The sequence below is a fragment of the Acinetobacter sp. KH_038 genome (assembly GCF_057839405.1).
Genome location: NZ_JBYQPF010000002.1, coordinates 57,672 through 115,342 on the forward strand (window position 1 = coordinate 57,672; position 57,671 = coordinate 115,342).

Consider the following 57,671-nt stretch of genomic DNA (forward strand, 5'->3'; position numbering starts at 1 on the left):
GTTGGTATCACGTAAGGAGTATACACAGCCACAATATTCTTGTTGGTAGAATTCTTCCTTCTTGCTGATTTCAAGCATACGAACAGCACCACCATTTTTACGCCAGTTGTAGTCCCAATAGGTGATACCTTCATAATGTGAAGCAGAACGATGCCCACAATCATTGATCTGCTTCATATCTTTCCAACGAGAAATACCCAATGAGCTACTAATTAGGCTGAAGCCATTTTCAGCTGCATAAAGGGCAGTCCGTTCAAAGCGCATATCAAAACACATGGTACAGCGAATACCTTTCTCTGGCTCATTTTCCATGCCTTTGGCACGTGCAAACCAATTGTCTGTATCGTAATCACAGTCAATAAAAGGAATATTATGTTTTTCTGCAAAGCGAATATTTTCTTCCTTACGGATTTCATATTCCTTGACAGGGTGAATATTGGGATTATAAAAAAAGATCGAAAAGTCAATGCCTGATTCAATTAGGGTTTCCATCACTTCACCCGAGCATGGTGCACAGCAGGAGTGAAGCAGAAGCTTATCGTGACCTGCTGGGAGAGTCAATTTCTGACGTTCAAGTTTGTTTGACATAGTTATATGGGTTTAAATCTAAACCCTATATTTTAACGATTTAATTAGATAGTAAGGATTTGATATACTGATATTTTCTAAGGTTAAGATGAAAGAAATTCACTAATTGAAATTTAATAAGAACGGCTTTGTTGCACAAACCTATCTGTAAAGGTGAACCGTACCGGGTTTGTCGGAGACTTCTTTATTTAAGTTAGGCCACCTGACCTAACGGGTTAATCTTATCATAGTACATTGCTTCAAACTCAAAAGGCGATACATAACCCAGTGCACTGTGTACACGCTCTTTATTGAACCAATCTACCCAATTTAGTGTCGCAAGTTGTACATCTGCTAAACCTTGCCAATCTGCTTTTAAATATTCAATCACCTCTGTTTTGTATAAGCCATTCACCGTTTCAGCCAGAGCATTATCGTATGAATCACCAGTTGTACCGACTGATGCTCGTAAATTTGCTGCTTCTAAACGATTGGTATAGCGAATGGAAAGATATTGCACACCTCTGTCGGAATGATGAATCACATTCTTTGGCATGCCTCGATCATGCAATGCTTGCTCCAATGCATCGAGCACCATATCTGTATTCATTCGTGTAGATACTTTCCAGCCAACAATTGCTCGTGAGAACACATCAATAATAAAGGCGGTATAGACCCAGCCTGAATTTGTTTGAATATAGGTAAAGTCAGCAACCCACAAGTGATTAGGCTGATCAGCTCTAAAATTCCGTTTCACCAAGTCAGGTGCTCGTTTTTGGTCATCTCGGCTACGGGTGGTTTGTTTGTTCTTACCTCGCCAAACACCTTGTATACCTAGCTTTTTCATTAATCGAGCAACAGTACAGCGTGCAATAATATAGCCTTCACGTTTCAGTTTTTGCCAGACTTTACGTACACCATACCGACCTGAACTTTCCTTCCAAATTCGTTTAATCTCCTCAGCATGATGCAAGTCATGTAAATCTCGCTTTGCTCGATGTTCTGGATTTTCGCAGAGATCTAGAGTCCGGTAATAGGTTGAAGCTGCGATCGGTAAAATTCTACAAATCGCATCAACACCATATAAGTCTTTATTGTTATGGATGAAATCCACCATTATTTGTGTGGGCGGTCGAGCTCCGCCTGGGCAAAAAAAGCGGCTGCTTTACGTAGAATCTCATTGGCGCGTTGCAGTTCTTTATTTTCGCGTTCGAGTTGTTTGATACGTTCTTGGTCTGAAAGCTGCTGTACTTTAACTGGATTTTGTTTATCTAAATATTTTTGATACCAAACACGTAGTGTTTCAGGAGTACAACCCTTGCGCAGTATACTGCTCAGGGAGCAATAGCGGTGATCGCAGCCCAATTCGATGGATAATCTTTTTCAGATTCAATCAATAATTGAACCGCTCTTTCTCTGATTTCAGGGGTATATTTTAATTTTGTCATCGGAATAGTCTCTCAGAATATTGAGTCTCCGACAAACCCGGTACGGTTCTATCTTTGGTAGAGTTGCAAAAAACATTACCAATTTCAGATAAAGATTTTAGATAGCCGCTTAGCTTACTGAATAACTAAAAATCCTCAGCATCTTTAATTTATTAAGATGAGTATTTCTCATCTTAAGCTGAATTTATATCGTTTTACTCATGTTATGATTCACGCTTAAATACAGCCATACAGAAATTTAGCTTTTTATAAAAATTTAGGGTGGCCTATCTCCATGAGTACAGCATTTCAATGTTCAATTAAACGTATTCGTTTTGATGAGAACTATACGCCTGCAAACAACACACGTTTAACCACCAACTTTGCTAATTTGGCACGTGGCGAAAGCCGCCAAGAAAACCTTGCTCGTACCCTTGCAATGATCAACAATCGTTTCAATAGCTTGGCCACCGTGGACAATCCAAAAGGTGATCGCTATTCACTTGAAATCGATATCATCTCGGCTGAAATTGATATCGAAGGCAATGGTCAAACCTTTCCATTTATTGAAACTTTAAAAAGTACCATCCTTGACCACCACACCAATGAGCGTATTGAAGGCATGATCGGCAATAGCTTCTCATCTTATGTGCGTGATTACGACTTCAGCGTGGTATTGCCACAATTGGGTTGTGGTGTAGGTGAAAAACCTGAAGATTTTGGCAATCTACATGGCAAGCTTTATCAACATTTAGTCAATTCAGATGTATTTAAAGCAGAATTTAAAAAACAACCTGTCATTTGCTTAAGCGTTTCAACATCTAAAACGTATTTCCGTACAGCCAACGTACATCCTATTTTGGGTGTGGAATACAAAAATGATGAATATTCACGTACCGATGAATATTTTGCAAAAATGGGTTTACGTGTACGCTACTTTAAACCAGAAGGTGGTAATGCACCATTAGCATTCTATTTCGCTGGCGATTTGGTCCGTGATTACACTGATTTTGAATTGATCAGTGCTATTGCGACCATGGAAAGTTTCCAAAAAATTTATCGTCCTGAAATTTACAACACCAACTCTCCGGCAGGTGTGGAGTATCAACCAAGCTTGAGCTATGGCGATTACTCACTGACACGTATCGTTTATGACCGTGTTGAACGTGGTGAGTTAGCGGTTAAGCAAGGTAAATGGACAGAAGAAAACTTCATTAAGCCTTATCAAGACATTTTAAATGAATGGGCAGCAAACTTTAAGGTCGAAACAGCTGCTTAAGACATCGAATTGACACACAGACTGACGAATTTTAGAGAAAGAAGATTAGACATGGCGCTTACACAACCGAAACTTTTACTCCCAACTTCAACTGCGGGTAGCTTGCCAAAACCGTCTTGGTTAGCTGAACCTGAAAAATTATGGTCTGCATGGAAGCTTGAAGGCGAAGAATTATTAGAAGCTAAACGTGATGCTTTGAAATTATCATTACATGAGCAAGTCACTGCAGGTATCGATATCGTGAGTGATGGTGAGCAAACCCGTCAGCACTTTGTAACCACGTTTATTGAACATCTTGAAGGTGTAGATTTCGAAAAGCGTGAAACCATGCGTATTCGTAATCGTTATGATGCAAGTGTACCTTCAGTTGTGGGTGAAGTTTCTCGTAAAAAAGCAGTGTTTGTAGACGATGCGAAATTTTTACGCAGCCAAACCAGTCAGCCAATTAAATGGGCGTTGCCTGGTCCAATGACCATGATTGATACACTTTTTGACGGACACTACAAGAGCCGTGAAAAACTGGCTTGGGAATTTGCCAAAATTTTGAACCAAGAAGCTTTAGAACTTGAAGCAGCAGGCGTAGACATTATCCAATTTGATGAACCTGCGTTTAACGTATTCTTTGATGAAGTGAATGACTGGGGTGTACCAACCTTAGAACGTGCACTTGAAGGTCTAAAATGTGAAACTGCAGTTCATATTTGCTATGGTTACGGCATTAAAGCCAATACAGATTGGAAACAAACTTTAGGTAATGAATGGCGTCAATACGAAGAGTCATTCCCGAAACTACAACAATCTAAGCTCGATATTATTTCACTTGAATGCCAAAACTCACGTGTACCAATGGATTTAATCGAATTGATCCGTGGTAAGAAAGTGATGGTGGGTGCCATTGATGTGGCAACTAGCAAAGTTGAAACTGCAGAAGAAGTGGCGAATACCTTACGTAAAGCACTTCAATTTGTTGATGCAGATAAACTCTATCCTTCAACCAACTGTGGTATGACACCACTTTCTCGCCAAGTTGCACGTGGCAAGCTTGAGGCTTTAAGCGCAGGTGCTGCCATTGTTCGTAAAGAGCTAGAAGCTTAATCAAACATAGTCTCGTGCGAAGCAGGGGCAAATTATTGCAAGATGATTTGTTCTACTTAAAGCACGAGCACGTGATATGTACATTTGAGATGAAAGAGATGATTGAAGCAACAGACTTTAGAAATGCAATGTCTTTACTCACCACAGCAGTGAATGTTATTACGACTGCGAGTAAAGCAGGTATGCATGGATTTACTGCATCTGCCGTATGTAGCGTGACGGATACACCGCCAACGTTATTGGTCTGTATGAATCAATCCTCCCGTTCACATGCCCATTTTGTTGAAAATAAAGTCTTGGCTGTAAACGTACTAAGTACTCAGCATGAACAGCTTTCAAATGCTTTTGCTTCAAGTAAATTCAGTTCTGAAGAGCGTTTCAACTTAGGTGAGTGGAGTGCGTTGGAAACTGGTTCACCTATTTTGCAAGATGCCTTGGTCAGTTTTGACTGTGAAATTCAGGACATTCAGCAAGTGGGTACACACAGTATTTTCATGTGTCGTGTGCTTCAAGTTCAACAAAGCGATCAAGAAGAAAGCCTGGTGTATTTTAACCGTGCTTATCATCAAGTGGGTCAGTTGGAACACGCTTAATTCAACGCCTTAATCCTTTCATTTTTTAAAGTTAGTCTATTGTGGAACTTATAACCTTTTTAGTCATCGGTGCTTTTGCTGGTTTTGCAGCAGGGCTGTTTGGTGTCGGCGGTGGTACGATTATTGTGCCACTGCTTTTTATTGTCTTTACTCAAATGGGTTATGACCCCGATGTGGTTATGCACCTCGCATTAGGCACATCTTTAGCAACCATTGTTGTTACTTCGATTAGCTCATTGATGGCGCATCATAAAAATGGGGCTGTGATTTGGTCGGTATTTAAAAATCTAGCACCACCCATGGCGATTGGTTGCTTTTTTGGGGCGGGTATTGCAGGCTTGATATCAGGATTACATCTACAAATCATTGTTGGCTTATTTCTGATTTGGGTTGCCTATACCATGTTTACAGGTGCCAAAAAAGTAATTGATCCAACGAAAACTTTACCTTCATCAGGTCAACAAATTGCTGCTGGTAGTGTGATTGGAGTTGCATCAGCAATCTTTGGGATTGGTGGCGGTAGCCTGACGGTTCCGTACCTGAATCGCTATGGTGTGGTCATGCAGAAGGCGGTTGGAACATCTGCGGCATGTGGACTCCCCATTGCTGTTGCTGGTGCATTAGGTTTTATTATTTTTGGTATAAATGCTGAGATTAATGTACCTAATACCATTGGTTATGTGCATATTTATGCATTTATTGGCATTAGCATCATGAGTTTCATTACGGCTAAGTTTGGTGCGAAGGCGGCACATGCTTTATCACCAGCAATGTTAAAGAAATGCTTTGCAGTTTTATTGGTCATTGTAGCAAGCTTCTTCCTTGTGAAGGGATTAATTTAATATTGGACTTCGCATAAGAGATTTTATGCTAAATGTAATTTTAAAGACTTATTTCATGACTATATTTATTTACTAAATTTAACCAGGCTTTTGTTGCATGAGAGATCTCTAATCCTTTATGCCAAGCCATATGTAATTGCCAGGTCATATCATCACTATTGAAGTATATTTTTTTTAAGTTACTAAATTTTCTACAGTAAATTTCTGGAAGAATAGCTATGCCCATATTTGCCTCTACCATTTTTACTATGAAATCCCATTGGCTACTTTTACAGACAATATTAGGTTCAAATCCTGCTTTTTGAGCTTCACTTAATATGATGGGGGTTAAACTGAAATCATCTGTATAAAATATAAAATTCTCATTTTTTAAATCATCAAAATTAATTTTCTCGTATTTCGTTAAATGTGAATCTTGTTTTGCTAATAAGCATAAAGGGGAATTTAATATTTTTATTGAGTACAGATCACTATGTGGATTTCCTAAAACTATTCCTACATCAATTTTTTTATTCACTAAGGCTTCTTCTATTTTTAACGAGCCTACTTCCAAAAAATTCAGCTTAATTTCAGGATAATTTCTATGATATCGCGCAATCAAACGATGCATTAAAATTGCACCTAATGGAGGTAAACCTAGACTCAATTCTCCTGCTTTGAGAGATCTTATATTTTGAATACTGTCTAGCATATCCTCATGTTGCTGCAATATAGATAGTGCATGTTTATAAACATGTTCCCCTATAAAGGTCAGTTTAACGTGACGTTTCCTATACCCAGTGATGAATAATTTTTCACCAATTTGTTGTTCTAATTGTTGTATAGATTTACTTATCGTTGGTTGTGTATAGCAGAGTTGTTCAGCGGCTGCTGAAAAACTACCTGATTTAACTACTTGTACAAAAATTCTAAGAAGCTTCAATTCCAAAATCAAAATATTCCTATTATGAATAATATTTATAGAATTATTCATAATAGGAAAATAATTAAAAGAATACAATTATATTTATTTAGGAAGACTTAGCTATGTGGAAATTCACACGATTCTTTTTACAATTGTCCTTGATAATGATTTTTTGGGGGTTAGGAGGGGGTATACAACATCTTTTTCATCTTAAAATTAGCGGTGATATTATAGGGTTAATATTATTACTATTTTTCTTATTAACCGGTTTTCTAAGGCTACAATCAGTTGAAATTGCCGGAAAATTTTTAATTCAGCACCTAGTACTATTTTTTATCCCTTGTGTAGTTGGATTGATCCAATTTAAAGAGCTATTTATTTTCTATGGATTTCAGGTAATTATTACTGTAGTTCTTAGTACTATCTGTGTCCTTATTAGCACTGCATATAGTGTTTATTGGGGGATTAGACTAGAAGGTCAATTTGCTAAGGAAAAAAACGAATGTTAAGTATAATTTTTTTATTACTTACGGTATTTGGCTACATTGTTTTCCTACGCATTTACCATAAATTTCCTAATATGTTATTAGCACCAGGTATCGCAGTACCACTCATCCTAATTATATTATTGTACGTGCTACAGGTTAAATACCAGCAATATATGCAATTTAACCAAGGTCTAGTTTGGATGATCGGACCAACTACTGTAGCTTTTGCTCTCCCTATTTATGAATATAAACATATTCTTACTAAACATTTTATTTCTATTAGCTTAGGGATTGTATTTGGTATGTTAAGTGGTGTGTTGAGTTCATACGCCTTAGCTCAGTATTTTTCTTTAGATAGAACACTAACACTTAGTTTAATGACCCGTTCTATTTCAACTCCATTTGCAATGGAACTCGCAAATCAAATTAATGGATCGATTGAGTTATCTATTTTATTTACTATGCTGACTGGAATTGCAGCAGTTTTAGTAGCTAATTTAGTTTTTGGACTTATTAACTTAAAGAATAATGTCGCACAAGGTGCAGCACTAGGAAATGCAGGTCATGGTTTTGGAACAGTAAAAGCTTTTTTGCGTCATACAGATGAAGGAGTAGCAGCATGTTTATGCATGATCTTATCTGGAATTTTAATGGTATTTGTTGGTCCCTATTTGATATTGATGCTGATTTAAGGCCTAGCTATAGAGATTAAGCAGTATAGAGAGTTATAGATTTCTCAGAAATAAGAAGTATTAAATATTTATAAAATTGACATAATTATATTAAGTAAATTCTAAAGCATGGCTTTCAGCCATGCTTTTCTTTATCAAAAAAGTATAGCTGAATGATTACGAGCCAAATCGCATACAATACCTATCATTAAACTTAATGCAATAATTAAATGATAGTAATAGACCTCTTGCGAAAGTCGTTATTACAAGTTCATTCGGTTTACCAGTGCAGCGATTAAGTTAGCCACTGATGTATCTGGCTGCTGGCATTGCTGAATAAGTTGATGTTTAAATTCAGCCGTGAAGGTTCGACGGGGCTTTTTTAGCATTGGTGTGCTGTCTATAACTGTCTTTAAATCCATAAATAGGTGTCCACTTAAAGTTTAGTGGACACTATCGTGGTATTCATGAGTGAGAAAAAGTGGGGCTCAGCGGACGCTTACTTTCATCTTGAGAGAGTTGGGTGTATTTCTTCATTGCGTGCTTTCCAATTGCGAGTGGCTTTGTTGCATAAACATTCAAAAGCTGAGTTTTCCCCAATCCATTCAAATTTAAGTGACAACTTGGGTGTGAGGTCTACCTAATTCCGTAAATCTATTCAGAACTGCCACACGCGCATGAACTTCATTGACCTGACTTTGAAAATGTCTTGCCGTCAGCTTATCTCCTAATAATTTGATGCAATGCATCTTGGTTTCCACCAAACTGCGACGGTGATAGCCCGACCATTTTTTCCATAGGGTTCTGCCTAAATGCTTAACCGTTTGAAGTAACTCATTTCGTTCTATTGAACTGATTTTAGAATCTTTCCAGGGCTTGGCATTCTTCCTGGGTGGAATTACTGCATGTGCTTGACGATCTGAAATCACTTGTCTGCAGCACTTCGTGTCGTACGCCCCATCGGTATAGACAGAATCTATTCGCTCATTTGGTGGGATTTGATCCAGTAAATCACCTAGTACTTGTGAATCACTGACATTATTTGTCGTAAGCTGAACGGCACGTATTTGCAGTGTTTCAGCATCTATACCAATATGCAGTTTACGCCATTGCCGACGGTATTCAGGCTGATGTTTCTTACGCTTCCATTCACCTTCACCTAAAAATTTTAAACCCGTAGAGTCGACGAGTAGGTGTAACCCATCACGACTTTTCTGATAGCTTATCGCAATATCAATATGCTTTTGTCGTCTACAGAGGGTGGAGTACGAATATCACTGATATTCGGGGCTGCTCAGCCACAGAGTTTAATCAGGCTTTGAGCAAAGCCAGTGACCATACGTAAAGAAAGACGGAATAGAGATTTGATCATTAAACAGCATTGAATCGCTGTATCGGAATAAGTTTGATTTCGTCCGTGCTTGCCTTGTGGTTGTGCATACCATTGGGTCTTAGGATCAAACCAGATTGAAATATTTCCTCGCTTGATTTAAGCTTGGTTATACGAGGACCAATTGGTTGTACGGTAAGTTTTAGGTGCAGGCTTCTTCATCTGGAAATTATATTGCTAAAGAAGCCCTCAAGAATAGCTTTGTGCAACAAAGCCATTGCGAGTTGAAAAAGTCTAATGATTCTACGAATACACCTAACTTTTTCACCTAACTACAAATGTGTCGCACTTGTGATTTGAATCCGCTATTTTCAAAATCTGTCTTTCAGCTCGTTATGCAACAAAGCCGAACCGAATTAAAAATAGGAATGTGCTTCAGCTGATGCTTGCTCATTTCTTTATTTTTAGTAATTGAGGTGAACATACTGTCAGTACATGGTAGTTATAAGTAACGTGTAACTTTGTTTGCACAAAGATTTGAGTTCTGCCAAGTGATGGATTGATTTGTACTTAAAATTTTAAGCTTATCCACTTGCTTTGCAAGCCACTACACTTTATTTACAATCCTATGTTGTGGAAGTAAGGGATCTTGTACTCGCCCAGTATGTTCAACTTGATTATATCTAAAGGACTATTAGGCTTCAATCAAATCAATTTTCCAATTATTCGACTGAATTAACACATTTAAATCACGTAATTTAAGACTAATATCATCAGCTTGTTTTTGTAATGATGAAACTGGAATAACTTTATGCCACTTTATTTCCCGCGTACTATAACGATCAGATTCACGAGATGTATTACTTATTGCTGCAGTTAGGGTTTTGTGCTGTTCTACAAATTCATCACGCAAAGACAATAAAGCAAGTAGAGAACGACCATCATTTAATTTTGTTAAAGCATTAGTTTCATGAATTGCATAACTTAATTTTTGAAATTCTTGAATTAAAGAAAATACTTGTTTTAATAGTTCATTAGGATCTTCAGATGGTTTATCACCATCTTGTACCAATACATTTGCATTGATACGTTGTTTTAGTGAAATAATTTTTTTTTGTTGATCACTTCGAAGTAAGAGAGCTTCTGCTAATTTCATTTTTCACCTATTAACCAATTAGAATTAAGTTTTAAGCAGCTAAGTAATTTCACAAATACTATATCCTCATTCTTTAAAGATCAAAACAATTGATTTTTTATAATTTTCAGAGGTAGAAGTCTTATATTTTGTCATTAGTCGAAGCTCAGAATTAAGCTAAAGGCCTTTTTCAGATGCAGAATCCTTTATCTGATCCTAGACAGTATTGTGGACAGTCGATCCCTCTAAATTCTTACAATATTTTTGTTCAAAGGCTTCAGGACTTAACCAGCCATTTGCAGAATGTCTTCTGATTCGATTGTAATAAATCTCGATATAGTCAAACAAGACAGCATTCGCTTCTTTTCGAGTGGCAAACACACGCCATAGATTACATGACCTTTCAATGTATGAAAGAAGCTTTCAGTCACTGCATTGTCCCAACATGAGCAGTGTACTGCGCAAGACTGCGTGACATACTTTGAATACAGTTATTCGTCAATAATAGTGCTCTAAAAGCACGACTACAGTACTGACTGCCTTGGTCAGAATGAACCATAACTCCTGTTGAATAAGCTTTTCATGCGCCAAGGTTGGTCCGAAACCATGCAGTTGATCAGAAACAATATTGAGGCACTTGAGTCTGAGTTCTTAAGAAAGCCTGGAATTGCTGGTTTGGCCACGACCCGTATGGGCTAATGCAGCTGGACCTTGAACTTTGTATTTCTGCAGTAACCGGGTAATTTGACGGGTGGAAAGATTCAGGATTTCAGCAGCACGAATCTGGGTAATATGATGATCTCGAACGTCTTGCAGTTCTGCAAGACGTTGAATTTCTTTGTCAGACATAGTGATCAGCATCTATATTTTATATCCAGTCCATGGTGATAAAAACCATCATAAACTAGACATTTTTATTGGTGAGAATATAGACACTTTAAATGGGTTCTAACACACTGTGTTATTCACCAATTAAAATGTCTATGCGATAAACCATTTAAAATGTCCTGTTTTTAACTAAAAGAGTCAAGCACAGGATTTAACTTTCTTTGTTCAATAACAGCTTTCTGAGCTTTACGACTCGGCATACTTTTCTTGAGACGGGAACGTTTATTCTGTTTTTCCAACTCTTCATGCTGTTGCTGAATATGTGCCAGAACTGTACCTAACCGTTTATTCTCAACGATCTCATTCTGCTGTAGCCCAGCTAATTTATTGAAAATGCTGTAGTTGAGCTTTCGTCCCTCGTGCATGAGGGCCACAGTCCCATCCGGGTACTCCAGAAATGAAATATATTGCCCAACAAGCTTATGATTCAGCTCTATCGGTTCAAGCAGATAAATACATTTGTCATAGGTCAGGGTCAGATTCTTGGTGACCTTACGCGGTTCCTGCCAGGTAAAAATATCATCCAGTTCAAGATGAGATTCGGTTAATGGCCGATGTAAATTCTTTGAGTTTCGCGCACACTTGGCAAACTTCTGATTGAAATGCTCAATAAAGCAGGGCAGCCAGGCATTTGCCTCGGCAATTGAACAGATACCTTCTAGGCGCATTTCCTTGATCAGGCGATCCTGGAGTGTTCTATTGGCACGTTCCACACGGCCTTTGGCCTGGGGTGAGTTGGCGAAGATAATATCAATATTTAACTCATTCAGAATCCGCCCAAATTGCGTGATCTGGCTATCTTGCCTGGATTTCTGGTTGACTCTAAATACCGAGTGTTTATCGCTATAAAAGGCCAAGGGCTTGCCGTATTGCTCAATGTAGGCTTGGGTTGAAAGCATATAGTCAAAGGTCGTTTCAGCCTCACAAAAGCGTAGATGCAACAGCTTGCCGGTAGCATCATCGATATAAACCAGCAAACAGCATTTGGTGGCTCTTCCTTCAAACCAGTCATGATATGAGCCATCAATCTGGATCAGCTCACCGAAGCAATCACGGTTATAGCGTGGCTGGTATGGGCGTTTTAGACGTTTGGATCGCGGAATCCAAAGGTCATTTGCAGTCATCCAGCGCCGAACCGTTTCTACCGGGATATTCAGGCCAAACATGCTGCTGAGCTTCTCATGAGCCAATGTAGGACCAAAGCCAAGTAAATGTTCAGAAATAATGGAAAGACATTCTGATTTTAACAGGACGTCATGGCGACGATGACCCGGTTGACCACGACTGGCATGTGCCATACCTGAGACACCATCTTGATTGAGCTTCTGCAATAACCGGGTAATTTGACGGGTGGAAAGATTCAGGATTTCAGCAGCACGGACCTGGGTAATACGATGATCTCTAACGTCTTGCAGAACTGCAAGACGTTGAATTTCTTTATCAGACATAGTGATCAGCATCTATATTTTATATCCAGTCCATGGTGATAAAAACCATCATAAACCAGACATTTTTATTGGTGAGAATATAGACACTTTAAATGGGTTCTAACACACTGATTTCGTATAATATTGATTATGTTAAGCGAAGTATACCAAACAATAACTTCATATATCCCTTACACTCACCTGATTTCAATAAGTTAAAGTACTATCCTTTAATTAGATAAATATGATATGTTGAATTAAATTTTAATTCATAAACTTCATCATGTTTGAACTAAAAACAATTCGATTGACAAAAAAAGGTTCAACTAAAAAACAACTAATATTATTGTTTCACCTCAACTCGTACTGTCCCTGTCTATACCCATTGTTGTTCTCAATGAAAGTTTTACGCTTTCAAAGGGCTTTGTTGCACAAAGATTTGAAATGCAAAGCGCCCCTAATTGAGCCAAATTTAAGGCGTAACTTGGGTAAATGGTCGACCTGATTCCGTAAATCTGTTGAGGACTGCTACACGTGCATGAATTTCATTCACTTGGCTATCAAAACTCCTTGCGCTGAGTTTATCTCCTAATAATTTAATGCAGTGCATCTTAGTTTCAACCAACTTCGCCGATGATAGCCTGACCATTTTTTCCATAGTGTCCTGCCTAAACGTTTAACTGTTCGAAGTAATTCATTTCGTTCTAGCGAGCTACTCTTTGTATCTTTCCATGGTTTCGCATTTTTTCTAGGTGGAATCACCGCATGCCCTTGCCGATCTGCAATGACCTGACGGCATTGCTTGGTGTCATAAGCTCCATCGGTATAAACAGAGTCAATCCGCTCATCTTGTGGAATCTGATTAAGTAAATCACCAAGCACCTGTGAATCACTGACATTATTGGTTGTAAGCTGAACTGCTCGTATTTGCAGGGTTTTGGCATCTATACCAATATGTAGTTTACGCCATTGGCGACGATATTCAGGTCCATGTTTCTTGCGCTTCCATTCGACCTCACCTAGAAACTTCATGCCTGTAGAGTCCATGAGTAGATGCAGCCCATCGCTACTTTTTTGGTAGCTGATTGCAATATCAATATGCTTTTGTCTTCTACAAAGCGTACTGTACGAATATCACTGATATTCGGGGCTGCTCAGCCGCAAAGTTTAATCAGACTTTGCACAAAGCCAGTAACCATACGTAAAGACAGACGGAATAAGGATTTAATCATTAAGCAGCATTGGATGGCTGCGTCGGAGTAGGTTTGATTTCGCCCTTGTTTGCCTTTTGATGGCGCATACCATTGCGTAGCAGGATCAAACCAAATGGCAATATTTCCGCGACTCATGAGTGCTCGGTTATATGCGGGCCAATTGGTTGTGCGGTAGATTTTGTGTGTAGGCTTCTTCATTTGAAAATTATATCGCTGAAAAAGCCGTTACAGATAGGTTTGTGCAACAAAGCCCTTAGTTGAAAAAAATTTTAGATTTCATGCTCACACACCACCTAAAACAAAAAATATCTGATTGATTTTACAGGCTTTTAATTTAAGGTTTTATTCTACCCACTCGCAATATCAATGTTTAGTATCACGACTCACTAACTCATTAACTAAATATGGAGCAGTACGGCTATCTTGATTTTCTGTTATTTGTTTTGGTGTTCCTGCCACAACAATATTCCCACCAGCATTTCCAGCACCTGGTCCCACATCAATCACCCAATCTGCTTGTGCAACGGCACGCATATCATGCTCAATCATAACCACGGTATTACCCGCATCGACTAATCGCTGCAATTGAACTAACAATCGATCTACATCTGATGGATGCAAACCTGTAGTTGGCTCATCAAGTATATACAGTGTATTTCCACGCTGATTGCGTTGCAGCTCGGTCGCCAATTTAATACGTTGCGCTTCTCCACCAGATAGTTCAGTCGCTGGTTGCCCTAAACGTAAATAACCAAGGCCAATTTCCTTTAATAATTGTAGTGAACGAGCAATCGAGACCTCTCCATCAAAAAAATCACGTGCTTCATTGACGGTCATTCCTAATACTTCAGCAATATTACGTCCATTCCAGCGAATTTTCAGAGTGTCATCATTATATCGAGCACCATGACATGTCGGACAAGGGGCATATACACTTGGCATAAACAATAATTCTACACTGACAAAGCCTTCACCTTCACAAGTTTCACATCGCCCTTTAGCCACATTAAACGAAAAACGTCCAGCATCATAATGAGCTTGGCGAGCTTCAGGAGTCCCAGCAAATAACTTTCTAACATGATCAAATAAACCCGTATAAGTTGCCAGATTAGAACGTGGAGTACGGCCAATTGGTTTTTGATCAACCTGTACCAGACGCTGTATAGCCTCCACATCACCAGCCAGAGAACCCTGTGTAACCTCGGTAACCAACATTCCTTCATTTAACGGATTATTTTCATTATTGTTTTCAGTTTCAGATTCATTGCCTAAATATGAAAGTACTAACTCGGGTAAAGCTTGAGAAACGAGACTAGATTTACCTGAACCTGAAATACCTGTAACTGCTGTAAGTACACCAAGAGGTATACGAGCATCAATATTATGCAGGTTATGTCGGTAAATATTGTTAAGTTCAAGCCAACCAGAGGGTGTACGTCCATAACTTTGAGTAACTGGGATTTTATTAAATAAATAACTTGCAGTACGTGAAGCTGAAATCTCACTTAAACCCTGAGGTACTCCACTATATAAAATATTACCACCTTGCTCTCCTGCATCTGGTCCAACATCCACTAACCATTGAGCACGACGCATGAGCTCTAAATCATGCTCTACAACAAATACGGAGTTTCCAGCGTCTCTTAATTTATCGAGAGAATCATATAATGACTGACTATCTGAAGGATGTAATCCAGCAGACGGTTCATCCAGTACATAAACTACACCAAATAGCATAGAACTTAATTGTGTTGCTAAACGCAAACGTTGTAACTCTCCCGCTGAAAGAGTCGGTGTGGCTCTATCTAATGTTAGATAACCAAGACCTAACTGGCGTAATTGATTTAAACGCCCCACCACACCATTTGCTAAACGCTGGGCAGCAATTTTCTTTTCATCTGAAAGTGCTGACGTACGTCTTACATCTGGAGATACAGAATGCACTGCTCTACCTGTTGTTGCTCGTTCGGATCTATCAAGTTGGGTTACTTTATTATTAGTCTTTTCTCCAGCATCATGAGCGTCGAAATTGCCAAGAACAATGGGCTCAAGCAGGCAAGTTAACTTATCCAAAGAAAGTTGCATAAACTCACCAATATCTACTCCAGCAAAGGTAATAGATAAGGCTTCTGGTTTAAGGCGTTTACCATGACAGGAAGGGCATATTTTTCCTTCCATAAAACGTGAAACACGTTTTTTCATCAACGTACTTTGGGTATTAGCAAAAGTATGAAGGACATAGCGACGAGCACCAGTGAAAGTGCCCATATAGCTGGGTTCTAGTTTACGTTTAAGTGCAGATTGAGTCTCAGCGGGGCTTAAACCAGCATAGACAGGAACTGTTGGGGTTTCTTCAGTAAATAAAATCCAGTCTCTATCCGATTGCGGTAAATCTTTCCATGGTCGATCAACATCATACCCTAGGGTTACTAGGATATCGCGTAAGTTTTGCCCGTGCCAAGCAGGTGGCCATGATGCGATAGCTCTCTCACGAATACTGAGTGTTGGGTCAGGAACCATTGTCGATTCTGTAACTTCATAAATGTGACCTAAACCATGACAGGTAGGACAAGCACCTTGAAGAGTGTTCGGTGAAAAGTCCTCGGCATATAACATTGGCTGATCGGCAGGATATGCACCAGCACGCGAATAAATCATTCGCACGAGACTTGATAAAGTTGTTACACTTCCAACAGAAGAACGGGTATTACTTGCACCACGTTGTTGTTGCAATGCTACTGCTGGTGGTAGACCATCAATAGCATCAACATCTGGTACTCCGGCCTGATCTATTAAGCGTCTTGCATAAGGTGCAACAGATTCGAAATATCTTCTTTGTGCTTCAGCAAAAATAGTTCCAAAAGCAAGTGATGATTTTCCTGAACCCGATACACCTGAGAAAACAACAAGTGCATTTCTTGGGATAGAAACATCTACATCCTTAAGGTTATGCTCACGTGCACCTCGAACTTCAATACAATTATTAGATAAAGTAATGTTATTGTGTTCACCAAAAGAATGTATTTTCATGTTTCTACGAGCCTGTAAATTATTTTGTGTAAGTCTCATTTTTTATAAATGATCTTTTAATCGATCATCGAACTGAATCGTAAACCAATTCATTGCTAAACGCCAATTTTGAATTGGCATGGTCCATTTTTTAGCAGCATTTGAAGTTGCTAAATAAATGACCTTTTTCACTGAATCATCAGAAGAGAAGATCTTTCTCTTTTTAGTTGAATGGCGGATCACGCTATTCAATGATTCAATTGCATTTGTTGTATAAATCGCATGACGTATTTCAGCAGGATAGCTAAAGATCGTTCGGATATTTTCCCAATTTGCCCGCCAGGATTCTCCAATTTTTGGATACTGAACCGTACCGGGTTTGTCGGAGACCAACTTTCCTGCGATGAGAAGCGCATCGCTTCGCAAGGGAACATCGAGCAAAACGAGATCTACATGATTTTCATCATGCTAAGCAAATCAAACGAATTTGGAAAGAAAGTTCGGGCCGGTATGGCGTTCGTAAAGTCTGGCAACAACTGCAACGAGAAGTTATGTTATTGCGCGCTATACAGTTCTCGATTGATGCAAAATCTTGAAATACAAGGTGTATGGCGTGGTAAGAATACAGATATGGTGCTTGATGCGCTGAGTTATGTGTCGTCTTTTGAGCTTGAAGCAATGTACGATTATAAGATTAACCCGTTAGGTCAGGTGGCCTAACTTAAATAAAAGTCTCCGACAAACCCGGTACGGTTCATTGCAGATCGGCAAGGGCATGCGGTGATTCCACCTAGAAAAAATGCGAAACCATGGAAAGATACAAAGAGTAGCTCGCTAGAGCGAAATGAATTACTTCGAACAGTTAAGCGTTTAGGCAGGACACTATGGAAAAAATGGTCAGGCTATCATCGGCGAAGTTTGGTTGAAACTAAGATGCATTGCATCAAATTATTAGGAGATAAACTCAGTGCAAGGAGTTTTGATAGCCAAGTGAATGAGATCCATGCACGTGTAGCAGTCCTTAACAGATTTACGGAATTAGGTCGACCACTTACCCAAGTTACGCCTTAAATTTGGCTCAATTAGGGGCGCTTTGCATTTCAAATCTTTGTGCAACAAAGCCGATCGAAATGATAAAGTCATAAATTGCTTTTCAAAAAAAAAGAAACTAATATGTTTCTTACAGAACCTAAAAGCAATAAATGCATCTACAATGAATAAGTCTTTACTTCAGCAAATCAAAAAAAGACGAACCCAATTGGGCTTAAAGCAAGTTGATATGCAATCCCGTACAGGCATTTCAAGACAGCAGTACCAAAAACTGGAAAGTCAGGGCAACCCTCGATTAGAGACCTTAGAAATTATAGCGGCAGGATTAAATGCTCAACTGATGCTCATCCCTGATGATAAGGTTCATTTGATCAGACAATTATTGAATGATGAAATTAAAGTCACTATTGAAGATCAGGATGACTTAATGACTAACCCATGGAAGGGTCTTCTCGGAGGAGAGGAACCATGAATACTGTTGCCGTCCTGAAATTAACATTACATCACGGTATCGTTGGATACTTGGCAGGATTTCAGAGCGGAAAAAATATTCTGGTTTTTACAGATTCTTTCCGCTCTGATCAGCAACGCCCGACCTTGAGCCTGCTGACTTCCCCCTTGTATCCTCAAGTGGATAAAATTTTAGAAAAGACCTATGTTACACATCAGCGTTTACATCCCTTGCTATCAAACTTGCTACCAGAAGGTGCATTACGCGAACTGATTGCACAAAGCCTCAAAGTACATATAGACAATGAATTTCAGTTATTGGCAGCTTTAGGTCATGATTTACCTGGAGCACTCATTGCGACTCCATTAGATCCAGAAGAAATTCCAGATGAAATAAAATTCAAACTGCAGATCTCTAATCCAGATCAGATCTTAAAGCAAGAGATTCGAACAGATAATAAGTTTTCCTTGGCCGGCGTCCAAATGAAGTTTTCCATGAAAGCCAAAGATGGGCGTTTTACACTAGTCCAGGCAACGGAATCGTCTCTACTCGGGGACTGGATTATCAAAACTCCTTCTTCCAGACATGCTTTTGTTCCGCTAAATGAATATTCTATGATGAGCCTTGCCAAAATGGTCGGAATAGATGTCCCTGAGATTCGCTTGGTGGATATGGCACTCTTACAAAACCTTCCACCATTAAATTTACCCCAAGAGCAATATGCTTTTGCAATCAAAAGATTTGATAGACAGAGTACTGCTGATACTACAGAGCTTATTCACATCGAAGACTTTGCTCAGATCTTCGGTGCATATCCACAGCAGAAATACAGCACCACAAATTATGAGCAGATAGGAAAGATCATTTATCAATTTTCAGATAACAAAATTCTTGATATTCAGCAATTTGCCAGCCGCTTACTTGTCAACATTTTGCTCGCCAATGGAGATGCACACTTAAAAAACTGGAGTATGATTTATCAGGACAAAAGAACACCAAGATTATCTCCCGCATACGATATATTGATGACTAGTGTATATATTGAAAATGAGCTTCATTTCGCATTGAATCTTGCCAAAAATAAAGATTGGTATTTAGCTGAGATGAAACACTTTGAACAATGGGCTGAAAAAGTCGGTGTTCCATGGCGTGTTATTGAAAAACAACTTCACGCCATTATGGACAAAGCACGGTCAGTATGGCCAGCGCTATTACTAGACTTACCTATGATTTCTGTTCATAAAGAAAAATTAAGAGAACATTGGAAAAAATTGCATCCAGACTTTCAGATACTTACAGATGATTAGAGGAAACCTGTAACCAAGCTAAAATTTCTCAAACAATTTCATCACATCATTTTCCGTCAGTTTCGCTTCTCCCTCATGATCTGTGCTTAGAATAGACTGTGCCAGTTCTGCTTTATTCTGCTGCAAGGCAATAATTTTTTCTTCTATGCTTTTATTGGTAATCAGCTTATACACAAATACCGGCTTGTCCTGTCCAATCCGCCATGCACGATCTGAAGCTTGATCTTCAGCAGCAGGGTTCCACCATGGATCATAGTGAATGACCGTATCTGCGGCAGTTAGATTCAGACCGACCCCTCCTGCTTTCAGACTGATTAAAAATACCGGCACTTGTCCAGACTGAAATGCTGTAATGACTTCATCTCGCTTTTTGGTCTTTCCAGTCAGCTTCACATAGCCAATTTCTGCGTGATAGAGCTGTTGTTCAATCAGTTCCAACATTGAGGTAAACTGAGAGAAAATAAGAATTTTTCGTCCCTCTTCCACCATTGGAACAACCATATCCATCAACTGTTCAAGTTTGGCAGAATACGCCTGCCCGGTTTTAACTGAATCCAGTTTCAGCAAGCTAGGATGACAACAGACCTGACGCAGCTTCAGCAAGGCATCTAAAATTTGGATTTGACTACGCTTAAAGCCTTTTTCTGCCACAATTTTCTGAATATTTGCCTGCATCGTGGCGCGAACAGCCTCATATAGCTTGGATTGCTGCTCATTCATGTCAATATTGACTTCAATCGTGGTTTTTTCAGGCAATTCCTTGGCAACGTCAGTTTTCAAGCGACGTAAAATAAAGGGTTTAATGCGGTTTACCAACTTTTGCCTTAACTGCTGATCGCCGCGTTTTTCAATAGGATAGCGGTACTTTTTATTAAAGATTTCTTGTGAATATAAAAATCCTGGCATTAGAAAATAAAATAGTGCCCACAGCTCACCCAAATGATTTTCCATAGGTGTACCAGTTAGACATAGACGATGTCGCGCTGTTAATTGCCGTACTACCTGTGCAGCTTTGGCACGCGGATTTTTAATATTCTGCGCTTCATCCAGAATGAGTTGATGATATTCATATTGCTTCAGTTGCTCTTCATCTCTCGCCAAGAGCGGGTAGGTGGTTAACACAATGTCATAGTGTGAAATCTGCTCAAAATACTGATGGCGGTCGGGGCCTTGTAGCAGCAGTACCTTGAGCTCAGGGGTAAATTTTTCCGCTTCTTTGAACCAGTTATGCATCAGCGATGTGGGTGCAACAATTAAGGCGGGTCTGTCCTGCAAATGACCAGCCTGCTTTTCCATGAGTAAGTGGGCTAAAGTTTGTGCTGTTTTACCCAAACCCATATCATCCGCCAGAATCCCGCCATGCTGGGTTTCCCTTAAAAACTGTAACCAGCCTAGGCCCTGCTGCTGGTATGGACGTAATTCCCCCTGAAAACCTTGTGGTGTCGGCAGTTGTTGCTGATAGCCTTGTTTGAATTTCTGCGCAAATTGCTGCAGGCGATTACTGACCTGCCACACCATCCCCAGATGATGCTGTAATTCTAATAGTTGACTCGCATCATAGCGATCTATGCTACGCTCTTCTTGCTGTAAAATGCTCTGCAGATGCAACAATACCGGCTTAATGTCCTTTGCGGATAAAGCCAAATCTGGTTGATCCGCTGCAGTTTTCAGGGTGAAAATTTGACTGTCATTCAGATGACCAAAAATCCGTGGATCAAGTAAATCAGGCTGTTCTTTCACCAAAGCCACAAGTGCATCGAGTAAATCATAGCTATTGCCTGCACTGTCCTGAACGGTCGCCCCGATATTGAACCAGTCTTGTTGGCTTTCAGATTCAGTGATGGAAATATTTAAATTTTCAACATATTGCAGCTTAAATGGGCTGTGTTCCAGATGCTCTATCTGCCATCCAATCAATTCAATTTGATTGATGGGCATCAGCTGTTTGATCCAGTCTCCATAGAACGCAAAAACCATAGAATCAAGACGTTGTTTATCCAGTTTTAATTGCTGGTAATAATTAAGATCTTTCACCCACTTCAGTGATTCGACCAATAGCTGTAAACGCTGGATTGACTGTTGTTCCTGAACTAAGTCCCGAAGCTGTCGCACCATTTTGCCATGCTGCTCACCAATAAAACTGTCACCTGATGTACCTGCTTTTATTCGTCCGCCTACATAGGAGAATTCAATTTCGGCACAAACAGACTCTTCCCATTTCCAATCAAATTTATCTAAAACACCGAAGCGTAAAATTGGCTGGGGACTTCCCTCAAGGACATCAATATGCTGAATAGACTCGGGCTGAGGCAGATTTTTCACGTCTGAATATTGATGAGTCAGTTTCTCAAACTCTGGCAAGAGCATAGATGGAAGATCAGGCATCTGTAAAAAATGGTACAGAAGATTTGCCGTATATTCACCATATAACTGGCCCACCGTGTTCTGTTGAATATCCACATAACATGGGGGATGGCTCGCGAGAATCTGAATATGTGGATTTGATTTCAAATCGAGTCGAATATCACCATTGACCAATTCAATGTTTAAATGCTCTGTCTGTTTGTTTACACCTTGTTGCCAGATCAGTTCGATGTGATAGCCTTGTTCTGACCATTGAAGTGCAGTATGGCTCTTTTTTTGCCAGTACACATCGCCACTTTGAATAAAAGATTTGAAATGTTCCAATAAAATTCTGGAGATATCAAGATTGCTTTGATAAAAGCGTTCGTCACTGTTTATTTTGGCATAATAATAAATCTGGTTAAATAATTGTCGTTTTTGTTCAGGTAAAGTCAGATGCTTTCTGGTGATATTTTCATATTGGGTATAATAACTTTCCCCCGCAATTGAGCCGTTTTTATTGCGTCTGGCCTTCTGAACATCAACTGTCAATTTCTTTAAGCTGACAGACTGATCTAGCAGGTAAATTAAATAATTGTTTGTTTTGACAGATTGCTCTGGTTCAGTCTGTTGTAAATACCGTTTAAAATCATTCAACCAGCGCTGCGCCTGATCATCCCCCCGTTGGCGTTTTGCGATTCCCTGCGAGGATTGAGATTCAGCATAACGCTGTTGAAATTCCTGACGATATTCTTGAAAGAATAATCGCGCTAAAGCAGCAGCATGTTTACAGTTATATCCAACCGGACAAGTGCAGTCGTCATCGATTAAACGGTCTTTTTTAAGATTATAGGTAATCGCGGTATCGTAATAATCTGTCCCTTCAATTTGAGCATACATCGTGACATCATCATTTTCTTCAAAGAACTCAATTGTTTCTCTATCAATGTGTTTAGCATAGCTCAGACTGCGCTGAAGAGTTGCAGTACTAAAGCGAGATAGAAAATTGATCAATGAGGACATAATTACCAGAAACCAAAAATGTTTATACAATTATAACGGACAAAGCTGTCATTTCAGAACAGTAGTGCTCGCCAACGTATCAAAAGGAAATAAATCCATGCTCAAAAACTTAATGTTTACTACAATGGATGGGGTGAATATTGGCTTTGGGGTACATTGGTCTCCTCAACCGCAATCACAGGTCGGCCATTAATCGCCTTTGAATACAGTGCAGAAGCGATCAGTAAAGGTTTAGAACTTTCCTGCACATCAAATGGATATCATGGGTGAGGCACTGAATATTCCTCGACAAGCTCTTGTGAAACTTGGTACTCAGGAAGCGGAACTTTGTGTCCAAGAAGTCGATGAAATTATTGGCTCGATTTGTAAGGTTGCAATCCGATTCAGCAATATCGCTCATGACCTATTACCTGGACAAATTCAAGCAGAGACTCTCCAACTGATCCAAAATAGGATTGAGCATAATATTCATTTATTGCACTAAATAGCCTTCACAAAGCTTCTATGAAGGGCTTACTCTAACCGTTGTTTTATCACGGCATAAGCTACACCAGTCACCACACTTCCAATCGCAATCGCCAATAAATATTTTAATGGATAATTCATCGCATTCGGAATGATCAGTACCATTACACCGCCATGAGGAGTGACTAGTTCACATTTAAATAATGCAACCAAAGCCCCAGTTACAGCACCACCTGCGATCGCGCATGGAAGCACTCGAATCGGGTCTTTGGCAGCAAACGGAATAGCCCCTTCCGAAATGAAACATAGGCCCAGAACTACAGCAGCCTTCCCTGCATCTTGCTCAGGTTTGGCAAATTTATGCTTTGCCAGAAAAGTTGCAATTGCCATACCCAATGGCGGTACCATACCCGCAGCCATGGTAATCGCCATCGGTCCGTATGTTTGTGACGTAAGTAAGCCCACCGTAAAGGCATAAGCCGCTTTATTTATTGGCCCCCCAACATCAATACACATCATACTCCCAAGGATAATCCCCATGATCATGGCATTGGTCGTCCCCATATTGGCAAGGAAGTGTGTGAGTAATTCAAACAATTGTGCAACAGGCTGTCCAACCACATAAATCATGATTAAACCAACAGCTAAACTCGCTAATAGTGGAATAATCAAAATTGGTTTTAATGCTTCTAGGCTACTTGGGAGTTTAAGCTGTTTCGATAAAAATAACGCAATATAACCTGCAATAAAACCTGCAACTAATCCACCGAGAAAGCCTGCCTCTAATTGTGTTGCAAGTAAACCGCCAATCAAACCTGGAGTTAAACCCGGACGATCCGCAATAGAATAAGCAATGTAACCTGCCAGCATAGGTACCATAAGAGTAAATGCTGCAGCACCTATTTGCTTTAAGGATGCGGCAAAGCTTCCTTCAACAGGGTTGAGGCCAAACATAAACGAGATGGCAATGATCAAACCGCCCGCCACCACCATCGGCAGCATGAAAGACACCCCTGTTAAAAGGTGTTTATAAATTCCAGTTTTTTCTTTGTTTTCATTTTCTGTCTTAGTGGCTGTTTGCTTACCCGTTTCAAGCACTTTGGCTTCAGCAATTGCATTTGCAAAAGTCTTATCCGTTTGCTTAAGAGCAAATCCTGTACTGCAGCGATATACACGTTTGCCTACAAAGCGATCTGTATTGACCTCAATATCCGTTGCTAAGATCACGACATCTGCTTTGGCAATACTTTCTGCCGATAAAACATTTTTAGCCCCAACCGATCCTTGGGTTTCAACATCAATCTGATAACCGTACTTTACTGCACCTTGTTGTAAGGCTTCGGCCGCCATAAACGTATGCGCAACACCAGTTGGACATGCTGTAATGGCGACAAACCGTGTAACCCCTACATTGGCTGCAATAGTTTCATCTAAAGCATCTGAATGCTCAAGAACTTGTTGCAAAAGCATGATCGCATCGTGTTGTGCGTTATTCAAACCAATGACTTTCACAACCTTGTCACGCAGTTGATCCGCTTCTGCCGACTTCTGTCCTACAAAAACAACCGTATCAATAACATTTGATAAATCGAGATGCTCGACTGATGTCGCCACATGATTGGAAATACCAAGTGCTGTCGCTGCTTTGGACAGTTTTTTGGACAAAATCACTGCATTAATCGGCTGCTCGGGACTATGTGGCACAAATAAAATATGTTTTATCTCTGGCATCGTATTAACTCAATGATTGGACTGAGATTTGCGATTTCAAATCTTCAATAACAGCAAAGTCTGGAAGGGCAAACCCAATTTGGGTCACAGCATTGCTCGCAATTGCGGTTGCTGTTTTCAATGTTTCTTCTGGGGAAGTTGAACTCAACAACCCATGAATCATACCTGCCAGCAAAGAATCTCCCGCACCCACAGTACTTTGGACGGTGACCTTCGGTGCAGTAGCATGCAGGGGGTGCGTGCGGTGAAGCCAGTTCACCCCGTTTTCACCCATCGAGACCACAATATGTTCGATCTGACTATTTAAACTGGCAAAAAGATGCTGCTGTTCTGCAAACGTTTCTGCTGGCAAATGGTAAGTTTCCGTCAACTCATCTGTATTAGGCTTAATCAACCAAGGATGGGCAGCAATTGCTGCTTTCAACGCAACACCACTGGTATCTACTGCGACTTTTTTACCCGCAGACTGTAACCATAAAATCAGTGTCGAAAGCTCTTCTGCAGAAAACCCTTGTGGCAAACTGCCAGCAATCACAATCACATCAACCTCTAAAATCAGTTGAGATAAACGTTCACATAGTTGTTGTTTTGCTGAGGTATCTACAAAAAAGCCCTTGCCATTGATGTCAGTCATCTGACCAGAAGCTTCTGCAACTTTAATGTTTTGTCGTGTTTCACCTGCAACATAAATAAATTGGTTATCAAATTGCTCTTGCTGGATATGATGGTCAAAAATTTGACGGTTTTCTTGCCCCAAAAAGCCACTCACAATCAGTTCATGTCCCAAATCCTTAAGGACCTGTGCCACGTTTAAGCCTTTACCTGCTGCATGGCTTTGGGCCGTTAACTGACGATTGACCTCGCCAACTTTTAGTTGATCCAATTGCACGGTGAGGTCAATTGCAGGATTCAGAGTAATGCTTAATATCTTAGCCATTCGTAATTACTCCACCAATGCACGTACGGCAGACGCACTGTCACAACTTAAGGCTTGCTGTGCGACCTGTTTGCAATTTATATAGTTCAAACCACGAATTTGCGCCTTCACCAATGGAATACTGGTACTCGACATACTCAACTCATCCACGCCCAAGCCTATCAATACAGGCACAGCTTTTGGATCAGCAGCCAATTCACCACAAATGCCCACCCATTTACCATGCTGATGTGCTGCCCGAACAGTTTGATCAATCAATAGCAAAATACTCGGATGTAAGCCATCAGCTTCAGCAGACAACAGTGGATGACCACGGTCAATCGCCAGAGTATATTGAGTCAAGTCATTGGTTCCAATACTAAAAAAATCAACTTCTTGAGCAAGAATTGGAGCCAACAATGCTGCCGCAGGAACCTCAATCATAATACCGACTTGTAAGTTTTCACATGGATGCTGTATGCGAACCTCATCCAAAATTGCTTTTGCTGCTCGCCATTCTTCAACCCGCCCAATCATCGGAAACATAATTCTTAATGGGCGATTATCCGCTGCTTTAAGTAAAGCAACCAATTGCTGACGTAACAACTCTGGCTTACGTAAAGTCAGACGAATACCACGTAAGCCCAAGAATGGATTTTCTTCCTTTTCAATAGGCAAATACGGCAAAGGTTTGTCCCCGCCCACATCAAGTGTACGTACCACCAATGGACGACCTGCCAAAGCATCTAACACCACCCGATAATCGGCTTCCTGTGTAGCCTCATCAGGCGCACTGCTGTGTGACATAAAGACCAATTCTGTGCGTAGCAAACCAATTGCTTCTGCCCCATCGGCCACAGCCTGTATCGTAGCGCCCACTTTGCCAATATTGGCTGCGATTTCAACTTGATGTTGATCCAGTGTGATGGCAGGTTCTAAACAATGCTGTTCCGCTTGTTCTCGCAACTCACGCTGGCGTTGGCGCTCTGCAATGGCATGATCAATCTGATTTTGCTCGGGTGAGACCACATACTCCCCAGTATCCCCATTAATTAGCACGGTGGCATGGTTCTCAATATTTAAAACAGCTACACCTGCACCTACGACTGCTGGAATAGCCAGAGCACGTGCCACAATAGCACTATGGGCACTCGCTCCACCAACCGCGGTCAAAATGCCTGCAACACGATCTTTATTCAGACGCGCTACATCACTCGGGCCAACATCATGCATAATTAAGATATAAGGTTGCTCGGGTTCTGTGACATCGGCCACACCGCACAAAACAGCCAAAACTCGCTCACCAATATCCCTTAAATCAGCCGCACGCTCTGCAAGTAAACGATCGCTAAGTGCAGCCTGTGCGGTAGCAGCCACTTCAATATGATCATGCCAAGCTGCAGCAGCAGACAACCCCTGTTTTAAACCGCGTTGTACACTTTGGAGGAGGTCTGGATCATCCAGCATTTCCAAATGTGCCATGAATATCTGCTTAATGGCAGTAGATTCAGTATGTGCAATGAATTGACGTAAGCTATTTTTCACCTGATGAAGCGCAATTTCAAGCTTTTCATTCTCAGCTTTAAAACTCTGTCCGCGACGTTCATAACTAAATTCGCGTGGCTTCACCACATGAGCAGGACCAAAAGCAAGGCCAGTTGATGCCGCAATACCGCAGCTACCCGTATCGCCATGTGATTCAAAAGGCATTAATTCCAAAGTATTTACGACTGGGTCACTATTGCTGTGCTGATGAGATACAAAATCAACAGCTTCAACCTCTTCTCCTAAGCCCTGTTTAACTGCATCAATAATCTGTTCTAAGCCTGCTACAGCATCGGTATCGGGTTGTGCAATAAAAGTCAGAGTTTGACCACGACGACATCCCATGGCTAATAATTTGGTTAAACTTTTTGCCGAAACGTAAGCCCCCTCATCTACAGCAACGAGAACATCCCCTGCAAATTTCTTAGTCATATTGACCAAGTGTGTCGCGGGACGCGCATGTAGACCATGAGCATTAGCTAAGACAATACGACGAGATGGCCAATCAGGAATCAGTTCAGCACCAATTAACTGCGCCAACTGGTGACTATCTTGCTCTTGGTTGAGGGTATGAACTTGTTCAGTATCAAACAAAATATCCATTAACCGTTGAAACCGTTGCATATCCAGTTGCTCATTACTGGCAATACACACCAAAGTCTTGAGCATTTCCTGCTGATGGCTTAAAACCTGTTCCGCTTTTACCAAACTTACAGCTGGGCTCAAAACATGCTGGTTAGAAGTGATCGACCAGACCCCCTCCCCTAAATGAATCATGCTGTTTAGATTTAAACCCGACAGAAAACCACACTCCACCATTTTTTGCTGTTTCAGCAACTGTGTTGCGTGCCAAATTAAATCTTCTACATCAAGTGCGGGAACTTGAGTGGCGATTAAATTTTCATGCAATGCCAAAGATGCAGGTTGGGCTTGTAATAATGCAATAATTTGCTCTGCGGATTGAGCCTGTTTCACTTGATCAGCGACATCATTAATTAAAGCCCGCGTCAAAATTTGTAAGACTTGCAAATGCTCATCTGATTTCGCAGCAATCACTACTGCTAAATAAATTTTATTTTCACCGTCCCAAACAACTCCTTCAGGAAAGTGCGCCAGACGAATACCAGTTTTTAAAATATATTGGCGAGACTGAGGCGTCCCATGCGGAATGGCAATTCCTTGCCCTAAATACGTTGCACTTTGTTGTTCGCGCCCGGTCAACCCATGAATATAATCAGGTGTAACCAACTGGTCTTTGACCAAGATATCGACTAGACATTGCAACGCTTGTGCTTTATCAGTGGCGTGTTGTTTCATTCGAATATGTTGTATATCTAGCGCGAGCATAAAGCGTCCTTGCAAAATAGCATAGTGAAAAGCTATGCCTTTTTACTGGAGAAAAAATAAAAGTCGAATTCTACTCAGGATTTACACAAAAATCTGTATTTTTTGATTTTATCTTCATGATCATCATTACGATTCTTGCGTACCACACCATGGGCACGTGAAAAAGTAGAAAGCTTATATTTGTACGTCTTACGCCAAAAGGCCAAACAGAAACCGTAACCTCAGGCAACACCCCTCTCATCATAAAATTATACCAGTCAGTAAAATACCCTTAGATTAAGCATATGTATGTTGGTTATTATTGTTGATTATCACAATAAATTAGTGACCAAAAATCAAAGTATCCGACCCCACCTTAAATTACGTCACACAAAATAAAAACTCTATATAACTGTTATATATAGAGTTTATTAACGTACCAATTATGTTATTTAGTGTATTTTATGTCGGTGACTCTTGCCAAGGTTGGTTTTTTTCAAAAGGAAGCTTTGTTTACCCAAATTATTCAGATAAAAATCTCTTTTTTCAAAGGAAAGTTGGCAAAGCCTTAGTAATGTGAGTAATTAAATCGCTTACTCTTTCTCTAGCTTGACCAGGCAATCCGATGTAATATCTGCAATGGTTCTTGCACCAGTCAATGTCATTGCCACACGCATTTCTTTCTCAATCAAATCTAGTAAATTACTTACCCCAGAACCGCCGGCAGCACCAAGTGCGTATACAAATGCACGACCAAGCATGCAAATATCTGCACCCATAGCCAACATACGTACCACATCAAGACCGTTACGAATCCCTGAATCTGCTAAAATTTTGATGTCACCTTTGACCGCACTTGCAATTGAAGGAAGCGCACGAGCAGAAGACAAAACACCATCAAGCTGACGACCACCGTGATTGGAGACCACAATTCCATCTGCTCCGAAACGTACCGCATCCTTGGCATCCTCAGGATCTAAAATCCCCTTAATAACCATGGGACCCTCCCAATAATCACGAATCCACTCAAGATCTTTCCAAGAAATTGAAGGGTCAAAGTTATTTCCCAGCCAACCGATATAATCTTCCAGACCTGTCGGCTTACCTAAATATTTCGAAATGTTACCCAAATCATGCGGACGACCCAATAAACCGACATTCCAAGCCCAGTGTGGGTGCATACACGATTGCATATAACGACGTATTGCAGCATTTTTACCACTCATTCCTGAATGTGCATCACGATAACGCGCACCTGGAACAGGCATATCGACTGTGAATACTAAGGTAGAACAGCCTGCGGCTTTAGCACGTTCCAAGGCATTTTTCATAAAACCACGGTCACGTAGTACATACAGTTGAAACCACATCGGACGTTGAATCGCAGGTGCCACTTCTTCAATTGGACAAACTGAAACTGTTGATAAGGTAAATGGAATGCCCTTTTTATCTGCGGCAACCGCGGCTTGAACTTCACCACGACGCGCATACATACCCGTTAGACCTACAGGTGACAATGCCACTGGCAACGCCAAATTTTCACCAAACAATTGCGTTTCTAAGCTCAGCTCAGACATGTCATTTAACACACGTTGACGTAAAGCGATTTTTGATAAATCGTCTACATTACGCTTTAAAGTATATTCCGCATAGGCACCACCATCGATGTATTCAAATAAAAATGGCGGTAAACGACGTTTCGCAGCTTCACGATAGTCATTTGCAGAAGAAATAATCATAACTTATGTCCTATTTAATCGACTCGAACGTTGACGACGAGCTTCTTCTTCATCGATCATACGTACGCGTTGAACAACAAATTCAATATGCCCACAAGCTGCCTTACGTGCAGTCTCTGAGTCTTGACGTTCAATTGCGTCCATCACCTCAAAATGCTGGTCATGCAATTGTTCAAAATGTTGTGGTGTGGTGTAAACTTTACGTCGCCCTAACATCACGTTGTCTTGCAATAAATCAAACAAACTACGCATCATTTGGATCAGCACTAGATTGTGGGATGCTTCTGCAATCGCCAGATGAAAATTCGCATCCGCTATTGCTGCGTGGGCATCATCACCTAAAGCCTGAAAATGGCTAATCTGCTCAAAACATTGACGAATATTGATCAAATCACTGGGTGTGGCACGTTGTGCGGCATACCATGCTGTACCACCTTCAAGCACCATACGAGCTTCTTGTACATCAAAACGATATTCAGGATCCTGATCCATCAAACCGGATAATGGCTCAACGATTTGATACTGTGACCAATGTGCAGGCAACTGCTTTAAATAGGTGCCTGCACCCGCTTTGCTCTGAATAATCCCTGCGGTAATCAGTTGTTGAATCGCCTCACGTAAAGAGCTACGAGACACACCTAACTGTTCACAGAGTTGGCGTTCAGCAGGCAATCGCTCTCCGACTTGCACATTATTTTTTTCAATCAACAGACGTAAACGCTGTACCACTTTGTCGGAGACTTTCATTTTTTTCCTTGACCCGTTTACGGAATCATCCACGGGAAAACATAAGCTTGTAAGGTCACAATAATACCAATCATCACCGTAAAGATAATGCTGTGTTTTACTGTAAATCTAAATAAATCAGATTCTTTACCAACTAAACCCACTGCTGCACAAGCAATCGCGATTGATTGAGGGGAAATCATCTTACCTGTTACTCCACCACTGGTATTGGCAGCAACTAACAAGACTTCAGGCACACCGATTTGCTGTGCTGTAGTTGCTTGTAACGCTGAAAACAATGCGTTAGCTGAAGTATCTGAACCTGTAAGAAACACTCCAACCCAACCCAAGAATGGTGAGAAGAAGGTGAAAGCCTGACCCGTATGTGCCAGTGCTAAAGCAAGCGTTGCTGACAGACCTGAATAGTTTGCAATGAACGCAAAAGCCAGTACCATACCAATCGAATAAATTGGGGTTTTTAGTTCATTCACGGTTTCAAAGAATGTCGAAACTGCCTCTTTAGGTTTCATGTTTATATAAATAATCGTGATCAATGCCGCCAATATAATCGCCGTACCCGTTGCTGATAACCAATCAAACTTATAAATCGCATCATAATCTTTAATTTCAGGCACGACAGGTGGTAGCTTTTGAATCAATTGATGCAAATACGGCACTTTAATTGAAACTACTAAATCACTTAATGGGCCGTCCTTAACAAATAAATCTTTAAAAGGTTTGATGCTCCAGATCGTCACCATTGCTGTAAGTATCAGAAATGGAGACCAGGCTTTGGCTATCTGTGCCACACTATATTGTTTACGAGCTTGCTTGATAATAGTTTCATCTACCTGTATATTTTTGTCCTCAAAAAGAAAAATATGTTTTGGTTTCCAATACTTAAGTAAGATAGTTAAACTGATTAATGATGCAATTGCAGCAGTGATATCGGGTAACTCAGGCCCAACAAAATTTGATGTTAGATATTGCGCTAAAGAAAAAGATAAGCTGGCAACTAAAATAGCAGGCCAAGTTTCTTTAACCCCACGCCAACCATCCATGATTGCCATGATCCAGATCAATACAATTGGCACCATAAAGGGTAACTGACGACCAACCATTTGACTGATTTCCATGGTGTCAACACCTGAAACCTGCCCAGCGACAATGATCGGAATTCCCATTGCACCAAAAGCAACAGGTGCAGTATTAACTATCAGGCATAGCCCAGCCGCATATAAAGGCTTAAAGCCGAGTCCCACCAACAGTGCCGCAGTAATTGCGACGGGCGCACCAAAACCTGCCGCACCTTCTAAAAACGTACCAAAAGCAAACCCAACTAATAGCATTTGCAGACGTTGATCTTCTGTAATTGACAGAATAGACGAACGAATAACATCAAACTGTCCTGTTTTTACTGAAATCTTATATATAAAAACTGCACCGATAATAATCCATGCAATTGGCCACAGGCCGTAGAAGAATCCATAGACCATTGATGCTAATGCCATTCCAATTGGCATTTTGTATAAAAATAATGAGACCAGAAAGGCTAAAAAAACGGTAATTGTAGCGGCTACACTACCCTTCATGCGAAAAATAGCTAACGCTAAAAAAAAGAAAATAATTGGAACTAGCGCAATAGCACTCGAAATCCAGATATTGCCTATAGGATCATAAATTTGTTGCCACTGTTGAAGCATTGTCTACTCCTTGAAATGCTTAACTACTAGATTGAACAGTTTATTGTACTTAAACACTAAATTGGTATGACCAATTTAGTGTTTAAGAGATAAAATGTGCATTTTGTATTGGCGATATTAGTAATATTAGCCCAAAAACACAATATAAAAGATTTAATTTATTTTTTGGTATGACCAATTTTTATAATCTCTTAAAATTTTATATATTAGATTTCTTTCATAATTCACTTTTTACTCAGCTCAAAATTATAGATTCCCACAATTAAATTAAATCTTAATCCTAGTCTTTTGCCAGGGTTGCGATATCGCTCGGCAAGGATTTTGAAGGTTTTCAAAGTTCCAAATACCTGTTCAATCCCAATTCTTCTTTTATTGATTTCTTGGTTATAAAGTTTTAGCTCGAGATCTGGTTTTTAGTGCTTTTTTGCTTTTAATGGCCATAAACTATTTGGATACAATGTATAAATCCCTTGATAGCCTTTATTTGCAAGAGGCTTTGTTGCACAAACCTACCACTGAAAGCTTCTTGGGGAATATAATTTCTAAATGAAGAGGTCTGCACCCAAGATCTATCGTACAACCAGTTGATCTACCTACAATAAAGCCTTGCTCAGTCAAGGAAATACATCAATTTGGTTTGATTCAGCCATCCAATGGTCGCTCGATTGACTCAACAACTGCCGATGCAAAACTTGGATGAAAATGTACTAGCCCAACAACTTCATTCCACCAATCAAGAGCAGTTGATTGCCTATAAAGTGTCTTTATTTGGCTCTGACGTCAGTGTCGTTCAGCATGTGGTAGCAAAAACCCGAGGTGCACCGAAAGATTTAAGCCACCAAGTAGTTGGCTTTAGTACAAAGCAACAAGGTGAGGCTCAGTTATGTGTTACGTCGTGAGGATATTCAAGTGGTGGTAGCAGAGCGGATGTTCCTACGTGGATAATTGCTCAAAAAGATTTTATAATCGGTATTAATACCAATAATTTTGTCTTTATTGCTATGTATAGACTTAATCGTTTTGATTATTCGTCGAGAGCTTAAAGCCTTAGATGAAGTTTCAACCTTTTAAGTCAGCCAAATTTATCAGTGAATGATGCTACTCACTATTTAAAAACCTTAGATGCCAAAGTAATGCCTTCCAAGGTACAGTCCTTTGCTCAAAACTCTAAGCACTTAATACATAAACTGCATCAAAATCCGGAAAATGAAAAAGTATTTAGTTCATACGCCGCCCATGAATTGCGTAGTCCTTTAACCGCGATCAAAACTCATATTCAGCTTGCACAACTGATGGCAGAACAACAGGCAAGCTCGCCCAAATTGCAACAGAGCTTGCAGCAGGTACACCTTGGTATCCGCCGATGTACCCAGCTACTGGAACAGCTTCTAGCACTTTCATCTACCGATCAAGTACTGAGTGATATCTAGTACAGTATTGAAATTCCACGGCTCCTGACTCAGGTGATTGCCGATTTACAGTCGCTTTATCCGGAAATTGAACCCAGTTTAACAATTGACTGACCGAGCCTGACCCGAGTTGCCCTACCCGATTTTGAACTAGATACCGTCTTTAAAAACCTACTTAACAATGCTCTATTGCATGCACAGGCAAACACCATTTCAATTGCTATGCTGCATGTGTGCTGATCATTCATAATGATAATCAAAGGTTGAAGATATGCATAATTGGGACAGCGTTTCTGGCATAAATCTCCCTAGCAAAATGGGCATGGGCTAGACTTATATTTGATGAAAATGGTGTTAAACAAATATGGCTATCAGATTCAATTTACAGTGGCGCAACCTCAATATTTAAGCATTCACATCAGCCTCGCTGCAAGCGGATCACTTACTTATGAGAAGACAGGGCTAAATTTAAAGCTGGAATATCAACCCATGTCGTATCAGCAAAATCACGCTGCAAATACTGTTTTAAATAAGCAATGGTATCTTCAGCGATCAAGGGATCTTTGGAGTTATCTGCATGATTAAAAGCAATGGCATATAATTGAACCCCGCGGAGTTTTAACAACTCAAGACTCAGTAAGGTATGATTAATACTGCCTAAACGCCCTGAAGTGACGAGAATCACCGGATAATTATGTGTCTGAATATAATCAATAGTCAGGAACTCTTCGGTTAAGGGCACCATCAGACCACCGGCACCTTCCAGCAAAATACAGTCGTAGGCCGCAGCCAGCTGTTCGGTAGCCTGATGAATCTGTTCAAAGTTAATGGCTCGCCCATCCAGTCGCGCAGCAAGATGCGGTGAAGCCGGATACGTAAAAATTTCCGGCATGGTCAGTTTTTGCTGGTCTTCCGGTAACAGTCCACAACCCATAATTGCACGATGCTGTTCGATATCTTCTGATATATCGACATTTCCGGTCTGGATCAGCTTTTGGGTTATGGTACGAATGCCCTGCTCATTCCAATTTTTGGCCAGAAAACCAGTAGTAAAGGTTTTACCAATTGCGGTATCAATGCCGCTGACAAAATAAATCTGTGCGCTCATGCTGTCTTCCGTGCAATGACATAAACCGGATGATAGGTCAGTGCATACTGTTTGCTTTCAGGGTCTTGGAATTGTTGATAGCCGGTATAAAAATCCTGTAAGGACGATTTTGTCCACCGAAACCCCTGTGCCGTCGCCTGTACACCAGTGGCTTTGATATGCTGTAACACCTGTTTCGGATGCTCAAAATGCAAGGTCATCTGTTCTTCTGTCTGCAGCAGAATGTCAAAGCCTAAGGATTCAAGCAGTTCACAGACCTCCGCTAAAGGCAGATAATCCAAGCCTTGTCCGGTCAGTGCCTTAATTTCCTTTAAATTATTGTCCGTATAACTGGCAAAACACAGATGCCCAGAGGGATTTAAGGCCTGCGCAATGTTGAGCAACAATGCTTTTAAATCCGAGATCCATTGCAATGCAGAACACGACAGCACCATGTCCAGAGACTGCGGCAGTGGCAAGGTTTCAATATTACCAATCCCCCACAAAAGCCGATCATCTTCCGGGAAATGCTGCTTCACTTCGGCATATAGATCATTTAAAAATAAATGATCAAAGCTGTAATACTGCATAAAAAGCCGGGTAAAAAACCCTGAACCGCAGCCAATTTCCAATACCCGTTGCAAATGTGGTTGTGCTACATGCTGCTGCATGAACTGCATCAACTCTGCCGCTACGGCACTTTGTACCAGCGCATGCTGCTCATAACTGAGATTTGCCTGAGCAAAACGCTGGGCAATCTGTTTGCTGTTCATCGCGGCAAATTCCTCAGCACCTGCAGACATGCGTCCAGCTCATCCGCAGAAATGTTCTGATTCAGGCAGATTCTGAGTCTGGAGGTGTTGGCAGGAACCGTTGGCGGACGTACTGGTAGCACATAAAATCCCTGCTGTTGCATAATTTCAGCCGCCTGAATGGTGCGTTTTGCCTCACCAATCAGTACCGGCACAATTTGCGAGGTTGACGGACAGTGATATCCCAAGTCTTGAATGCCCTGCTGACAGCGTACAGCCAATGCTGCCAAATGTACTCGTCCCGCCTGAAGCTGCTGTACCTTCTGAAAAATAAATCTAGTCCAGGCCATACATAGTGGCGGCTGGGCGGTACTAAAAATTAAAGGTCGCATGCTATTAATCAGATAGTCACGAATCACTGGCGCACAGACCAGATAACCACCAACTGAAGCCAAAGCCTTGCCAAAGGTACCGACCAGGAAATCAATCTGGTCCAATACTTGATACTGTTCTGCGCAGCCCAATCCACGTTCACCGCGCACACCAATTGCATGTGCCTCATCGACATAGAGCATGACTTTTGCAAACTGCTGTTTTAATGCCACCAAAGCAGCTAAATTTGTTTCATCCCCATCCATACTGAAAATTGATTCAGTTACCACAATGATGCGCTGGATAGATTCATCTGACTGATATTTTTCTAAAAACTGAGTCAAATGCTGCAGGTCATTATGGCGGTAACGCACATAGCCAGCTTTAGATAAACGAATCCCGTCGATAATACTGGCATGTACCAGTTTGTCAGCAATGATCATGGTTTTAGCATTACTGAGCGCAGGAAGAATCCCGATATTCATGTGATAACCACTATTAAACAGCAGTACTGAACGTCCAAAAGCCTGTGACATCTGTGCTTCAAGTTGTTCAAAATTGGGAAAGTTTCCCGTCAGTAAACGTGAAGAGCTTGAACTCATATGTCGCTCAGACATGGGCGTGAGGTCAAAAAATTCCTCACGTAGCGTTAAGTTGGATGCCAGACCTAAATAGTCGTTGGATGCCAAATTCAGCATCTCTTGACCATTGAGTTGCAATCGTGGCTGGCTAGAAATATTGGACTTAAACTGGCGATATTGCCCTTGCTGTTTCAAGTCATCTAGCTGCTGCTGGAAATGCTCAAGATGGTTCATGCTACTGCCTCTATCTGCTGAATCATCTCCCGCATATGCTTTAATAAAGTTTCAAGTTGCTGTGTTGAAATTACATATGGCGGCATGACATAGACTAGACTGTCAAAAGGACGAATCCAGACGCCACGGCATACACATTCAGCCTGAAAACGAGCCAAATCAACAGTTTGATGTAGCTCAACCACGCCAATTGCGCCGAGGACACGCACATCTTTGACTTGTGCCAAGGATTTTAAATCCAGTAAATATTGTCCTAGTGTACTTTCAATCTGTTGAATACGCGTCTGCCAGTCTTGAGCCAGTAACAGCTGGGTACTTTTCAATGCGACCGCGCAGGCCAACGGATTAGCCATAAAAGTTGGGCCATGCATAAACACACCCGCTTCACCACTTGAAATCGTCTCTGCTACATGGCGAGTGGTTAAGGTCGCTGACAGGGTCATATAACCACCAGTCAATGCCTTACCGATACACATAATGTCTGGTGTGACCTGAGCGTGTTCATAAGCAAATAGTTTTCCAGTGCGGCCAAAACCGGTGGCAATTTCATCTAAAATCAGCAGTACATCGTACTTTTCACACAACAACTTAGCTTGCTTTAAATATTCTGGATGATAGAAACGCATCCCCCCTGCACCTTGCACAATCGGCTCGATGATCATGGCAGCAATCTGCTGATGCTGCAGTGCCAGTATGCGCTCAAGTGGCTGTATATCTTCGGGTTGCCATGCCCCATCAAAACGGCTTTGAGGTGCCGGAACAAATAAACGGTTCGGCAAACTCGAACCAAAAATTTGATGCATACCAGTTACAGGATCACAAACCGACATGGCATTCCAGGTGTCGCCATGATAGCCAGAGCGTGTGGTAACAAAGTTAGTTTTTTGTGGTTGCTGACGTGCATTCCAATATTGCACAGCCATTTTCAACGCCACCTCAACCGCGACCGAGCCGGAATCGGCAAAGAAAATTTTATCCAGTTCAGGCGCCGTGATCTCGAGTAGCAGTTTAGACACATCAATCGCAGGCTGATGAGTCAAACCACCAAACATGATATGTGACATCGACTCTAATTGTTTTGTTACGGCCTGATTGAGTTCAGAATGATTATAACCGTGAATTGTGCACCACCAGGACGACATGCCATCAATCAGCTCGGTACCATCTTCAAGTTCAATGACTGCACCATGTGCAGCTTTAACTTTGTAACATGGCAAGGGTTGTGTCATGGAGGTATAAGGATGCCAAATATGCTGTTGATCAAAAGCGTCCTGCACAGAATTTACCCCAATTATTAAAACTAAAACTGATCTTAGCGCGTTAAATCTGAAAATGAAACGTCAAGAGCTACCAATCTCTTTTTGCTTAAGCCAGATCGGCTAAAAATTTTAAAATTGGCTCAACGAGTAACTTGGTATCAAAAAGGATGGCATCGTGCGTGCCCTGTATTTTTACCAAATTCAGATTTTGGGTTGTTAAAAACACAGATTCTTGACTAACTTTGTAAGGAACCAACATATCATTCTCGGAAAATATAAATAGCATCTTGACTGAATGATTTTTTAAGATATCCACTAGATTTAATTGCTGCAATAGATAAAGATGCTTAACCTGATAGTTTAAATCAATACTATTTAACTGTTGGTGCAATAATTTTGCACGTTCACGCGCTGCTGCGCCAGCTAAAGTGACCAAGGTACAGAAGCGCTGCATCCCGCGTTTTGGATCAGCCAGTATGGAGGATTTAAATTGTGTATATTGTTCAACTGGCATTGCCTGTGGCCATGCTTCGTTGGCCACGAAACAGGGATTTGACATACAGCAAATCACTGGCTTGGCAATTTTCAGTTGTTGCTGGATTTCATTAGCCAGCAAAAGTGCCAACTGTCCACCCAAAGACCATCCCATCAAGACATCAATAGAACTCGCCTGCCTGACTTTTTCGGCCAAAATACTTTCCACGTTAGGATCAAAAATATCCCATACTTCAACTTGATGCTGCTGCCGTAACTGTTCTACAAACGGGGTTAAGACCGCTGTTCCTAGCCCCCAACCCGTAATCATCAGTATCTTCATTTTGTCTGCTCCAATAAAAAGGGACCAATTCAAGTTGAAATGATCCCTGTTTGTTACACGATTAATTAAGCAGGTTGCATCGCATCTACAGCCAATTCTTTAGCTGTTTTCTTGGCAGCTTCAGCTTTTAAGCCTAATTTAGCAAACAAGACTTTGTCTTTACCTTCACCACTGTTCGGGGCAGTAAGCAATTTATCACCTGAAAATAATGAGTTAGCTCCAGCCATAAATGCCAGTGCCTGATCAGAGTCAGAGAGAGATTCACGACCTGCCGACAAGCGGATATAACTCTTCGGCATAATAATCCGTGCTACCGCAATAGTACGAATCCAGTCAATCACATCCAGTTTTTCAACATCGGCCAGTGGTGTGCCTTCAATAGGAACCAGCATATTTATGGGCACCGAACCCGGGTGAATCGGCATAGTCGCTAGTTCAAATAACAAACCGACTCGGTCTTGTACGCCTTCGCCCAAGCCGACAATACCGCCACTACAGACATTAATTCCGGCATTACGCACATGATCAAGCGTATTTAAGCGGTCATCAAAGCTACGTGTACTGATGACATTGGCATAATATTCACGTGAGGTATCAAGGTTGTGGTTGTAATAATCTAGCCCTGCATCTTTCAGACGTTCCGCCTGTGAGGCATTCAGCATCCCTAGGGTCATACAGGTTTCCATGCCCAGTTTCTTGACTTCCTGCACCAATTCCAGCACATACGGCATATCGCGTTCATGCGGGTTACGCCATGCTGCGCCCATGCAAAAACGGGTCGAACCGGAAGCTTTGGCCTGTTTGGCTTCAGCAATCGCCTTTTGTACTTCTACGCGTTTTTCAATTTCCAGATCAGTATCATAATGTGCAGATTGCGAACAGTATTTACAATCTTCCGGACAACGGCCCGTTTTAATTGAAAGCAGAGTACTGACCTGAACAGTATTCGGTTCAAAGTTTTGGCGATGAATTTGCTGTGCCTGAAACAGTAAATCCATTAAAGGCAAGTCATAAATTTCTTGTATTTCGGCACGTGACCAATCATTACGGATCATCTTGTCTGCATCATCTAAAATTCCATTGAGTAAATCATACGCTGTTTTTTTTATTTTTCTTTAGCGTTTTCTTTCATATTCATTGCCTGCTTAAAATAGCTTTAGTGTATCAAGCTATTTTGAAAGCTTATTTAACTCGAATCCTGCTTAAGCCGATGATTCCTTAATTTGAATTGTTGGCTTATTTCGATGGGTTAATTGATATGCACATAGTGAGGCGTAAATTCCACTCAGAAATCCATGAAGACTTCGTGCTTTACTCGTCACTAAATTGTATTGCCCCTTCAATAAGCTGAATAATGTTTCTATTTTATTGCGTTGTCTTAGGTGATATTCATCTGATGCACAAAGTTGAATAGCCTGCATATTCTTTCGATGATAAATAATTAAATCAATACCTTGATGTTTCAATCTAATTTTTAATTCTTGGCTGATGTAACCTCGATCCCCGTAAAGTTTTGCTTCTACACCAGCAACCAATTGCTCAACCATTTTTATGTCAGCAACATGTCCATTCGATAAAGCAGAACAGGCAATTTCACCAAATTGATTCATCGCAATATGTAATTTATAGCCATAAAACCAGCCCATTGAGCTTCTACCACGTGATGCAATTTGGACTAATGATTTATGATGCTGAATACGTTGATTTTTACAAACTGGCAGAGTTGTTGAATCAATCCATAAATATTGTGTACCTTGGCCTTTCATCAGTGCCACATGTAAAGCGTGTAGAGCTAATTCATGCATATTGATCAGATGAATCATCCTTTGATAGCAAGGCAAGTACTTAAATAAATGGCTTTTATCTTCTTTTAACCAGCTGAAAAAGGCTTTGAAATTATTGAAATGAGAGCATTTGTACCAAATGGCAATAAAGCAGATTTCTGAAATTGTAAGTTGAGCAGTTCTGATTCTTAAGGAACCACGGTTTTGTTTGAGAAACTCCCAATAAGTTGATTCAAATTTAAGAAAAAAATCATCAATTACGCAGAATAATTCGGTACTATTGAACATCAGGACGAGAGTTGTGAGTTTGGTGTGGTAACTCAACTGATGGCTCTAGTCCTCTTATTTTTCAAGTCAATTTCTTATCCGCGATTCGGGTTAATTAAGGATGCATAAGCTTCCTTTTTTATAGACAAATGTACAAGAAACAATACTATAACTTTACACTAGTTCTATCTGCATACCTTTGATTTATACTAGCCGGATAACATTACCGACTTTAAATCAGTTTAGCGACTTTATGAACTTAAAGAAAAATAAAAGACAGCTTGTCTGGGGGTTAAATCTGCTTGCATCGATGATGTATGGCAGCTTTGCTCATGCGCAGAGCATCAGCTTTCAGGACGCTGAACGTCAGTTGTTGCAAAACTCTTATAGCAGCCAAGCCTATCAAAGTCTGGAGCAGGCTTCAAAACTTGAAGCTGAAGCAGTAAAAGGCGTAGGTCTGCCGCGTGTCGATCTGAATGTTCGTGCGTATGCCTTTCATAATGAACTCGATCTGCCTTTAGGTGCATTAAAAAATAATTTAGAGCAATCCTTAACGGATGGTGTCAATAATAGAATTGATGAACTGAACTTAGGTGATCTGGCTGACCCGCTAAAAAATAGTTTAAGACAACCTATTCAAAATGGAGTTGGCTTAATTCCTGATAGTTCGCATGTCGTGCTGGATGATCAGGTGATTCGCCCGACGGTTTCAGTCATGATGCCGCTTTATACCGGTGGACTGACAAGCAGCGCCAAAGAAATCGCCAATATTCAAGTAGGTCGTAGTCAGCTCAGCAACAAACAGCAGCAAGATACGCAGCGTTTTGAACTGATTCAAAGTTATTTCAATGTCCAGCTCCAAAAGCAACTGCATGCAGCAGCACTGTTTAACTTGAATGCCATGCAGCAGCATTATCGCAACGCCTTAAAGATGGAACAGCAAGGTTTTATCAGTAAAGGCCAGCGCATGCAATTTGAAGTGGCACGTAATAATGCCGAACGCAGCCAGCAAAACACACAAGCCAATTTGAATGCTGCGCTGTTCCAGCTGAATAATCTGCTTCAGGAAAGTAGCATCACCGAACTTTCGACGCCTTTATTTGTCAATAAAACCGAGCCACAGGCCTTAAATCATCTGCTAAAAACTTTTAGTCAGAACTCTGCGTTGATTCAAAAAATGCAGCTGGATACCCAATTGGCCCAAGCCAATGTCAAAGCCCAGCAAGCGGCAAAAAAACCGAATGTTTTTGCTTTTGGTGAATATAGTCTGGATCAAAATGAAAACTGGATTGTCGGAGTTGCCGCACGTTATAACCTGTTTTCCGGAATTGATAAAAACAAAAATATTCAGGCTGCCGAACTCAAACGCTCTGCTACAGAATTACTCACTGCACGCACCCAGCAAGAAATTGAAAATTTGATCTATAAATCTTATAGCGAAGCACTCAGCGCACAGCAAAGTGATGCGCTTCTGGCACAAAACTTGAAAGCCGCACAGGAAAATTTACGCATCCAAGAATTGTCTTTTAAAGAAGATATGGGCACCGCCACACAGGTCATCGATGCACAAAATATGCTGAGCGGACTACGAGCTGAAACTGCCTTGAATGCCTACAAATATGTGATGTCACTGGCCACCCTATTACAAAGCCATGGCTCGATTGCAGAATTTCCGAACTACATCCAACATACCAACACCCACTCTATTCGCTAATGGAGCCGAACATGAACGAAGATCAAAAATCCAATGATCCTGTGAATGAAGCGGCTTCATCCAGCGATACAGAAAAATCGCCTGCACAACAGGTAGAAACAAAAACTGAAATAGAAAATAACGCGACGACTTCCACCGAGCATGAACAAGCTCCTGAAATCTCCAAAAAGAAAAAATATTTATTGCTCGCCCTGATTCCAGTTCTGCTGGCAGTCATCGCTTTTGGATTATGGAAAAGCTATCAACCCGCTCCGCTTGAATTGCAGGGTCGTGTAGAAGCTGAAACGGTTCAGGTGGCGACCAAAGTGCCAAGCCGTATTGAAGAAATTTATGTAGCAGAAGGTCAGCAGGTCAAAAAAGGCGATGTGCTGGTGCGCTTAAACAGCCCGGAAATTCAGGCCAAAAAACAGCAAGCTGTAGCGGCTTTGCAATCTGCGCTGGCCTTACAATCGACTGCTGAACGTGGCTCGCAGGAAGAAAATATCGCCAGCCTGTATGCCAACTGGCAATCGCTGAAAGCACAGCAAAATTTAACCAAAGTTTCTTATGAGCGTGGTGCAAATTTATTTAAGGAAGGTGTGATTTCACGCCAGCGCCGTGATGAATTGTATGCAGCCAGTCAATCAGCGGCACAAATGACAGAAGCAGCGTATCAGCAATACGCACGTGCCAAACGTGGCAGCACCTCGCAGCAAAAGAGTTCTGCCGATGCACAAGTAGATATTGCCCAGGCTGCGCTGGATGAAGCCAATGCATTAGAGGCAGAAACCCAATTAGTAGCACCTGTAAACGGAACGGTGTCTAAAACCTATGGAAAAGTCTCGGAGCTGGTAGCCACCGCAGTCCCTGTGGTCAGCCTGATTGAAGATCAAATGTGGGTGAGCCTGAATATTCGTGAAGACCAATATGCCCCATTTCAGAAAATGAGCAGTATTGAAGGTTATATTCCCGCCCTAGATAAAACCGCCACTTTTCAAATCAAGCAGATCAGTGCTGAAGGTGAATTTGCCACCATTAAGACCACACGCCAAACCGGCGGTTATGATGTGCGAAGTTTTAAGCTGCATCTTGTGCCCGCACCAGCGATTCCTGAACTGAAAGTTGGGATGAGCGTGTTATTTAAACTGAAAGAGGCCCGATAATGTGGACGGGTATATGGCGCGAACTGCGCTATCTGCTCCGAGAAAAATGGGATCTGTGTCTGGTCACGCTGGCACCTGCACTGGTGATTATTTTATTCAGCAGCATGTTTGCTCAAGGGAAACCGGATCATTTACCGATTGCGATTATTGATCAAGACCAGAGTGCGCTGAGTCAAAGCATTTATCAGCATGTGGCGCTGAATCATACTCTTAAAATTGCTACGGTGTCGGAACAAACAGCTGAAATTGAGCGCCTGTTAAATCAAAATAAAATTTGGGGTTATATCCATATTCCAAGCGGTGCCGAGCAACGTCTGGTTCGTGCCCAGGATGCTGACATCAGTATTGCCTTTAACCAGAGTTATTTCAGTATCGGAAATACCATCTCCTCTGCCATGCTGGTCAGTACCCTACAAGCACTGGCTGAATTTGGCGGACAGCAATATCTGGGCAACCGGCTGCCTTCTCTCGAAGCACCGTCGCCGCATATCAAAATATCGCCGCTGTATAATCCACAACTGAATTATGAATTCTATCTGGAACCCTATGTCATTCCGGCAATTCTGCATTTACTGCTGTGTTGTTGTGTGGCATTTTCCGTCGGTCAGGAACTGAAGCGACAGACCTTAACAAGCTGGATCAGCAACTCGTCCATCTGGATGGCATTGCTGTCTAAAAATCTGGTCTATGTGGCTATTTTTAGTCTATGGACCTGGATCTGGATGTTCTGGCTGATTGAAATTCGCGGCTGGTTTGTTGCCGGCTCGCTCAGCCTGATTCTATTGGCGCAATTTCTGCTGTATAGCGCTTATGCATTTTTAAGCAGTGCAGTGGTTCTGGCAACCAAAGATTTAAGTAAATCTTTCGGCATCATTGCGGTCTATGGCGGTTCATCTTTAAGTTTTGCCGGTGTGACCCTCCCTTTAAATAATGCGCCCCTATTCACCCAGTTTTGGTCCAATATTATTCCGTTTACGCCCTATGCCAAATTACAAACTGAACAATGGGTGATTGGTAGTCCATTGCATATTTCACTGCAAGCTGGATTAATGCTGCTGATCTATGCCCTAGTCTACGCTCTGCTGGCTTATCTGTTTCTTAAAAAAATAGCTAAAGGAGCAGTCCAATGAAATCCCTCTGGTTTTACTATCTGCAAAGCTTCAAGGATATTGTCAGTCACGGCACGATCTTTACCACGCTTATTCTATCCGTCTTATTTTACAGCTTTTTTTATCCAACCGCTTATCAGGCACAGCAGGCTGAAGCCTTACCCATTATTATTGTCGATGAAGAACAAAGTAACTTAAGCACCCGTATTATTGGTCAGGTGGCACAAAGCCCCAATGTGGAAATTGAGGCGATTACCGGCAATTTTGCCGAAGCCAAACAATGGGTTGAATCTCAAAAAGCCGATGGTATCTTGTTACTACCGGACAATTTATCGCAAAGCTTAAGGCATGGTGAAACAGGCGGAATTGGACTGTATTTAAGCACTGCCAACTTTTTAGTGACCAAACAAATTGGTCTGGGCTTAGCTACATCAGTTGAGCAAACTTTGGCAGACTATACTGAACGCTTTAGCAAGGTCTCGGATTTTTCACCTGCTCTTTCTGTGCATCAAATTCCTTTATTTAATCCGCTGTCCGGCTATGGCAGCTATGTCTTTCCTGCGGTTGCACCTTTAATTATCCACCAAACCATTCTTTTGGGTTTGAGTATGCTGATTTTGGTATATCGGGAAAGAAAAATAGAATTAAACACAAATGCATTGATTGGGATGTGTTTAGCGGTCTTCACCATTGGTTGTCTGGGATGTTTCTATTTATTCGGCTTTAGCTTCTGGCTATTTGATTATCCACGTGGTGGCAACCTGCTCGGGATGCTGCTGGCTGTTGCGGTTTTTATCTACACGATAATTGGCATGACCTGCCTATTTGCCAGTTTTCTGGATCTGCCGGAACGTGCGGGTCATGTGATTGTATTCACTTCTATTCCACTGTTCTTTTTATCTGGTGCGGCCTGGCCGCATGCTGCCATGCCCACCTGGATGCAAGTCGTTGGCGAAATCCTGCCCTCTACCCAAATTGTGCAGACGTTTATTCAACTCAATCAGATGGGTGTGCCTACAACACTGATCTTGCCTAAACTGCTCTATCTTGGAATGATCGGTAGCTTGTGCTTTTTTTTGGCTTATCGACGTTTAATTTCAAACTGTGGAACTTTCTAGCTAGATGTTTAGTCCCAGATTTTAATGGTGCAACATTCTTAGAGAAATGAAAGGAAGCACTATGGGACAAGTTCTACACAGAAGCGTCACAACGACATAGACAGTGCGTCGAGCAATACAAAATAGTCAAGAGAGCTTAAGAACGCTAGCCAAGCGTTACGGCATCAATCAAAAGACCGTCGCAAAATGGAAGAAACGTACTTCAGTAGATGATCTTACAACCGGGCCAAAGAATCCTCGCTCAAGCGTGTTATCGCCTGAAGATGAGGCGGCAATTGTTGCTTTTCGAAAACGCACTTTGTTGCCGCTAGACGATTGCCTTTATGCATTGCAGCCGAGTATTCCTTATCTGACACGCTCGTCGTTACACCGCTGCTTGCAGCGGCATGGTATTTCATGACTGCCTAAGGTACAAGGTGATCGCCCTGTCAGGAAGCGCTTCAATTGTTACTTTCATATCGACATCGCTGAGATGCAAACAGCACAGGATAAGCTTTATCTCTTCGTGGCTTTATTGCATAAATATTTTTCAAGATACTGATTTTTAAGGGTCTTATAAAACTTTAATAAAAAATAAATATAATAAAATCAAAGTGTTAGGTATTAGTGCAGCAAAGCCGTTCAGGAGCACAAAGGTAAGGTAATAACATCTTTTTAATAGTGATATTTATTGCTCCCTATCCTTACATTAAAGTTTTATTTGGAAATTTACCTATCATTAACCCATTTTTCATTCATATTTCCTGTTGAATTTAAGATTGCTTTTAAAATATTTAAACAATAACATTAGTGATAATTATTATCATTTACATTAACTAAAATGTCTTCTACCGTTCCTTCATCATTTAAACTATCTTTACTCAGTTTTTCGATTTTAGTTACACAACAAAGTTTTGCCGATGATACTCAGCAATTACCGACGATTACCGTTACAGCGGAATCAGAACAGAGTGAGCTCAGCTCTGAACAGAGTAAAGCCTATATTATCCAAAACTCGTCAACCGCCTCAAAACTGAATATTCTACTCAAGGAAACGCCGCAAACAGTCAATGTCCTTACCCGCCAGCAGCTGGATGACTTTGCTTTGGATAATACACGGGATGTACTGCGCAATACCCCTGGCATTATCGTCAGCAATCAGGAAACGGAACGGACCTCGTACCTTGCACGAGGTTTCGAGATTTCGAATGTTTTAGTCGATGGCGTTGGTATTCCACTCGAAGGCTATAATTATAATAATGATAATCCAGACAGTTTTTTGTTTGACCGTGTAGAAGTGGTCAAAGGCGCGAATGCCTTAAATAATGGAATTGGCGATCCTGGCGCAACTATTAATATGATTCGCAAACGCCCTACTCAGGAACGGCAAGCAGCCTTTAATGCCAGTTATGGCTCATGGAATACGCAGCGCTATGAAGCAGATGTATCTTCTCCTCTCACCCAAGATGGAAAAGTCAGAGGTCGTGTATTTGGCTATCAACAAACAGGCGACAGTTATCTGGATCGTTATGAACTAGAAAAAAATGGCATAGGTGCTGTTGTGGAGGCAGATGTAACTGACACAACTCTTTTGACTGCTGGCTATACCGAAACCAATCACAAGCCGAATGGTGTCAATTGGGGGTCTAACCCACTGATTAATACTGAAGGTGAGCAGCTCAGTTACTCACGAAATTATAATTACAGCCCGAACTGGACTTACTGGAATAGTAATATTAAAAGTTACTTTGCCGAGCTTGAGCAAAAACTGGGTGGCGACTGGACAGCCAAACTGACTTATGATGAAAAACAGACTCAGCGGGATTCAAAACTTTTGTTCCTATTGGGTAACCCCGGTGCAAATAGCACTTCAGGTATCTTCCTCTACCCAGGCATGTATATTGATGACAATAAAGAACAACAAGCCAGCCTGAGTTTTAGCGGCACCTATCCGCTTTGGGGGCAACGCCATGAAGCCTCATTGGGCTATGTCTGGGCCAAGAATAGTCTGGATGAATTGGGTTATGCTGGCAGCTTTGCCAATCCACTGACGACAGATTTAGCCAGCTTTACACCCGAAGAACCAAGCTGGGATATGTCGAAAACCAGTGGTGAAATGCATATCCGGCAGAAGAACCAAAGTCTTTATGCTGCAACCCGACTGCATCTGAATGATGATCTGAAACTTCTTTTAGGTGCCAATTATGTTCAGGCTGAGAGCAGTGGTAGCAGTTATGGGACCGACACCATTTATGATGAAGATAAAGTTTTACCCTATGCCGGTCTGACCTATAACTTTAGCCCTGAATATACAGGTTATCTGAGTTATACCTCCATTTTCCGTCCGCAAACCACCAAGGCAATGGATGGCAGCCTTAACAAACCGATCGAAGGTGAAAGCTATGAAGTCGGAGTGAAAAGCTCTTGGCTAGATGACAAGCTTACCGCCACCATGGCCGTGTTCAGAACGGAGCAAAGTAATTATCCGCTTCGTGATTCTGATGGTATTCCGACTTTACGCAAGACTCAGGTCAGTGACCTGCGTTCCCAAGGCTACGAGTTCGGCTTGGCGGGACAACTGAGCGACTATTTAAACTTAAGCTTTGGTTATACCCAGTTTAGCCTGAAAGATCTGATCAATGGCGGTGATGCGCGTACCTTCAATCCAACCCAGTCTTTTAATCTTTTAACGACCTATCAGGTGCCGCAACTTCCAAAACTGAAACTGGGCCTTGGTGTGCAATGGCAGGATCAAACCTATCTAGATGTGCCTGAAGCAACCGCCAATGGAGTGATTACCCAGAAAGCTGGAATCATTGAGCAGGATGCTTATGCGCTCGTGAACTTAATGGCCAGCTATGAGCTGAATGAGCATATGACCTTGCAAGCCAATGGTAATAACCTGACCAATGAAAAATATCTGTTCAATTTCCCCAATCAGCAAGGTTTTTATAGTGCACCAGCGAATTACAGCGTTGCCGTGAAATTTAAATACTGATTTTCAAGCTTAGCCTTGATGACATGTTCAGGGCTAAATCATCACTACATACACAAAAACAGGTAAAACAAATGAAAAAAATGATCGCTTTGACCCTTGGACTGTCTATGACACTTTCAGCTCAGGCGCATATGCTTTGGCTGGAACGTGGTACAAATCAGCAGACTCATGCGTTCTTTGGTGAATATAGTGAACAGCTTAAAGAAACGCAGCAAGGTGCTTTGAAGTCTTTTAATCAGGCAAAGGCCATTCAGTCTAGAAAAACCTTTAGTCCTCAAATGCAACAGGATCATTTGCTCTATACGACCCAAGGCCAGACCGATGTCCAGCTCAGTCATGAATTGGTCTATGCCGAATCATTGCTGACCTATCATGCCAAAGCAGGTAGACAGAACCTGCAAGCTGAGTCCGAACTGGATATTGTCCCGACCCAAATCAATAGCAATACATTTACGGTGCTGTATCAGGGTAAACCTGCTGTGGATGCTGAAGTCACGGTCTTTTCTCCGCAATTCTGGCTAAAGAAATACACCACCAACAGCCAAGGCCAGATTACCATTGCCACGCCATGGAAAGGTCAATATGTCATTGAAGTCGGCAAAGAAGCAGACAAGGTAGGAAAATTGAATCAGCAGGCCTATAAAAAACAGTATCTGGTCACCACCTTAAGTTTTGTTCATTAAGTTTTTTAGATTTTCATCAGTATAGATTTATTCAAGGCCAAATATGATTTCTGTAATGCAACCACTCGCCATTCTCTATCGCTTAGGCATGAGCTTTGGGATGGGCTACTTGTGCAGTTATTTGATCGCACTCGATCTGGCTTACTTTCTACAGGCTTTTCTGCCCAAAGCAGAATCCGTCTATTTGGCCGCTTTTACTGCCCTGATTTTTTATGTCTGTTTTGTGATTGGCATCTTCTGTATCCAAAGTTTAAAAAAGCTTTCTATCTATAGCCTGATTCCTTTCCTTAGCTTATTTACTATCTCTCGCTTCATAGGTTAAACCATGCATAAATCTGTCCGTCAATCCATGGCATGGTTACATTCATGGCTGGGTTTAAGCTTTGGCTGGTTACTCTTTGCGATTTTTTTAACAGGCGCGGTCACCTATTACCGACATGAAATCAGTCTATGGATGCAGCCTGAATTTGCCACAATGCAAGTCAATCAGGAAACTGCCTTAAAATCTGCTTACAGCTATTTACAGCAGCATGCACCGGACGCCCAAAACTGGTATATCGGAGTCGCCAATCAAGACTCACCGGTGAATAAAGTCTACTGGCAAAAAGCGGATGGTGGCTATGAAGTCAAAACCCTGAATGCTTCGACAGGAAAAGAATTACAGCTTTCAGCCACACAAGGGGGAGATTTTTTCTATAATTTTCATTTTCAGCTCTATGGTATGCCCTACACCATTGGTCGGCTGATTGTGACGATTGCTGCCTTTATCATGTTATTGACTCTGATTTCAGGAATCATTACCCATAAAAAAATCCTGACAGACTTTTTTACCCTAAGAGCCTTTAAAGGACAGCGCTCTTATCTGGATTTTCATAATGTCAGTTCAGTGATTGCCCTGCCGTTCTTTTTGACCATGACATTTACCGGGTTGGCGATTTTCTTTTATATCGTGCTGCCTTCCGGTATGAAAAAACTTTATCCAGACAATCCCTTTCAATATTTTGAAGAAATTCGCACGGTCAATATATCAGCAAAGCCTGTGGTACAGGTGAAAACCCAGATGCTACCAATTCAACATTTTATCACCACGGCACAGCAACACTGGGGACATGCAGAATTTGACAATATCACGGTCAAGCAGCCCAATACCCAGCTGGCCCAAATGACCTTAACCCAACTCCAAGATCATTCCATTACCCGAAATCAGGCACAGCTTATTTTAAATGCGGCTACCGGAAAATTACTTGAAAGTACACGAAATGAAAGTGCAATTGCCACACTCAATGCCGGCATATATGGCTTGCATATGGCACGTTTTGCCGAGCCCATATTACGTTTAGGACTATTTTTTTCTGGCATATTGGGCTGTGCCATGATTGCCTCCGGTCTGCTGCTGTGGAGTCTGAAACGCCAGATACAGAAAAAATCAGAGCATTTTCATCTCGGACACTATTTGGTGAACCGCTTGAATATCACCATGATACTTGGCTTGCCGCTTGCCATGCTGGGATATCTCTATGCGAATCGTTTAATTAGCATCCCAGCAGGTGCACCAAATTATGAGATTTATAGCTTTTTCAGTATTTGGTTGGGTAGTTTCATTCTGGCATGTTTAACACCGCAGCAATATTTATGGAAAATTCAGCTTAAACTTCTGATTTGTGCTGCCTTTACACTTCCCCTTATTGATATTTATTATTTAGTTTCTCATCAGTATATTAATTCTTTTGCAACTTATTGGCCGTTTCTGAGTATTGATCTGATGTTGTGGATCTTGACACTTCTCGCCCTATTTTTACACCAGAAAATTACCCCTATCCAACAAAAGGCGATCCGGAAAATTCAGGCCAAACTAAAATCTGCGCAGCAGGAGTCTTCCATATGATATGGATCGCAATCATGGGGCTTTTATGGCTAAGCTGTTTTGGTTTTTATGCGGTAAGTGCAAAGCAGATCCTAAAAACCCGAAAATCTCGGTACGCTTTTTTAGCGAATTTTCCTACGTACACTAAATTCGCTGCGGGTATTTTCTTATTCGTCGTAATGGTTTTATTACGGACCCGGTTTAGCTACAGTATCAGCTTTGTGGCTCTATGGGTATTTCTAAGCCCCGTACTTTTTATCTTTATCTTAAAAATGAATAAAGTATTTTAGTATTTATTTAAAATCAGAAAGTAGTAAACAGCCTAGTGCGCTACTTACATGCCCTCTATTGAACCAATCTACCCAGTATCTGCTAAACCTTGCCAACCTACTTTTAAATATTTCAGATTTATTATTTTGGCTAGAATCAGAAATTTAAATTGGTAGGTATTTGGTAGGTAGGATTCTTTTTCACTTCATCCAATACTTATATTACGGTGAGGGTCACCGATAAAATAATCAATTAATGGTAGAAGGAATCACGCCATGGCTTTTAAAAAAATTTCAGATCAAACTAACGGTTTTTATATTCCCTGTGTTTCACTTTTTGGTCCGGGCTGTGCTAAAGAAATCGGGATAAAAGCACAAAATTTAGGTGCCAAGAAAGCGCTGATTGTAACTGATGCGGGGCTGTTTAAATTTGGTGTTGCAGATGAGATTGCAAATTATTTGAAAGAGGCGGGTGTTGACAGTTATATTTTCTCAGGCGCGGAACCCAATCCAACTGATATTAACGTGCATCATGGAGTTACAGCTTATAATGAAAATGCCTGTGATTTTATTGTATCGTTAGGTGGGGGTTCATCACATGACTGTGCCAAAGGCATTGGCCTAGTCACTGCAGGTGGCGGACATATCCGTGATTATGAAGGGATTGATAAAAGTACCGTCCCGATGACACCACTGATTGCAATCAATACCACGGCAGGGACAGCTTCGGAGATGACACGTTTCTGTATCATTACCAATACCGATACCCATGTGAAAATGGCGATTGTAGATTGGCGTTGTACACCACTCATTGCGATTGATGACCCTAAACTTATGTTGGCCAAACCTGCAGGGCTGACTGCGGCAACAGGTATGGATGCCTTGACGCATGCAGTAGAAGCTTATGTGTCTACGGCAGCAAATCCAATCACTGATGCCTGTGCAGAAAAGGCGATTACCATGATCAGCGAATGGCTTAGCCTGGCAGTGGCGAATGGGGATAATCTGGAAGCACGGGATGCCATGAGCTATGCCCAATATCTTGCCGGAATGGCCTTTAACAACGCCTCTTTAGGATATGTGCATGCGATGGCACATCAGCTCGGAGGCTTCTACAACTTGCCGCATGGTGTTTGTAATGCAATTCTGCTCCCCCATGTTTGTGAATTTAACCTGATTGCTTGTCCTGAACGTTATGCCAAAATTGCCCAATTGATGGGGGTGAATACAGAAGGTTTAACCGTAACTGGAGCAGCTTATGAAGCGATTGGCGCCATTCGTCAGCTTTCGGCTTCAATTGGTATTCCATCTGGGCTGACGGAATTAAATGTAAAAGAAGCTGACTTGGCCATCATGGCGGAAAATGCACAAAAAGATGCCTGCATGTTGACCAATCCACGTAAAGCCAACCATGCCCAAGTGGTAGATATTTTTAAAGCGGCGATGTAGTACCTCAATGTAAGTATTCTCTCCAAGTACCTGACTTACATTTTTAACAGCCCCTGTTTCACTTCCTGAGGAAGTGTGCCAAGAGCAGACATGCATTTTCCTGTTCCTGGCTGATCCTTTTGCCTTCATAAGAGGATAAAAGCGGGGGGTGTTTCTTTTTTATGAAGTCCCCTTCATTATTAATATCGACATTAATCCCATGGTAGAAAAATGCCACTATTTTTTTAGCCCGTTCTAGCCATAAATAAAATTTCATAGCGTATTATCTTACGATTATATTTGATCCCTGAGGAATAAACTGCGCGTCCTTCAAATGACATGAAGGTGAGCGTAGCTGATATCAAGCATCTAGGCAAACAGCAAACTGGGTAGCCACTGATAAAAATTTTAGGATCAGGTTCAGTCTAAATTAATAAGTAAACTCACAGTAAGCAAGGATAATACTTAATATTCCAGAATATTCCTATTTTAACTGTTTAGCTTTGTACCGACAGTTACATCAGCTTTAAAGATTTTTATATTTTAACAGAGTCTGATGAACGGGATGGTTTTTGGGCATCAGTTCAATCAGGCGTTCTACAGCATCAATCGCTTCAGGAAAATGTGCCACATGTTTCAGCAAGACATCGGTTTCATTAGCCTTGAAAATGGCATCGCTCAGGCGTGATTCCAGACAATCTCTCCAAGCGCATAGAAATGGACTTTCTGTTTTGGCCAGAAATACGCCGGTACATAATTTCAAGGCTGAATCGATATACCCAGCATCTAAAGATTGCTCTGTCATTAAAAAATCAGCCTCTACATGCGCCAATAAACGATAGGGTCTGGAACCCAGCATACCACCTAATAAATCGCGTAATTGTGACATTTCTGCTTTTAAAGTACCCATACTGACCTTGCGCTCGCCATATAAGGCTTGATGCAATGTATCTAGACTCAGACCCTGCGGACATAAGGCTAGAATGGTCAGAATTTCAATCTGTCGAGGAGTCAGAACCAGCATCTTGCCATTAAACAGCACTTGAGGTACTGAAAAAGCTCGAATAAACAGGCGCTGCTTCTGGCATTCTAGTAGAGCCGACTGGATGATCGTAGCACAGCGCTCCGCAGCTAGTAGTGCTAAACTGTTATGCTTTGGCCAGGTAGTCGACAGATCAATGACACCTAAGACCTGTTTTGAATAGGGATCAATAATCGGGGCAGCGTAACAAACCCAATCATGAATGGAGGACATGTAATGTTCACTGGAAAAGACACAGCTGGATTGTTGAGTTTTTAAGGATAATGCCAATGCATTGGTTCCGACTAGCTCTTCGCGCCATTGCCCACCTTCAATAAAATGTACACTTTCTGCGGCACTTTGCATTTGTGGGCTAGAAGCTGCCCAAATGATGGTGCTGCCGATATCTCCGACCGCCAGCACCATAGAAGATTGCTCGGCAATATGTTTTAAATCCTGAGCACAATGTTGCAGGGCTTGGGCTAAAGTTGAGGAAGAAGTGGTCTTTTTTAAATCCGTCAGCGGTGCTGCTAAACGATTCTTCGGGATTTCAGCCGAGGATGAACGTTGCCAGGAGCTGGCAATACTCTGTCCCAGCTGTTCTGCATGTAAGGGAGACAAACTGCTGTTTTGCCGAAGCTGATCAGTATTGTGCCTTTTTTCCATCAAATCTTGTTTTGTCATCATTCCTTATTCTCACAACAATTCATGATTTACATCCGCTGTAATCGTTATTTTTTTAAAATGGATGAAAATATCGTGAACATGCTAGCCCCAACCTTTTTCCAACCTTATACCAGTTATATTAATCAAATAAGGTGCAGAAGTACCTTATACCAAAGCTGTAGAAGCGGTTTTGCCATACGAAAATAAGCAAAGGAAATAAATATGCGTTACGTCGATCCTAATCAACCTGATTCAAAAGTTCATTTTAAAGCACAATACGAGAATTTTATTGGCGGCGAATGGGTCGCTCCGGTCAAAGGTGAATACTTTGACAACATCTCTCCGGTAGATGGCAAAGTCTTTACCAAGGTTCCGCGTTCTTCTGTAGAAGACATTGAATTGGCCCTGGATGCAGCGCACAAAGCCAAAGAACAATGGAACAGAGCATCGCCGACCACCCGCTCCAATATTCTGTTGAAAATTGCCGATCGTCTGGAACAAAATCTGGAACTGCTGGCAGTGGCAGAAACCTGGGATAACGGCAAACCGATCCGTGAAACGCTGGCTGCCGATATTCCGCTGGCTATTGACCATTTCCGTTATTTTGCCGGCTGTATTCGTGCGCAGGAAGGCGGCATTTCCGAAATTGATGAAGATACGATTGCTTATCATTTTCATGAGCCGTTGGGCGTCGTGGGTCAGATTATCCCGTGGAACTTTCCGATTCTGATGGCTGTCTGGAAACTGGCACCTGCCCTGGCTGCGGGCAACTGCATTGTGTTGAAACCTGCAGAACAGACTCCGGTCAGCATTCTGGTGCTGGCTGAACTGATTCAGGATATTTTGCCACCGGGCGTGTTGAACATCGTCAATGGCTACGGGGTCGAAGTTGGCCGTCCACTGGCGACCAATCCCCGTATTTCCAAGATTGCCTTTACCGGTTCCACCGCAGTGGGTCAGATGATCATGCAATATGCGACTGAAAATATTATTCCGGTGACTCTGGAACTTGGCGGTAAATCACCAAACTTGTTCTTTGCCGACATTATGGATCAGGAAGACGATTATCTGGACAAAGCGCTGGAAGGTTTTGCCATGTTTGCCCTGAACCAGGGTGAAATCTGCACCTGTCCATCGCGTGCGCTGATCCAGGAAAGTATTGCTGACGAATTTCTGGCGCGTGCCGTTGAACGGGTGAAACGGATTAAAACCGGGCATCCGCTGGATACTGACACCATGATTGGCGCGCAAGCCTCACAGGAACAGCAGGACAAGATTCTGGGCTGTATTGCCACTGGTCGTGAAGAAGGCGCACAGATCCTGACTGGTGGTGAAGCACGTCAGGAAGTGGGTCAAGGTTTCTATATTGAGCCGACTATCTTTAAAGGCACCAATGACATGAAGACCTTCCAGGATGAAATCTTCGGGCCTGTATTGGCTGTGACCACCTTTAAAGACTTTGATGATGCGATCAAGATCGCCAATGATACGATTTATGGACTCGGTGCCGGTGTCTGGTCACGCTCAGCGCATACCTCTTACCGTGCAGGCCGTGCTATTCAGGCAGGTCGGGTCTGGACTAACTGTTATCACATCTACCCTGCCCATGCGGCTTTCGGTGGTTATAAAAAATCAGGGATTGGGCGTGAGAATCATAGAATGATGCTGGATCATTATCAGCAGACTAAAAACTTGCTAGTCAGCTATTCGACCAAACCAGCCGGGTTCTTTTAAGAAGTGAAATACATTCAAAGCGAACTTCGGTTCGCTTTGAATGTATGGTAGCTAGCTTTCACAAAATATCAGCAACATCTTCAAGCTGCGGCCAATTCAAATAAAGTTTTTAGTCTATAAATACTTTTTTTAAAGGAAAGAGCATCACCTCAAATTTCTATTTGCAATAGTGTCATTTCAAGATAATTTC

Annotated in this window: 41 protein-coding genes, 15 pseudogenes and 1 other annotated feature (2 of these 57 cut by a window edge); of the genes and pseudogenes, 27 read left to right on the top strand and 29 right to left on the bottom strand. The window is 41.5% G+C overall.

Annotation, left to right across the window (positions count from 1 at the left end):
• Both AC3IT7_RS15255 and AC3IT7_RS15260 read right to left on the bottom strand, forming a co-directional pair.
• Positions 1-588, bottom strand: partial view of an epoxyqueuosine reductase QueH gene (locus AC3IT7_RS15255; protein ID WP_004647714.1) — the 5' portion only. Its footprint begins 81 nt before the window's first position; only the first 588 of its 669 coding nucleotides appear in the window; it begins with the start codon at positions 586-588; its stop codon lies off the left edge, out of view.
• Positions 589-781: 193 nt separating this feature from the next.
• Positions 782-2,015 (bottom strand): annotated as a pseudogene (locus AC3IT7_RS15260) (IS3 family transposase).
• Positions 1,610-1,726, bottom strand: a sequence feature (AL1L pseudoknot). Its footprint overlaps the pseudogene before it by 117 nt.
• 274 nt (positions 2,016-2,289) lie before the next feature.
• On the opposite strand from AC3IT7_RS15260, the gene AC3IT7_RS15265 reads away from it, so the two are divergent.
• The 4 genes from AC3IT7_RS15265 to AC3IT7_RS15280 all read left to right on the top strand — a co-directional run bounded on the left by AC3IT7_RS15265 (position 2,290) and on the right by AC3IT7_RS15280 (position 5,803).
• Entirely contained in the window at positions 2,290-3,273 is a 984-nt protein-coding gene (locus AC3IT7_RS15265; protein WP_005093804.1) for a putative oxygenase MesX, read from the top strand.
• A 51-nt stretch (positions 3,274-3,324) separates the two neighbouring features.
• The gene (locus tag AC3IT7_RS15270; RefSeq protein ID WP_004733166.1) at positions 3,325-4,368 is read left to right on the top strand and encodes a methionine synthase; all 1,044 of its coding nucleotides are present in this window, start codon (positions 3,325-3,327) and stop codon (positions 4,366-4,368) included.
• A gap of 98 nt (positions 4,369-4,466) precedes the next feature.
• Positions 4,467-4,961: a flavin reductase gene (locus AC3IT7_RS15275; RefSeq protein WP_005093807.1), complete on the top strand. Its 495-nt coding sequence runs from the start codon at positions 4,467-4,469 to the stop codon at positions 4,959-4,961.
• Between the two features lie 41 nt (positions 4,962-5,002).
• Positions 5,003-5,803: a sulfite exporter TauE/SafE family protein gene (locus AC3IT7_RS15280; protein WP_005093808.1), complete on the top strand. Its 801-nt coding sequence runs from the start codon at positions 5,003-5,005 to the stop codon at positions 5,801-5,803.
• A gap of 40 nt (positions 5,804-5,843) precedes the next feature.
• Here the strand turns inward: AC3IT7_RS15280 and AC3IT7_RS15285 are convergent, their stop codons facing one another.
• A complete protein-coding gene (locus tag AC3IT7_RS15285; protein WP_035337435.1) occupies positions 5,844-6,731 on the bottom strand; it encodes a LysR family transcriptional regulator in 888 nt (295 codons plus the stop codon).
• Positions 6,732-6,829: 98 nt separating this feature from the next.
• Between AC3IT7_RS15285 and AC3IT7_RS15290 the strand changes: the two genes are divergently transcribed.
• Together AC3IT7_RS15290 and AC3IT7_RS15295 are read left to right on the top strand one after the other, a co-directional pair.
• Entirely contained in the window at positions 6,830-7,216 is a 387-nt protein-coding gene (locus AC3IT7_RS15290; RefSeq protein WP_005093813.1) for a CidA/LrgA family protein, read from the top strand.
• Entirely contained in the window at positions 7,210-7,887 is a 678-nt protein-coding gene (locus tag AC3IT7_RS15295) for an LrgB family protein (RefSeq protein WP_074382655.1), read from the top strand. The genes AC3IT7_RS15290 and AC3IT7_RS15295 overlap by 7 nt, the downstream gene beginning before the upstream one ends.
• A 590-nt stretch (positions 7,888-8,477) precedes the next feature.
• Here the strand turns inward: AC3IT7_RS15295 and AC3IT7_RS15300 are convergent.
• The 8 genes and pseudogenes from AC3IT7_RS15300 to AC3IT7_RS15335 all read right to left on the bottom strand — a co-directional run.
• Positions 8,478-9,418 (bottom strand): annotated as a pseudogene (locus tag AC3IT7_RS15300) (IS5 family transposase).
• Positions 9,419-9,890: 472 nt separating this feature from the next.
• On the bottom strand, positions 9,891-10,352 hold the full coding sequence (locus AC3IT7_RS15305; RefSeq protein ID WP_004733111.1) for a DIP1984 family protein: 462 nt from the start codon (positions 10,350-10,352) through the stop codon (positions 9,891-9,893).
• Between the two features lie 195 nt (positions 10,353-10,547).
• Positions 10,548-10,911: pseudogene (locus AC3IT7_RS15310) on the bottom strand (IS3 family transposase); the annotation flags it as partial.
• A pseudogene (locus AC3IT7_RS15315) lies at positions 10,905-11,180 on the bottom strand (helix-turn-helix domain-containing protein); the annotation flags it as partial. The pseudogenes AC3IT7_RS15315 and AC3IT7_RS15310, both read right to left, overlap by 7 nt.
• Before the next feature lie 164 nt (positions 11,181-11,344).
• A complete protein-coding gene (locus AC3IT7_RS15320; RefSeq protein WP_489250029.1) occupies positions 11,345-12,679 on the bottom strand; it encodes an ISNCY family transposase in 1,335 nt (444 codons plus the stop codon).
• Between the two features lie 439 nt (positions 12,680-13,118).
• A pseudogene (locus tag AC3IT7_RS15325) lies at positions 13,119-14,058 on the bottom strand (IS5 family transposase).
• Between the two features lie 165 nt (positions 14,059-14,223).
• Positions 14,224-16,890, bottom strand: a complete 2,667-nt coding sequence (locus AC3IT7_RS15330; protein ID WP_005100732.1) for an excinuclease ABC subunit UvrA — start codon at positions 16,888-16,890, stop codon at positions 14,224-14,226.
• Between the two features lie 42 nt (positions 16,891-16,932).
• A pseudogene (locus AC3IT7_RS15335) lies at positions 16,933-17,235 on the bottom strand (transposase); the annotation flags it as partial.
• 62 nt (positions 17,236-17,297) lie between these two features.
• Here AC3IT7_RS15335 and AC3IT7_RS15340 point away from each other — a divergent pair.
• The 4 genes and pseudogenes from AC3IT7_RS15340 to AC3IT7_RS15355 form a co-directional block, all read left to right on the top strand.
• Positions 17,298-17,493, top strand: a pseudogene (locus tag AC3IT7_RS15340) (IS3 family transposase); the annotation flags it as partial.
• A gap of 132 nt (positions 17,494-17,625) precedes the next feature.
• Positions 17,626-17,940 (top strand): annotated as a pseudogene (locus AC3IT7_RS15345) (transposase); the annotation flags it as partial.
• Positions 17,941-18,082: 142 nt separating this feature from the next.
• A complete protein-coding gene (locus AC3IT7_RS15350) occupies positions 18,083-18,391 on the top strand; it encodes a helix-turn-helix transcriptional regulator (RefSeq protein WP_004282130.1) in 309 nt (102 codons plus the stop codon).
• The gene (locus tag AC3IT7_RS15355; RefSeq protein ID WP_004282132.1) at positions 18,388-19,677 is read left to right on the top strand and encodes a type II toxin-antitoxin system HipA family toxin; all 1,290 of its coding nucleotides are present in this window, start codon (positions 18,388-18,390) and stop codon (positions 19,675-19,677) included. Before AC3IT7_RS15350 ends, AC3IT7_RS15355 begins: the two co-directional genes overlap by 4 nt.
• Positions 19,678-19,695: 18 nt before the next feature.
• Here AC3IT7_RS15355 and AC3IT7_RS15360 read toward each other — a convergent pair whose 3' ends face one another.
• Complete coding sequence (locus AC3IT7_RS15360) at positions 19,696-23,043, bottom strand: DEAD/DEAH box helicase (protein ID WP_005093800.1); 3,348 nt, start codon at positions 23,041-23,043, stop codon at positions 19,696-19,698.
• A gap of 156 nt (positions 23,044-23,199) precedes the next feature.
• Here AC3IT7_RS15360 and AC3IT7_RS15365 point away from each other — a divergent pair.
• Together AC3IT7_RS15365 and AC3IT7_RS15370 are read left to right on the top strand one after the other, a co-directional pair.
• Positions 23,200-23,286 (top strand): annotated as a pseudogene (locus AC3IT7_RS15365) (serine/threonine protein kinase); the annotation flags it as partial.
• Between the two features lie 4 nt (positions 23,287-23,290).
• Positions 23,291-23,527 (top strand): annotated as a pseudogene (locus AC3IT7_RS15370) (hypothetical protein); the annotation flags it as partial.
• A 29-nt stretch (positions 23,528-23,556) separates the two neighbouring features.
• Here AC3IT7_RS15370 and AC3IT7_RS15375 read toward each other — a convergent pair.
• The 4 genes and pseudogenes from AC3IT7_RS15375 to fruB form a co-directional block, all read right to left on the bottom strand.
• Complete coding sequence (locus tag AC3IT7_RS15375; RefSeq protein ID WP_004733119.1) at positions 23,557-25,239, bottom strand: fructose-specific PTS transporter subunit EIIC; 1,683 nt, start codon at positions 25,237-25,239, stop codon at positions 23,557-23,559.
• Between the two features lie 4 nt (positions 25,240-25,243).
• Positions 25,244-26,176 carry a 1-phosphofructokinase gene (pfkB, locus tag AC3IT7_RS15380; RefSeq protein WP_004282140.1) on the bottom strand — a complete coding sequence of 311 codons (933 nt, stop codon included), beginning with the start codon at positions 26,174-26,176 and terminating at the stop codon, positions 25,244-25,246.
• A gap of 6 nt (positions 26,177-26,182) precedes the next feature.
• Positions 26,183-27,832 (bottom strand): annotated as a pseudogene (ptsP, locus tag AC3IT7_RS15385) (phosphoenolpyruvate--protein phosphotransferase); the annotation flags it as partial.
• 86 nt (positions 27,833-27,918) lie between these two features.
• A pseudogene (fruB, locus tag AC3IT7_RS15390) lies at positions 27,919-29,047 on the bottom strand (fused PTS fructose transporter subunit IIA/HPr protein); the annotation flags it as partial.
• A gap of 120 nt (positions 29,048-29,167) precedes the next feature.
• On the opposite strand from fruB, the pseudogene AC3IT7_RS15395 reads away from it, so the two are divergent.
• Positions 29,168-29,266 (top strand): annotated as a pseudogene (locus tag AC3IT7_RS15395) (VF530 family DNA-binding protein); the annotation flags it as partial.
• A 353-nt stretch (positions 29,267-29,619) separates the two neighbouring features.
• On the opposite strand, the gene lldD reads toward AC3IT7_RS15395, so the two are convergent.
• The 4 genes and pseudogenes from lldD to AC3IT7_RS15415 form a co-directional block, all read right to left on the bottom strand.
• Positions 29,620-30,765 carry an FMN-dependent L-lactate dehydrogenase LldD gene (lldD, locus tag AC3IT7_RS15400; RefSeq protein WP_004282143.1) on the bottom strand — a complete coding sequence of 382 codons (1,146 nt, stop codon included), beginning with the start codon at positions 30,763-30,765 and terminating at the stop codon, positions 29,620-29,622.
• A gap of 3 nt (positions 30,766-30,768) precedes the next feature.
• On the bottom strand, positions 30,769-31,512 hold the full coding sequence (gene lldR, locus AC3IT7_RS15405; RefSeq protein WP_004282146.1) for a transcriptional regulator LldR: 744 nt from the start codon (positions 31,510-31,512) through the stop codon (positions 30,769-30,771).
• 17 nt (positions 31,513-31,529) lie between these two features.
• Positions 31,530-33,194, bottom strand: coding sequence for an L-lactate permease (gene lldP / locus AC3IT7_RS15410; RefSeq protein ID WP_489250030.1), 1,665 nt, complete (start codon positions 33,192-33,194; stop codon positions 31,530-31,532).
• A gap of 224 nt (positions 33,195-33,418) precedes the next feature.
• A pseudogene (locus tag AC3IT7_RS15415) lies at positions 33,419-33,538 on the bottom strand (IS5/IS1182 family transposase); the annotation flags it as partial.
• Between the two features lie 309 nt (positions 33,539-33,847).
• On the opposite strand from AC3IT7_RS15415, the gene AC3IT7_RS15420 reads away from it, so the two are divergent.
• Both AC3IT7_RS15420 and AC3IT7_RS15425 read left to right on the top strand, forming a co-directional pair.
• Positions 33,848-34,093, top strand: a complete 246-nt coding sequence (locus AC3IT7_RS15420) for a hypothetical protein (protein ID WP_004282150.1) — start codon at positions 33,848-33,850, stop codon at positions 34,091-34,093.
• A 189-nt stretch (positions 34,094-34,282) separates the two neighbouring features.
• Positions 34,283-34,624: a histidine kinase dimerization/phospho-acceptor domain-containing protein gene (locus tag AC3IT7_RS15425; RefSeq protein WP_004282152.1), complete on the top strand. Its 342-nt coding sequence runs from the start codon at positions 34,283-34,285 to the stop codon at positions 34,622-34,624.
• Positions 34,625-35,045: 421 nt separating this feature from the next.
• On the opposite strand, the gene bioD is transcribed toward AC3IT7_RS15425, so the two are convergent.
• The 7 genes from bioD to AC3IT7_RS15460 all read right to left on the bottom strand — a co-directional run bounded on the left by bioD (position 35,046) and on the right by AC3IT7_RS15460 (position 41,777).
• Positions 35,046-35,711, bottom strand: a complete 666-nt coding sequence (gene bioD / locus AC3IT7_RS15430; protein ID WP_004282154.1) for a dethiobiotin synthase — start codon at positions 35,709-35,711, stop codon at positions 35,046-35,048.
• Positions 35,708-36,493: a malonyl-ACP O-methyltransferase BioC gene (gene bioC, locus AC3IT7_RS15435; RefSeq protein ID WP_004282156.1), complete on the bottom strand. Its 786-nt coding sequence runs from the start codon at positions 36,491-36,493 to the stop codon at positions 35,708-35,710. The genes bioD and bioC overlap by 4 nt, the downstream gene beginning before the upstream one ends.
• Positions 36,460-37,629 (bottom strand): 8-amino-7-oxononanoate synthase, encoded by a 1,170-nt coding sequence (locus AC3IT7_RS15440; RefSeq protein ID WP_004282158.1) that lies wholly within the window; start codon positions 37,627-37,629, stop codon positions 36,460-36,462. Before AC3IT7_RS15440 ends, bioC begins: the two co-directional genes overlap by 34 nt.
• Complete coding sequence (gene bioA, locus AC3IT7_RS15445; protein WP_489250031.1) at positions 37,626-38,906, bottom strand: adenosylmethionine--8-amino-7-oxononanoate transaminase; 1,281 nt, start codon at positions 38,904-38,906, stop codon at positions 37,626-37,628. Before bioA ends, AC3IT7_RS15440 begins: the two co-directional genes overlap by 4 nt.
• An 88-nt stretch (positions 38,907-38,994) precedes the next feature.
• On the bottom strand, positions 38,995-39,705 hold the full coding sequence (locus AC3IT7_RS15450) for an alpha/beta hydrolase family protein (protein WP_004282161.1): 711 nt from the start codon (positions 39,703-39,705) through the stop codon (positions 38,995-38,997).
• Positions 39,706-39,770: 65 nt separating this feature from the next.
• Complete coding sequence (bioB, locus tag AC3IT7_RS15455) at positions 39,771-40,760, bottom strand: biotin synthase BioB (protein WP_004733127.1); 990 nt, start codon at positions 40,758-40,760, stop codon at positions 39,771-39,773.
• Positions 40,761-40,907: 147 nt separating this feature from the next.
• A complete protein-coding gene (locus tag AC3IT7_RS15460) occupies positions 40,908-41,777 on the bottom strand; it encodes an IS982 family transposase (protein WP_489250053.1) in 870 nt (289 codons plus the stop codon).
• 232 nt (positions 41,778-42,009) lie between these two features.
• Here AC3IT7_RS15460 and AC3IT7_RS15465 point away from each other — a divergent pair, with 232 nt between their 5' ends.
• From AC3IT7_RS15465 to mdh, 11 genes and pseudogenes are all read left to right on the top strand, one after another.
• On the top strand, positions 42,010-43,470 hold the full coding sequence (locus AC3IT7_RS15465; protein ID WP_005093777.1) for a TolC family protein: 1,461 nt from the start codon (positions 42,010-42,012) through the stop codon (positions 43,468-43,470).
• A gap of 11 nt (positions 43,471-43,481) precedes the next feature.
• Positions 43,482-44,612 carry an HlyD family secretion protein gene (locus AC3IT7_RS15470; RefSeq protein WP_489250032.1) on the top strand — a complete coding sequence of 377 codons (1,131 nt, stop codon included), beginning with the start codon at positions 43,482-43,484 and terminating at the stop codon, positions 44,610-44,612.
• On the top strand, positions 44,612-45,742 hold the full coding sequence (locus tag AC3IT7_RS15475; protein WP_004733131.1) for an ABC transporter permease: 1,131 nt from the start codon (positions 44,612-44,614) through the stop codon (positions 45,740-45,742). The genes AC3IT7_RS15470 and AC3IT7_RS15475 overlap by 1 nt, the downstream gene beginning before the upstream one ends.
• A complete protein-coding gene (locus AC3IT7_RS15480; RefSeq protein ID WP_005093772.1) occupies positions 45,739-46,839 on the top strand; it encodes an ABC transporter permease in 1,101 nt (366 codons plus the stop codon). The genes AC3IT7_RS15475 and AC3IT7_RS15480 overlap by 4 nt, the downstream gene beginning before the upstream one ends.
• Before the next feature lie 103 nt (positions 46,840-46,942).
• Positions 46,943-47,353: pseudogene (locus AC3IT7_RS15485) on the top strand (transposase family protein); the annotation flags it as partial.
• 306 nt (positions 47,354-47,659) lie between these two features.
• Entirely contained in the window at positions 47,660-49,816 is a 2,157-nt protein-coding gene (locus AC3IT7_RS15490) for a TonB-dependent siderophore receptor (RefSeq protein ID WP_489250033.1), read from the top strand.
• A 71-nt stretch (positions 49,817-49,887) separates the two neighbouring features.
• Positions 49,888-50,499 carry a DUF4198 domain-containing protein gene (locus tag AC3IT7_RS15495; RefSeq protein WP_489248535.1) on the top strand — a complete coding sequence of 204 codons (612 nt, stop codon included), beginning with the start codon at positions 49,888-49,890 and terminating at the stop codon, positions 50,497-50,499.
• A gap of 43 nt (positions 50,500-50,542) precedes the next feature.
• Positions 50,543-50,821, top strand: a complete 279-nt coding sequence (locus AC3IT7_RS15500; protein WP_489248536.1) for a hypothetical protein — start codon at positions 50,543-50,545, stop codon at positions 50,819-50,821.
• Between the two features lie 3 nt (positions 50,822-50,824).
• The gene (locus AC3IT7_RS15505; protein ID WP_489250034.1) at positions 50,825-52,384 is read left to right on the top strand and encodes a PepSY-associated TM helix domain-containing protein; all 1,560 of its coding nucleotides are present in this window, start codon (positions 50,825-50,827) and stop codon (positions 52,382-52,384) included.
• Positions 52,381-52,653, top strand: coding sequence for a hypothetical protein (locus tag AC3IT7_RS15510; protein WP_489250035.1), 273 nt, complete (start codon positions 52,381-52,383; stop codon positions 52,651-52,653). Before AC3IT7_RS15505 ends, AC3IT7_RS15510 begins: the two co-directional genes overlap by 4 nt.
• A gap of 255 nt (positions 52,654-52,908) precedes the next feature.
• Complete coding sequence (gene mdh / locus AC3IT7_RS15515; RefSeq protein WP_253135508.1) at positions 52,909-54,081, top strand: iron-dependent methanol dehydrogenase; 1,173 nt, start codon at positions 52,909-52,911, stop codon at positions 54,079-54,081.
• A 505-nt stretch (positions 54,082-54,586) separates the two neighbouring features.
• Here the strand turns inward: mdh and AC3IT7_RS15520 are convergent.
• Positions 54,587-55,768, bottom strand: coding sequence for a helix-turn-helix domain-containing protein (locus tag AC3IT7_RS15520; protein ID WP_004647792.1), 1,182 nt, complete (start codon positions 55,766-55,768; stop codon positions 54,587-54,589).
• A 201-nt stretch (positions 55,769-55,969) separates the two neighbouring features.
• On the opposite strand from AC3IT7_RS15520, the gene exaC reads away from it, so the two are divergent.
• Positions 55,970-57,481 carry an acetaldehyde dehydrogenase ExaC gene (exaC, locus tag AC3IT7_RS15525; RefSeq protein ID WP_005093765.1) on the top strand — a complete coding sequence of 504 codons (1,512 nt, stop codon included), beginning with the start codon at positions 55,970-55,972 and terminating at the stop codon, positions 57,479-57,481.
• A gap of 177 nt (positions 57,482-57,658) precedes the next feature.
• Here exaC and pnuC read toward each other — a convergent pair whose 3' ends face one another.
• Positions 57,659-57,671 carry the end of a nicotinamide riboside transporter PnuC gene (gene pnuC, locus AC3IT7_RS15530; protein ID WP_004281962.1) on the bottom strand. It continues 557 nt past the right edge of the window, so 13 of the gene's 570 nt are visible here — the last part of the coding sequence; the start codon falls outside the window, past its right edge; it ends in the stop codon at positions 57,659-57,661.

What these genes read in the sequence shown, in the direction of transcription:
- AC3IT7_RS15375 (WP_004733119.1), bottom strand. Translation starts at nt 25,239, where the DNA reads ATGCCAGAGATAAAACATATTTTATTTGTGCCACATAGTCCCGAGCAG.
- lldD (WP_004282143.1), bottom strand. Translation starts at nt 30,765, where the DNA reads ATGATTATTTCTTCTGCAAATGACTATCGTGAAGCTGCGAAACGTCGT.
- AC3IT7_RS15350 (WP_004282130.1), top strand. Translation starts at nt 18,083, where the DNA reads ATGAATAAGTCTTTACTTCAGCAAATCAAAAAAAGACGAACCCAATTG.
- AC3IT7_RS15470 (WP_489250032.1), top strand. Translation starts at nt 43,482, where the DNA reads ATGAACGAAGATCAAAAATCCAATGATCCTGTGAATGAAGCGGCTTCA.
- exaC (WP_005093765.1), top strand. Translation starts at nt 55,970, where the DNA reads ATGCGTTACGTCGATCCTAATCAACCTGATTCAAAAGTTCATTTTAAA.
- AC3IT7_RS15500 (WP_489248536.1), top strand. Translation starts at nt 50,543, where the DNA reads ATGATTTCTGTAATGCAACCACTCGCCATTCTCTATCGCTTAGGCATG.
- bioC (WP_004282156.1), bottom strand. Translation starts at nt 36,493, where the DNA reads ATGTCTGCAGGTGCTGAGGAATTTGCCGCGATGAACAGCAAACAGATT.
- AC3IT7_RS15505 (WP_489250034.1), top strand. Translation starts at nt 50,825, where the DNA reads ATGCATAAATCTGTCCGTCAATCCATGGCATGGTTACATTCATGGCTG.
- AC3IT7_RS15290 (WP_005093813.1), top strand. Translation starts at nt 6,830, where the DNA reads ATGTGGAAATTCACACGATTCTTTTTACAATTGTCCTTGATAATGATT.
- AC3IT7_RS15440 (WP_004282158.1), bottom strand. Translation starts at nt 37,629, where the DNA reads ATGAACCATCTTGAGCATTTCCAGCAGCAGCTAGATGACTTGAAACAG.
- AC3IT7_RS15510 (WP_489250035.1), top strand. Translation starts at nt 52,381, where the DNA reads ATGATATGGATCGCAATCATGGGGCTTTTATGGCTAAGCTGTTTTGGT.
- lldR (WP_004282146.1), bottom strand. Translation starts at nt 31,512, where the DNA reads ATGAAAGTCTCCGACAAAGTGGTACAGCGTTTACGTCTGTTGATTGAA.
- bioB (WP_004733127.1), bottom strand. Translation starts at nt 40,760, where the DNA reads ATGATCCGTAATGATTGGTCACGTGCCGAAATACAAGAAATTTATGAC.
- AC3IT7_RS15450 (WP_004282161.1), bottom strand. Translation starts at nt 39,705, where the DNA reads ATGAAGATACTGATGATTACGGGTTGGGGGCTAGGAACAGCGGTCTTA.
- AC3IT7_RS15320 (WP_489250029.1), bottom strand. Translation starts at nt 12,679, where the DNA reads ATGCTGATCACTATGTCTGATAAAGAAATTCAACGTCTTGCAGTTCTG.
- bioD (WP_004282154.1), bottom strand. Translation starts at nt 35,711, where the DNA reads ATGAGCGCACAGATTTATTTTGTCAGCGGCATTGATACCGCAATTGGT.
- lldP (WP_489250030.1), bottom strand. Translation starts at nt 33,194, where the DNA reads ATGCTTCAACAGTGGCAACAAATTTATGATCCTATAGGCAATATCTGG.
- AC3IT7_RS15490 (WP_489250033.1), top strand. Translation starts at nt 47,660, where the DNA reads ATGTCTTCTACCGTTCCTTCATCATTTAAACTATCTTTACTCAGTTTT.
- AC3IT7_RS15355 (WP_004282132.1), top strand. Translation starts at nt 18,388, where the DNA reads ATGAATACTGTTGCCGTCCTGAAATTAACATTACATCACGGTATCGTT.
- AC3IT7_RS15465 (WP_005093777.1), top strand. Translation starts at nt 42,010, where the DNA reads ATGAACTTAAAGAAAAATAAAAGACAGCTTGTCTGGGGGTTAAATCTG.
- AC3IT7_RS15360 (WP_005093800.1), bottom strand. Translation starts at nt 23,043, where the DNA reads ATGTCCTCATTGATCAATTTTCTATCTCGCTTTAGTACTGCAACTCTT.
- mdh (WP_253135508.1), top strand. Translation starts at nt 52,909, where the DNA reads ATGGCTTTTAAAAAAATTTCAGATCAAACTAACGGTTTTTATATTCCC.
- AC3IT7_RS15420 (WP_004282150.1), top strand. Translation starts at nt 33,848, where the DNA reads ATGGTCGCTCGATTGACTCAACAACTGCCGATGCAAAACTTGGATGAA.
- AC3IT7_RS15330 (WP_005100732.1), bottom strand. Translation starts at nt 16,890, where the DNA reads ATGAAAATACATTCTTTTGGTGAACACAATAACATTACTTTATCTAAT.
- AC3IT7_RS15275 (WP_005093807.1), top strand. Translation starts at nt 4,467, where the DNA reads ATGATTGAAGCAACAGACTTTAGAAATGCAATGTCTTTACTCACCACA.
- AC3IT7_RS15305 (WP_004733111.1), bottom strand. Translation starts at nt 10,352, where the DNA reads ATGAAATTAGCAGAAGCTCTCTTACTTCGAAGTGATCAACAAAAAAAA.
- AC3IT7_RS15295 (WP_074382655.1), top strand. Translation starts at nt 7,210, where the DNA reads ATGTTAAGTATAATTTTTTTATTACTTACGGTATTTGGCTACATTGTT.
- AC3IT7_RS15460 (WP_489250053.1), bottom strand. Translation starts at nt 41,777, where the DNA reads ATGTTCAATAGTACCGAATTATTCTGCGTAATTGATGATTTTTTTCTT.
- AC3IT7_RS15265 (WP_005093804.1), top strand. Translation starts at nt 2,290, where the DNA reads ATGAGTACAGCATTTCAATGTTCAATTAAACGTATTCGTTTTGATGAG.
- AC3IT7_RS15480 (WP_005093772.1), top strand. Translation starts at nt 45,739, where the DNA reads ATGAAATCCCTCTGGTTTTACTATCTGCAAAGCTTCAAGGATATTGTC.
- AC3IT7_RS15475 (WP_004733131.1), top strand. Translation starts at nt 44,612, where the DNA reads ATGTGGACGGGTATATGGCGCGAACTGCGCTATCTGCTCCGAGAAAAA.
- AC3IT7_RS15520 (WP_004647792.1), bottom strand. Translation starts at nt 55,768, where the DNA reads ATGATGACAAAACAAGATTTGATGGAAAAAAGGCACAATACTGATCAG.
- AC3IT7_RS15495 (WP_489248535.1), top strand. Translation starts at nt 49,888, where the DNA reads ATGAAAAAAATGATCGCTTTGACCCTTGGACTGTCTATGACACTTTCA.
- AC3IT7_RS15270 (WP_004733166.1), top strand. Translation starts at nt 3,325, where the DNA reads ATGGCGCTTACACAACCGAAACTTTTACTCCCAACTTCAACTGCGGGT.
- pfkB (WP_004282140.1), bottom strand. Translation starts at nt 26,176, where the DNA reads ATGGCTAAGATATTAAGCATTACTCTGAATCCTGCAATTGACCTCACC.